This window comes from Micromonospora sp. NPDC049171, assembly GCF_040648275.1.
Lineage (GTDB): Bacteria > Actinomycetota > Actinomycetes > Mycobacteriales > Micromonosporaceae > Micromonospora.
The window spans coordinates 113,709-170,859 of sequence record NZ_JBEZDJ010000002.1 but is presented as its reverse complement, the minus strand read 5'-3'; the positions used below and the strand labels follow the sequence as shown (position 1 = coordinate 170,859).

50 protein-coding genes (2 of these 50 only partly in view) are annotated in these 57,151 nt (G+C 72.6%); 22 read left to right on the top strand and 28 right to left on the bottom strand.

Annotated elements, in window-relative coordinates; all coding sequences use genetic code 11:
• The 6 genes from AB0B14_RS03510 to AB0B14_RS03485 form a co-directional block, all read right to left on the bottom strand.
• Positions 1-1,555 carry the 5' portion of an IucA/IucC family protein gene (locus AB0B14_RS03510; RefSeq protein WP_357521063.1) on the bottom strand. Its footprint begins 44 nt before the window's first position, so the window shows 1,555 of its 1,599 coding nt (coding positions 1-1,555); it begins with the start codon at positions 1,553-1,555; its stop codon lies off the left edge, out of view.
• Entirely contained in the window at positions 1,552-3,177 is a 1,626-nt protein-coding gene (locus AB0B14_RS03505; protein ID WP_357521061.1) for an IucA/IucC family protein, read from the bottom strand. The genes AB0B14_RS03510 and AB0B14_RS03505 overlap by 4 nt, the downstream gene beginning before the upstream one ends.
• Entirely contained in the window at positions 3,174-4,346 is a 1,173-nt protein-coding gene (locus tag AB0B14_RS03500; protein ID WP_357521059.1) for a siderophore biosynthesis protein, read from the bottom strand. The genes AB0B14_RS03505 and AB0B14_RS03500 overlap by 4 nt, the downstream gene beginning before the upstream one ends.
• 85 nt (positions 4,347-4,431) lie before the next feature.
• Complete coding sequence (locus AB0B14_RS03495) at positions 4,432-4,926, bottom strand: hypothetical protein (RefSeq protein ID WP_357521057.1); 495 nt, start codon at positions 4,924-4,926, stop codon at positions 4,432-4,434.
• Positions 4,927-5,154: 228 nt separating this feature from the next.
• Positions 5,155-5,811: a DUF305 domain-containing protein gene (locus tag AB0B14_RS03490; RefSeq protein ID WP_357521055.1), complete on the bottom strand. Its 657-nt coding sequence runs from the start codon at positions 5,809-5,811 to the stop codon at positions 5,155-5,157.
• 14 nt (positions 5,812-5,825) lie between these two features.
• Positions 5,826-7,688, bottom strand: a complete 1,863-nt coding sequence (locus AB0B14_RS03485) for a sigma-70 family RNA polymerase sigma factor (RefSeq protein ID WP_357521053.1) — start codon at positions 7,686-7,688, stop codon at positions 5,826-5,828.
• Between the two features lie 316 nt (positions 7,689-8,004).
• Here AB0B14_RS03485 and AB0B14_RS03480 point away from each other — a divergent pair, with 316 nt between their 5' ends.
• The gene (locus AB0B14_RS03480) at positions 8,005-8,190 is read left to right on the top strand and encodes a hypothetical protein (protein ID WP_357521051.1); all 186 of its coding nucleotides are present in this window, start codon (positions 8,005-8,007) and stop codon (positions 8,188-8,190) included.
• Between the two features lie 218 nt (positions 8,191-8,408).
• On the top strand, positions 8,409-9,221 hold the full coding sequence (locus AB0B14_RS03475; protein ID WP_357521049.1) for an RNA polymerase sigma factor SigF: 813 nt from the start codon (positions 8,409-8,411) through the stop codon (positions 9,219-9,221).
• Positions 9,222-9,243: 22 nt separating this feature from the next.
• Here AB0B14_RS03475 and AB0B14_RS03470 read toward each other — a convergent pair whose 3' ends face one another.
• Together AB0B14_RS03470 and AB0B14_RS03465 are read right to left on the bottom strand one after the other, a co-directional pair.
• On the bottom strand, positions 9,244-10,311 hold the full coding sequence (locus tag AB0B14_RS03470) for a DUF2855 family protein (protein ID WP_357521047.1): 1,068 nt from the start codon (positions 10,309-10,311) through the stop codon (positions 9,244-9,246).
• Between the two features lie 69 nt (positions 10,312-10,380).
• Positions 10,381-11,592: a PP2C family protein-serine/threonine phosphatase gene (locus tag AB0B14_RS03465; RefSeq protein WP_357521046.1), complete on the bottom strand. Its 1,212-nt coding sequence runs from the start codon at positions 11,590-11,592 to the stop codon at positions 10,381-10,383.
• A 266-nt stretch (positions 11,593-11,858) separates the two neighbouring features.
• On the opposite strand from AB0B14_RS03465, the gene AB0B14_RS03460 reads away from it, so the two are divergent.
• A complete protein-coding gene (locus AB0B14_RS03460) occupies positions 11,859-12,923 on the top strand; it encodes an ice-binding family protein (RefSeq protein WP_357521044.1) in 1,065 nt (354 codons plus the stop codon).
• Between the two features lie 56 nt (positions 12,924-12,979).
• Here AB0B14_RS03460 and AB0B14_RS03455 read toward each other — a convergent pair whose 3' ends face one another.
• From AB0B14_RS03455 to AB0B14_RS03435, 5 genes are all read right to left on the bottom strand, one after another.
• A complete protein-coding gene (locus AB0B14_RS03455; RefSeq protein WP_357521042.1) occupies positions 12,980-14,470 on the bottom strand; it encodes a glycoside hydrolase family 130 protein in 1,491 nt (496 codons plus the stop codon).
• Positions 14,467-15,519, bottom strand: a complete 1,053-nt coding sequence (locus AB0B14_RS03450) for a glycosyltransferase (RefSeq protein ID WP_357521041.1) — start codon at positions 15,517-15,519, stop codon at positions 14,467-14,469. The genes AB0B14_RS03455 and AB0B14_RS03450 overlap by 4 nt, the downstream gene beginning before the upstream one ends.
• Positions 15,516-16,652 (bottom strand): glycosyltransferase, encoded by a 1,137-nt coding sequence (locus AB0B14_RS03445; RefSeq protein WP_357521039.1) that lies wholly within the window; start codon positions 16,650-16,652, stop codon positions 15,516-15,518. Before AB0B14_RS03445 ends, AB0B14_RS03450 begins: the two co-directional genes overlap by 4 nt.
• 107 nt (positions 16,653-16,759) lie before the next feature.
• Positions 16,760-17,764 (bottom strand): glycosyltransferase family 4 protein, encoded by a 1,005-nt coding sequence (locus AB0B14_RS03440; RefSeq protein ID WP_357521037.1) that lies wholly within the window; start codon positions 17,762-17,764, stop codon positions 16,760-16,762.
• Entirely contained in the window at positions 17,761-17,934 is a 174-nt protein-coding gene (locus AB0B14_RS03435) for a hypothetical protein (protein ID WP_357521035.1), read from the bottom strand. Before AB0B14_RS03435 ends, AB0B14_RS03440 begins: the two co-directional genes overlap by 4 nt.
• A gap of 438 nt (positions 17,935-18,372) precedes the next feature.
• Between AB0B14_RS03435 and AB0B14_RS03430 the strand changes: the two genes are divergently transcribed.
• Complete coding sequence (locus AB0B14_RS03430; protein ID WP_357521033.1) at positions 18,373-19,554, top strand: low temperature requirement protein A; 1,182 nt, start codon at positions 18,373-18,375, stop codon at positions 19,552-19,554.
• A 7-nt stretch (positions 19,555-19,561) separates the two neighbouring features.
• On the opposite strand, the gene AB0B14_RS03425 is transcribed toward AB0B14_RS03430, so the two are convergent.
• The 3 genes from AB0B14_RS03425 to AB0B14_RS03415 form a co-directional block, all read right to left on the bottom strand.
• A complete protein-coding gene (locus AB0B14_RS03425) occupies positions 19,562-20,593 on the bottom strand; it encodes a medium chain dehydrogenase/reductase family protein (protein WP_357521031.1) in 1,032 nt (343 codons plus the stop codon).
• Positions 20,594-20,684: 91 nt separating this feature from the next.
• Positions 20,685-21,227 carry a TetR family transcriptional regulator gene (locus AB0B14_RS03420; RefSeq protein ID WP_357072352.1) on the bottom strand — a complete coding sequence of 181 codons (543 nt, stop codon included), beginning with the start codon at positions 21,225-21,227 and terminating at the stop codon, positions 20,685-20,687.
• A 107-nt stretch (positions 21,228-21,334) separates the two neighbouring features.
• Positions 21,335-22,219, bottom strand: coding sequence for a helix-turn-helix transcriptional regulator (locus tag AB0B14_RS03415; protein ID WP_357521029.1), 885 nt, complete (start codon positions 22,217-22,219; stop codon positions 21,335-21,337).
• A gap of 133 nt (positions 22,220-22,352) precedes the next feature.
• On the opposite strand from AB0B14_RS03415, the gene AB0B14_RS03410 reads away from it, so the two are divergent.
• Positions 22,353-23,219 (top strand): oxidoreductase, encoded by an 867-nt coding sequence (locus AB0B14_RS03410; protein WP_357521027.1) that lies wholly within the window; start codon positions 22,353-22,355, stop codon positions 23,217-23,219.
• 34 nt (positions 23,220-23,253) lie between these two features.
• Here the strand turns inward: AB0B14_RS03410 and AB0B14_RS03405 are convergent, their stop codons facing one another.
• Positions 23,254-24,159, bottom strand: a complete 906-nt coding sequence (locus AB0B14_RS03405) for a LysR substrate-binding domain-containing protein (protein WP_357521025.1) — start codon at positions 24,157-24,159, stop codon at positions 23,254-23,256.
• 79 nt (positions 24,160-24,238) lie between these two features.
• Between AB0B14_RS03405 and AB0B14_RS03400 the strand changes: the two genes are divergently transcribed.
• Together AB0B14_RS03400 and AB0B14_RS03395 are read left to right on the top strand one after the other, a co-directional pair.
• Complete coding sequence (locus AB0B14_RS03400) at positions 24,239-25,066, top strand: NAD(P)-dependent oxidoreductase (protein WP_357072363.1); 828 nt, start codon at positions 24,239-24,241, stop codon at positions 25,064-25,066.
• Complete coding sequence (locus tag AB0B14_RS03395) at positions 25,066-25,473, top strand: RidA family protein (protein ID WP_357521023.1); 408 nt, start codon at positions 25,066-25,068, stop codon at positions 25,471-25,473. The genes AB0B14_RS03400 and AB0B14_RS03395 overlap by 1 nt, the downstream gene beginning before the upstream one ends.
• A gap of 53 nt (positions 25,474-25,526) precedes the next feature.
• On the opposite strand, the gene AB0B14_RS03390 is transcribed toward AB0B14_RS03395, so the two are convergent.
• Positions 25,527-27,068: an MFS transporter gene (locus AB0B14_RS03390; RefSeq protein ID WP_357072369.1), complete on the bottom strand. Its 1,542-nt coding sequence runs from the start codon at positions 27,066-27,068 to the stop codon at positions 25,527-25,529.
• 105 nt (positions 27,069-27,173) lie between these two features.
• On the opposite strand from AB0B14_RS03390, the gene AB0B14_RS03385 reads away from it, so the two are divergent.
• Positions 27,174-27,653: a helix-turn-helix domain-containing protein gene (locus tag AB0B14_RS03385; protein ID WP_357072372.1), complete on the top strand. Its 480-nt coding sequence runs from the start codon at positions 27,174-27,176 to the stop codon at positions 27,651-27,653.
• Positions 27,654-28,097: 444 nt separating this feature from the next.
• Positions 28,098-29,348 (top strand): DUF222 domain-containing protein, encoded by a 1,251-nt coding sequence (locus tag AB0B14_RS03380; RefSeq protein WP_357521021.1) that lies wholly within the window; start codon positions 28,098-28,100, stop codon positions 29,346-29,348.
• A gap of 298 nt (positions 29,349-29,646) precedes the next feature.
• Here AB0B14_RS03380 and AB0B14_RS03375 read toward each other — a convergent pair whose 3' ends face one another.
• Positions 29,647-30,423, bottom strand: a complete 777-nt coding sequence (locus tag AB0B14_RS03375) for a serine/threonine protein kinase (RefSeq protein WP_357521018.1) — start codon at positions 30,421-30,423, stop codon at positions 29,647-29,649.
• Positions 30,424-30,678: 255 nt separating this feature from the next.
• Here AB0B14_RS03375 and AB0B14_RS03370 point away from each other — a divergent pair, with 255 nt between their 5' ends.
• On the top strand, positions 30,679-33,711 hold the full coding sequence (locus AB0B14_RS03370) for a S8 family serine peptidase (protein WP_357521016.1): 3,033 nt from the start codon (positions 30,679-30,681) through the stop codon (positions 33,709-33,711).
• A 211-nt stretch (positions 33,712-33,922) separates the two neighbouring features.
• Positions 33,923-36,268, top strand: coding sequence for an AAA family ATPase (locus tag AB0B14_RS03365; protein ID WP_357521014.1), 2,346 nt, complete (start codon positions 33,923-33,925; stop codon positions 36,266-36,268).
• Between the two features lie 88 nt (positions 36,269-36,356).
• Here AB0B14_RS03365 and AB0B14_RS03360 read toward each other — a convergent pair whose 3' ends face one another.
• The 4 genes from AB0B14_RS03360 to AB0B14_RS03345 are packed head-to-tail and all read right to left on the bottom strand — an operon-like array spanning position 36,357 to position 41,476.
• On the bottom strand, positions 36,357-38,444 hold the full coding sequence (locus AB0B14_RS03360; RefSeq protein WP_357521012.1) for an alpha-galactosidase: 2,088 nt from the start codon (positions 38,442-38,444) through the stop codon (positions 36,357-36,359).
• Positions 38,441-39,262 (bottom strand): carbohydrate ABC transporter permease, encoded by an 822-nt coding sequence (locus AB0B14_RS03355; protein ID WP_357521011.1) that lies wholly within the window; start codon positions 39,260-39,262, stop codon positions 38,441-38,443. Before AB0B14_RS03355 ends, AB0B14_RS03360 begins: the two co-directional genes overlap by 4 nt.
• Positions 39,262-40,179, bottom strand: coding sequence for a sugar ABC transporter permease (locus AB0B14_RS03350; protein WP_357521009.1), 918 nt, complete (start codon positions 40,177-40,179; stop codon positions 39,262-39,264). The genes AB0B14_RS03355 and AB0B14_RS03350 overlap by 1 nt, the downstream gene beginning before the upstream one ends.
• 1 nt (position 40,180) lies before the next feature.
• Positions 40,181-41,476 (bottom strand): extracellular solute-binding protein, encoded by a 1,296-nt coding sequence (locus AB0B14_RS03345; RefSeq protein WP_357521007.1) that lies wholly within the window; start codon positions 41,474-41,476, stop codon positions 40,181-40,183.
• Between the two features lie 159 nt (positions 41,477-41,635).
• On the opposite strand from AB0B14_RS03345, the gene AB0B14_RS03340 reads away from it, so the two are divergent.
• The 8 genes from AB0B14_RS03340 to AB0B14_RS03305 all read left to right on the top strand — a co-directional run bounded on the left by AB0B14_RS03340 (position 41,636) and on the right by AB0B14_RS03305 (position 48,810).
• On the top strand, positions 41,636-42,382 hold the full coding sequence (locus AB0B14_RS03340; protein ID WP_357521005.1) for an SDR family oxidoreductase: 747 nt from the start codon (positions 41,636-41,638) through the stop codon (positions 42,380-42,382).
• A gap of 35 nt (positions 42,383-42,417) precedes the next feature.
• A complete protein-coding gene (locus tag AB0B14_RS03335; RefSeq protein WP_357072403.1) occupies positions 42,418-43,128 on the top strand; it encodes an FCD domain-containing protein in 711 nt (236 codons plus the stop codon).
• Positions 43,125-44,270 (top strand): galactonate dehydratase, encoded by a 1,146-nt coding sequence (gene dgoD / locus AB0B14_RS03330; RefSeq protein ID WP_357521002.1) that lies wholly within the window; start codon positions 43,125-43,127, stop codon positions 44,268-44,270. The genes AB0B14_RS03335 and dgoD overlap by 4 nt, the downstream gene beginning before the upstream one ends.
• A complete protein-coding gene (locus AB0B14_RS03325; RefSeq protein WP_357521000.1) occupies positions 44,264-45,118 on the top strand; it encodes a hypothetical protein in 855 nt (284 codons plus the stop codon). The genes dgoD and AB0B14_RS03325 overlap by 7 nt, the downstream gene beginning before the upstream one ends.
• Entirely contained in the window at positions 45,115-45,735 is a 621-nt protein-coding gene (locus tag AB0B14_RS03320; protein WP_357072412.1) for a bifunctional 4-hydroxy-2-oxoglutarate aldolase/2-dehydro-3-deoxy-phosphogluconate aldolase, read from the top strand. Before AB0B14_RS03325 ends, AB0B14_RS03320 begins: the two co-directional genes overlap by 4 nt.
• Positions 45,732-46,673 carry a sugar kinase gene (locus AB0B14_RS03315; RefSeq protein ID WP_357072415.1) on the top strand — a complete coding sequence of 314 codons (942 nt, stop codon included), beginning with the start codon at positions 45,732-45,734 and terminating at the stop codon, positions 46,671-46,673. The genes AB0B14_RS03320 and AB0B14_RS03315 overlap by 4 nt, the downstream gene beginning before the upstream one ends.
• A 20-nt stretch (positions 46,674-46,693) precedes the next feature.
• Complete coding sequence (locus AB0B14_RS03310) at positions 46,694-47,575, top strand: SMP-30/gluconolactonase/LRE family protein (protein WP_357520998.1); 882 nt, start codon at positions 46,694-46,696, stop codon at positions 47,573-47,575.
• Between the two features lie 131 nt (positions 47,576-47,706).
• Complete coding sequence (locus tag AB0B14_RS03305) at positions 47,707-48,810, top strand: L-dopachrome tautomerase-related protein (RefSeq protein ID WP_357520996.1); 1,104 nt, start codon at positions 47,707-47,709, stop codon at positions 48,808-48,810.
• Positions 48,811-48,829: 19 nt separating this feature from the next.
• Here AB0B14_RS03305 and AB0B14_RS03300 read toward each other — a convergent pair whose 3' ends face one another.
• Entirely contained in the window at positions 48,830-49,585 is a 756-nt protein-coding gene (locus AB0B14_RS03300; RefSeq protein WP_357072427.1) for a dienelactone hydrolase family protein, read from the bottom strand.
• 133 nt (positions 49,586-49,718) lie between these two features.
• Here AB0B14_RS03300 and AB0B14_RS03295 point away from each other — a divergent pair, with 133 nt between their 5' ends.
• From AB0B14_RS03295 to AB0B14_RS03285, 3 genes are all read left to right on the top strand, one after another.
• Complete coding sequence (locus tag AB0B14_RS03295) at positions 49,719-50,672, top strand: SDR family oxidoreductase (protein ID WP_357072430.1); 954 nt, start codon at positions 49,719-49,721, stop codon at positions 50,670-50,672.
• Positions 50,673-50,778: 106 nt separating this feature from the next.
• Positions 50,779-51,189 carry a hypothetical protein gene (locus AB0B14_RS03290; protein WP_357072433.1) on the top strand — a complete coding sequence of 137 codons (411 nt, stop codon included), beginning with the start codon at positions 50,779-50,781 and terminating at the stop codon, positions 51,187-51,189.
• On the top strand, positions 51,186-51,602 hold the full coding sequence (locus AB0B14_RS03285; RefSeq protein ID WP_357072436.1) for an SAV_915 family protein: 417 nt from the start codon (positions 51,186-51,188) through the stop codon (positions 51,600-51,602). Before AB0B14_RS03290 ends, AB0B14_RS03285 begins: the two co-directional genes overlap by 4 nt.
• Here AB0B14_RS03285 and AB0B14_RS03280 read toward each other — a convergent pair.
• The 4 genes from AB0B14_RS03280 to AB0B14_RS03265 form a co-directional block, all read right to left on the bottom strand.
• Positions 51,503-53,506, bottom strand: a complete 2,004-nt coding sequence (locus AB0B14_RS03280) for an FAD-dependent oxidoreductase (protein ID WP_357521297.1) — start codon at positions 53,504-53,506, stop codon at positions 51,503-51,505. The two genes, AB0B14_RS03285 and AB0B14_RS03280, sit on opposite strands and share 100 nt — an antisense overlap.
• Positions 53,507-53,615: 109 nt before the next feature.
• On the bottom strand, positions 53,616-54,296 hold the full coding sequence (locus tag AB0B14_RS03275; protein ID WP_357072439.1) for a response regulator: 681 nt from the start codon (positions 54,294-54,296) through the stop codon (positions 53,616-53,618).
• On the bottom strand, positions 54,293-56,845 hold the full coding sequence (locus AB0B14_RS03270) for a DUF4118 domain-containing protein (protein ID WP_357072442.1): 2,553 nt from the start codon (positions 56,843-56,845) through the stop codon (positions 54,293-54,295). Before AB0B14_RS03270 ends, AB0B14_RS03275 begins: the two co-directional genes overlap by 4 nt.
• Positions 56,846-56,916: 71 nt before the next feature.
• A protein-coding gene (locus AB0B14_RS03265; RefSeq protein ID WP_357520994.1) for a potassium-transporting ATPase subunit C crosses the window boundary here: on the bottom strand, positions 56,917-57,151 show its end. It continues 647 nt past the right edge of the window; 235 of the gene's 882 nt are visible here — the last part of the coding sequence; its start codon lies beyond the right edge, outside the window; the stop codon is at positions 56,917-56,919.

Genomic DNA, 57,151 nt, shown 5'->3' with positions numbered 1-57,151 from the left:
CGGCCCGGTCCGCGTCGCGGCGCCACCGGACCAGGAGGTTCGCCTTGGCCACCAGTGGCGCACCGTCGAGCAGCGCGCGCAGCTCGGGCGGATCGTCGAGGTCGGCGGCCACCGCCTCGAGGACGGCCCGCAGCTCCTGCCACAGCCGCCGTTCGACCCCCGGGCGCGCGTCGGCGAGGGCCCCGCAGATGCCACCGAGGTGATTGACGAACAGGCAGTAGACAATCCGCCGGCGGGCGTCTGAGGGGCCGTAGCGGACCTGCGCCGGAACGCCGTCCGGCCAGGTGGCCCAGCGCTCGGTGTCGAGTTTCACCCCCTCCAGGTCGCGCAGCAGCACGCGTACCGGACGGCGGTCGCCGTCGAGCACGACGACCACGTTCTGTAGGTGTGCCTCGTGTACGACTCCGTGGCGGAGCCAGCAGCGCAGCACCGCCGGCACCAGCAGCCCGACGTACGCCCGCCACCAGGCCACCGGATCCGGTGTCACGAGCGGCGTGGCGGCCAGCGCCGCGGCCAGCACCGGAGTGTCACCGGGACGCAGGTGCGGGCGCAGACCGTCGCGCAGGATCGTCCCGTACGCCTCGTCCGGGCCGGGCACGTCGACAGTGCGGTAGGCGGGCTCGGCGAGCAGGCCGACCCCGTCCGGCAGTGGCACCCGGGCCAGCAGGTCGGTCAGGGCCACCGCGCCGGTGAGTTCGTACCTGGCGTTCTTGCGCAGGCAGTTGGTGATCCGGACGTGCAGGCTGGTCTTGACGAACAGGTCGGCCGCCGGGGCGTAGAGGGTGCGGACGCTCGCCGTCGGCCGCACCGGCACGCCGCCCTCCCCCAGGTCACGCAGCCGTGGGTGGGTCGGCGGGAGCAGCGACAACTGCCAGGGGTGCACCGGCAGGACCCGGTGCCCGTGCGGAGGCCGCGGCGGGTCGAGGGCGGCCACGAGCGGATCGAACGGCCCGGCGCCCGCGACCAGCTCATCCGGTACGGCCAGCCAGTGCAGCCGGAACGAGGTGCGCAGTTCCGGTGCGTACGCCCGCCACCGGTCCGGGTCACCGCTGCGCCACTTCGGGGTCGGGTGGTGCGGGTGGCCGAAGACGAGCGACTGCTCGGAGTCGACGTACGCGTCGATGGCCGGCTCACCGGTGGGGGTGGGATCCTCGGCCGGTCGCTCGGCCAACAACCGGGCCACGGTGTCCCGACTGGCCCGGACCTGCTCGGCGAACTCGTCGTTGGCCAGGTCGGTACGACCGGTGAGCTCCGCCGCGACCAGACCGGCCAGCCCGTCGGCGTCCAGGTCTGCCCAGCCTCCGGTGTCGGTCGTCCGCTGCACCGGGCCGGTGTAGCGGTGCGCACCGAGCGGTGAGATCCGCGCGACGGCGCAGCGCAGCGTGACGTGCAGGTGCCGCAGCAGCACCCGGGCGGCACCGTCGACCACTGTCGGCGCGCCGTCGGGCGGGGCGAGTTCGCGCAGCACGCAGCCGAAGACGGCGTGGGCGGCGGCCAGGTCGGCGAGCTGGCCGGTGGCGGTGGCCGGCCGGGAGCGCAACCGCACGCTCGTCATCGTGTCTCCCGGAGGTAGTTCGGGCCGGTACGCAGGTAGTACTTGTTGATGTCGGTGCAGCCCAGCCGCTGCTTGGGCAGCAGGGTGCCGGCGGTGAGCATCGCCTTGACCGGCAGGTGGGCGGCGCGCAGGACCCGTTCGGTGAGGATCCGTGCCGCCGGCCCGTCGCCCCACCGGTCGCGGGCGGCCGCGAGCCGGGGCGCCAGCGCCTCGGCGGGGGACGGCACGGGCAGCCCTCGCGCGGCCAGGGCGACAAGCGGGGCGGCGGCGGCCAGGTGCAGGGTGATGGTGGTGAACACGTCGGCCAGCTCCAGCGGATCGCGTGCCCACATCCGGTCGTCGTCCAGGGCGAGCCCGCCCGGCCCATCGTGGCGCGCGTCGAGTCGCGCGCCGTCGTTGTCCTTGTAGAGCAGGCCGACCGTGTCGTCCGGGTGGACCAGCAGGTGGATGTTCTGTGGGTGTGCCTCCAGGGCGATGCCGTGGCGGAGCCACAGGAAGACGTGCCAGTCGAGCAGCAGGTCCAGGTAGGAATCCAGCAGCGCCACGGGCCGCTCGGGGCTGATCCGTTCCAGGACGGTGCCCGCGACCGGGTCGGCGGCGGCGAGGGCCGCGACCGGCACCACGTGGACCCCGGCCAGGTCGCGGGGGAATCGGCGGAGCAGGAAGCTGCGCCGCTCGTCGGCGTCGACGTGCGCCCAGGTGCTCTCGTCGGTGTGCCGGATCCGGCCGATGAAGGCGGGTTCGCTGCCGGCGATCCGGTCGAGCAGCCCGGCCACGGCGGCGCCGTCGGCGAGCGAACCCGGGCGCAGGGTGCGTCGGTTGCGGGCGCCCAGGCTCGCGGTCGGTAGCGGCAACTTGAGGTGCAGGTACGGGTCGTGGTCCAACGCCACCGTCCGCATGGAGAGGGTGGGCCGCGCGGAGATCGCCGGCCGGTCCGTCACCGGTAGTGCGGTGCGGGCGGCGGTGATCGGGTGTGCCGGCAGCAGCAGCTGGTCCGGTCGCGGTGCGCGCGGCCACCAGGCCGGCAGCTCGCCCGCGAGCCGGACGTCCCGGGCGGGTGCGGCGTACCAGCGCAGCGTGAGACGTGGGGCGTGCTCCGGGGCGTACCGGAGCAGGTCGTCGTCGGTGAGGCCGTGCCGGCACCGGTCGGTGGGGTAGACCGGGTGGCCCTGGTGGGCGGCGAGCACGTCGTCCAGGAGCGCCGCCGGCAGACCGGTCGGGGTGCTCGCCCGTTCGGCGGCCACCGCGGCGAACACCCGTGGTCGGTGCCGGGCCGCGAGTCGCCGGGCCAGCAGGTCGGCACGGCACTCGGCGCCGAAGTCCCGCCAGCCGGCCGCCGCCTCGGCATCGTCCCGCGGGGCGAGCAACGTCAACAGCCCGGCCAGGGTGTCCGTCCGGTGGGTGACGCCGTCGGCCAGCACCAGCACCGTCGGCGCGGCGCTGCGCAGGGCCTGCTGGAAGCCGTCCACCCGCACCGGGATGCGCAGGAGGCCGGCGGGGTGCGGCACCTGCCACCAAGCCGGCCCGTCCGGGCGGCCGGTGCTGAGCAGACCGAGGTGATCCTCGCGCAGCAGGGCGTCGAGCACCCGGGTGAACACCTCCCGCTCGCAGTCGTCGCTCACTCGACGATGGTCCACTGGAGGTCGTCGCGGAAGGCGGCCAACGCCTGCCGGACGCTGTCCTGGTCCGGGCCGATCGCGTGCAGCACGGCGAGGTAGTCGCGGTTCGTGCCGGTGCGCTCGGCGAAGCGGCCCACCGCGCGCAGCGGTCGGCAGCCCAGCCGGACCTCGCCGTGGACGGTGTCCAGTGGGCCCGGCGCGGCGGTGAGCCGGCCCGAGGTGTCCGCGCAGACGTACTCGACCTGGGCGTAGCTGTCGACGGTGCCGGGCAGGCCCAGGGCGGCCACCGGCTCACCCAGGTGCAGCCGGATGACGTGCTCGAACAGCGGTACGCCGAGCAACTCGGCGAGGATCAGGTCCATCCGGTCGCCGATGAGGCGGTAGTTCACCTCGATGAGCCGGACCCGGCCGTCGGCGGAGACGACGTACTCGGTGTGGCAGGCGCCGAGGCCGACCCCGAGCGCGTCGAGGCACGCCCGCAGTTGGGTGCTCGCCGGCTCCGTCGGTGGTGACCAGGCAAGGCTCTCCTCGGTGAAGGTCGGTGGCGGGCCGAGGGCGGTGCGCCACCCGCCGAGAGAGGCGAGCGTCGTGCCGTCGCCCAGGGTTTCGAAGGTCCGCAGCTCCCCGGCCAGGTACTCCTCCACCACCAGGGCGACGTCCGGCCGCCGGCCCCGGATCTCGGCGACCCGGGCGAGCAGTTCGGGCAGGTCGGCCACCAGGTAGGCGTCCTCGCTGGCCACCCCCTCGCGGGGCTTGACCACCGCCGGGAACATCCCGGCCGAAACCTCCGGCGTGGTGCCGGGGTCGACGGTGACGGTGCGGACCAGATCGAGGCCGGCAGTCGCGATGGCCCGCCGGGCCGCGGCCTTGTCCTTGCAGAGACGGGCGGCGTCCGGGTCCTTGCCGGGCAGGCCGAGCTTTCGGGCGGCGATCGCGGTGGCCTCCTGGAGATGGTCGCTGTTGGACAGTAGCGCCACCGGCCGGCTCGACGCCGTCGCCGCGACCACCGCGGCCGCGTCCCGGACCGCGCAGCGCGTCACCGGCGCGTCCGCCGGCCATTCCGTGGGCCGGTCGGTCAGCACCGTGGCCGACAGCCCCAGCGACTCCGCCGCCGGGAGGAACCCTTCCAGGACAGCGTCGGTGGGGTTGAGCGCGGCCAGATAGATCCTCATACCGCCTCCGTCGACGACCCGATGTCGCGATTAGGGTAGCCTACCCTTATTAAGCGTTCTCGATCACCACGGCAGACGGTCGGCGTCAGCTGTTGGCGTTCCAGAAGCCGACGAGGGTAGCGGTCCACCAGCCGAGTTGGGAGAGGGTGGCGGCGGCGACGCCGGGGAGCAGGGCGGACCAGGGTGGACGGCCCCGCACCGCGACGAGTCGTTCCCGGACCCGGCCGAGGAACAGCCCGTTGACCCCGACCAGCAGCACCGCGAGCAGCTTGACCCAGACCAGCCCGGACGACGTGTCCGGGCCCAGGGCAGCGCCGCTGGCGAGCAGACCCACCAGGCCCAGCCAGATGAGCAGGTGCGCGGCCCGTGCGGCGGTCAGCACGGTGCCGAGCGGTTCCCGGCGTAGCAGCCAGCGGAGGCTGAACCAGTCCACCGTCAGCACCGCGCCGAAGCCCACCACCAGGCAGGTCAGGTGGCAGAAGAGGGCAACCATCCGCCAACCCGGCGAGAGGGTGACGTGTGGTGCGGCGAGGATCGCGAGCAGCCATCCGACGCTGACCGTCAGGATCGAGGCGGCCACGGCGGCGCGCCCGGCCGCGCGACGATGGCCACCGCGCCAACCCGCCGTCGGTGTCGAGACGAACGCGTCGGGCGGCGACGTTCCCCGCGTACGGTGCGTCGCACGCCGAGCGGGACGGGCGACGTCCGACGTGTCGGCGCGGTGCGTCGCACGACGTGACGCCCGCGACGTGGAAATGTCGGCGTGCAGGTCAGCTGCCCGCATCGGCCGGTCCGGTGGACGGCATGCTCAGTTGACCGGCGCTGTCTCGGGCGCGCCGGGCCGCCTGTCCAGGGTGCTCAGCTCGGTGGTGCGCGCCTGCTGGATCCGGCCGGCGAGCGCCTTCAGCTCCGGGCTCCCACCGGCGGTCTGCTCACCCCGGCACAGCACCACGGTCTGCGCGAGGTGCGCTCGGAGCAGGGCAGCCGCCCGGGCCGGCACCTCGGCGTCCGGCGCACCGCGCAACTCGGCGAGACTGGCGTCGGTGACCATGCCGGGCATCTGGTGCCCCTCGTGGATGTTCAGCTCCGGAACGTTGCCCGCGGCCAGCAGCCCCCGGAGGTCCCGCAACTCCGCCTGATGAGCCTCCCGGACCTCGCCGAGAAGGGCCCGCAGCGACGGGTCCGCTTCTGCCGGCCGGGTGTCGAGGTGCTCGAGCAACGCGAGCACACCCTCGTTCATCGGGATCAGCAGTTGGATGAAGGCGTCGTCGGTGCCGTTGAGCAGCACGGGCGCGGTCGGCACCGGAGCGGCCGACCCGGCGGTGGGCGGCCGGTCGGAGCTGCCCCAACCCTGGGTGAGACCGACGGCCAGCGCCGTCGCGACCAGGGTCACGGCGACGCCGACGATCCGCCAGGCGTGGGCGGTGAACCCCTGGCGCTCGCCGCCGGTCTGGTGCTCGTCCATTCGTCCGCCCCCGCTCACCGGGCGGCTTGGAACGCGCGGCCGACGACTGTCGCCTCGGTGCCGTCGGTGAACAACCCGGATCGGTCCTGGCCGGTGGCGGGCAGACCGAACCAGGCGTACCGCTGCACGTAGGGCAGTTGACCGAGCATGGCGGTGGCCGCGGTGAGGAAGGCCGCCTGCTGCTCCTGGCTCGGGAACTGTTGACGGCCGGAGTCGAAGCGGATCAGGGCGAACTCGGTAAGCCAGATCGGCTTCCGGTAGCGCTGGTAGACAGCCTGCAGATACTGCCGGAGTTGGTCGACGGCGGCGGCGCTCGTGAAGTCGGCGCCGAACCAGTGCAGCGTGACGAAGTCCACCCGGTGGCCCCGGGCCTGGGCGCCGGTCATGAACCGGTCCAGCCAACCCTGCGGATCCGGTGCGCCCCACGCCACCGCCGGGCTGCCCAGCCTGCTGCCCGTCGCCATCAGCTGCGGCCACAGGTCCAGCGCCTGCTCGACTGTCATGTTCGCCTGCTCAGGCAGGTCCGGTTCGTTGAAGGTGAGCAGATCCGGCCCCGCCGCCTTCGCCCGGGCCAACTCGGCGGCGGTGACGTTCTCCGCGCGACGGATCATGGGCACGAAGGTCACGCCTCGCGGCGTGCTGATCCCCGGATGCTGGGTGCCCCACGTGTAGTACCAGCCGGCCTTCGAGTTCGCCAGCGCCTGACTGGCCCCGGCGAAGTTCCACACCCCGACGCCCTTGCGGGCGGAGCTGACCGCCGGGACGACCGGGGCCTTCGACGACGGTCGGACGCTCGGCGACGGCGGGACGCTCGGTGCGGCGACTGCGGTGGGCGCCGCGGACGGCGGCGCGGCCCACGAGGGTGCCGATGGATCATCCGGCAGGATCACCACCGCCGTGGTGATGGCGAGAACGGCCGCGGCCACCCCGACGGCGAGAGAGGGGAGCAGGCCACGAGGCCGGTTCACCGCGAGGTCGAGAGCGCTCGGACCGCCGCCCCCATCGGTGGGCACACCACCGGCCGGGCTCTGCCCGGCGGCGTGCCCGGCCGCCTGCGCGCCCGCCGGAGACGCCGCCGCGCTCGGGAAGTGGGCGCTGAGATCCGCCGGCAACGGCAGCATCGGCAGTCCGGCGAGCAGCCGGTCGATCGGCAGCAGGGTGGTGCCCAGCCGGCCACAGAACGCGCAGTCGCGGACGTGTCGGGCCAGCCGCTTGCGCCACAGCGGGCTGGGAGTGCCGTCCCAGTCGGCGGTCGCGGCCACCAGGTCCGGACAACCAGGGCGGGCGCGCAGCGCGCGGACCACGCCGCGGGCACTCTGGATCTGCTCCTTCATCCGGTGGATCCGCACCGCGACGTGTCCGGGCGACAGGCTGAGCGCGTCGGCGACCTCGTTGCGGCTGATCTCGCCGGTCTCCTCCAGCCACCACAGCGAGAGCAACTCCTGATCATCCGGGTCGAGCCAGCGGGTCGCCTCGGCGACCTCGCGTCGTTGGTCGGTGAGACCGAGCCGCAGGATGGTCATGCCGGCAAAGTCGGAGGCGGGGTCGGGCACGTTGTGGATGACGTCGAGCCCGGCGTCGCGGTTGAGCGCGGCACGTCGGCGCTGTTCCCAGTCGCGCACCTGGCGAATGGTGATCGCCACCAGCCAGGACCGGTACGCGGCCGGGTCGTTGAGCGCGGGCAGGTGCCGGATCACCCGTACCAACGTCTCCTGGACGACGTCGTCGACGTCGGCGTGGCCCCGGAGCGCACGCCCGACGATGTTGTAGACCAACGGGAGCGAAGCCGCGACGACGTCATCGAGGGCGCGCTGGTCGCCCTGTCGGGCCGCGACGACCAACCCGACATCGGGTAGTGCTCGACCGGCTGACGGCATGGCTGTCACTCCTCAGGTGCTCATCCGCGCGGACCCGCGCAGTGTGCGCTGACCGCCCTCATGTTCGGAGACTGGCACCGACGGGTCGGATTACCGAAATTCTGGGCAACCCGGGGGTCCACCGCGACCGGGGGGCGTCGGCGGCGCGTGCGGGTGGACGACGCCGGGTATGGTGCGGGGTGTCGGTGTCGCCGGGCGTTCGCCCGTGCACGAGACACCCTGATCGGGCGCCCCTGTGCGCGCCGCACCGTCCCGAGGTCGCACGGCGCGAGTGCCGTGGCCCGGACGCTCTCCTTCACCGAAGACAGGATCCTGCATGACATCGAACGACAACGCTCGGCCTGCCCTGTTCCTCGCGACGTCGACCGCCGACGGGCCCGACGGGTCGGTGGTGACCTTCGACGACAGCGAGGAGGCCATGCGCCGGTTGCGCCACCCGTTCGCGGTGCAGCCTGCCCCGCAGAGTCCGGCCGCCGGCGACGACAGCAACCGCCGCGGCTGATCCGACGGGCTCCAGCCCACTCATACTTTTGGCTAGTAATTAATAAGCCTTTCGGGTAGGGTCCGGGTCATCAAGTGAACGACATGACGCGGTGGCGAGGCCCGTGATCGTGGCCTTGCGACAGCGCATCTTCGCCCGTATGTGCGCTCCGGCGACAGGCCGGTTCGGAGATCTTCCGGTCGATCCGATCGACGGGCAGGTTCGGGAAGGGCATCCCCATGGCCAGCATCGTCGGCACCGCCACCAGCACCCGCGTCGGGCAGCAGAGCAGCGACCAGAGCCCCGATGACCTCCTGGCCGCCCTGGCGGTGACCGACGTGAACGACCCGCACCGCCCGGCTCTGCGGGACCGCGCCATCGAGGCGTGGCTGCCGCTCGCCCGGCACCTGGCCCGCCGCTACTCCGGACGCGGCGCACCCGACGAGGATCTGGCCCAGACCGCCTCGGTCGGGCTCATCAAGGCCGTGGACAACTTCGACCACAGCCGGGGCGTCGACTTCAGCGGGTACGCCATTCCCACGATCATCGGCGAGATCAAGCGATACTTCCGGGATCGCACCTGGGCGGTGCGCGTGCCCCGCCGCCTCCAGGAGCTGCGCCTGTCGATCAGCGCGGCGAACAACGCGCTGACCCAGACCCTTGGTCGCTCGCCGACCGTGGCCGACATCGCGTCGCACCTCGACCTGTCCGAGGAGACCGTCCTGGAAGGGCTGGAGGGCGCCCGCGCCTACCGGGCCACGTCGTTGTCCACCCCGGCCGGGGCCGACGGCAGTCGGGAGCTCGGCGACACCCTCGGCGGCGACGACCACGAGTTCGACCTCGTCGAGATCCGCGTCGCCCTCGGCCCGGCCCTCGCCACGCTGCCGGAGCGCGAACGCCAGATCCTGACCCTGCGCTTCTACGGCAACCTGACCCAGGCCCAGATCGCCGACCGGGTCGGCATCTCGCAGATGCACGTCTCCCGACTCATCACCCGGTCGTTGGCGGCGCTGCGGCACCACCTCGCCGACCTCGACCACAGCGCGTTCTGAGGCCGGCACCGCCCTCGACTGCTCAGAGTTGGACGACGTGACCCACCCGTGGCGGCGTACGACCGCCGAGGACGTCGAGCCACGCGCGCTGGAGAGCATCCGGCCCGGCACCGACCTGGACGTCGAGCCACCCGCTCACGATGGCGGTGAAGCGCTGCCAGGCGTCGGTGAACCGCTGGTCGAGGCCGGCCCGGCCCCAGTCCTGGGCGCGCTTGCGCATCTGCACCGGCGCGAAGAACACCTCTTCGGCGGCGTCGGCGTTCGGCGTCTGGTTGGTGAGCCCGACCGCGATGTCCCGGACGAGGCGGTCGCCGAGGTGCCGGCGCAGGGCGGCGCGGGTCGCGGGTGCGCCGGACAGGTCGAGGTAGACGGTCGGCACCGCGTCCAGAGCACCGATGTCGTCGTACGAGACGACCTCGTCGTAGCAGCCGAGCGAACGGGTGAAGGCCAGGTTGCCGGGTGAGGTGAGCCCGACCAGGCGCGGCCCGCGACCGCGCAGCTCGAACGCGGCGGCGTACGCGGTCTTGCTCGACGCCGACGACAGCAGCAGCGCCTCGGCGCCGTAGAAGTCGTTGTCGACGACCTGGTCGGCCAGCATGAACGAGGTGAAGAACAGCGGCCGGAACAGGATCAGCAGATCCTCCTGGTCGGGCTGGTACGCCGGGTCGCCGGTGGTCGACCGGTACGCGTTGTACGGTGACGGCAACTCGGCCCGGTGTGGGCTGGCGTCGCGGAAACCGGACGCGTCCACCCGGCTCGGCCGCACCAACAGGTGGCCGGAGGGCGGGAGGTAGCCGTAGACCCGCTGCCCCGCCTCGACGCCCTCGACCGTCGACGTGACCACCTCGGCGAAGCCCCAGAGCGGCGGCAGGCCCCACTGTGGCCCGAGCCCAACCGTCGCCGGCGGAAAGAACTCCCAGTAGCGCATCGCGTCACCGAGCACCGCGTAGGTCACGTTGTTGGCGGTGAGGCCGACCCGGTCCACCCGCAGCAGCGCCTCGCCGTCGGCCACCGCGGGCGGGGTGCCATCGACGAGAGTGGTCTGCCCGAGGTCGTCACGCGCCACGGCGAAGGTCCATGAGTCGGCCATGAGCTGACGCTAGACACCCCTGGAGACCGAGACAAGTGCACTGGGAGTGCAAAATCCCACTGTGGCCGGTCAGGTCCGGGCGGCGAGGTCGCGCAGGTGCGCGAGCGGCAGGTGCGGCGGTCGCCACTCCACGAAGAGGGCCGTCGCGTCGTCCTCAAGCCTGTCGTCCTGGTAGCCGACGACGGCGCGGACCAGGCGACGCATCGTCTCCGGGCTGGGCAACCCGTCGTTGAGGGTGCGGTTGACGAAGTCGACGAGCCGGTCCAGCCCGAACTGTTCCCCGTCGGCGTTGCGCGCGTCGGTGATGCCGTCGGTGTAGGCGAGGATGCGGTCGCCCGGGTGCAGGTCCTCCACGTGCACCCGCGGGCGGCGGGCCGACAGGTGGCCCAGGCCGAGCGGCAACGCGGTCGGCCCCGGCAGCTCCCGAATGGCCTTGCCGTCGCGCAGCAGCATCGCACCGGGATGACCCGCGTTGATGATGCTCAGCCGGCCGGTCCGATGGTCCAACTCGATGAGCAGCCCGGTCGCGAAGAAGTTCGGGTGCTCGGAGCGCACCCACCTGTCGATGCTGATCGCCGTGTCGACCAGGTCGAGGCCACACCGGCGTGCGTTGCGGTACGCGCTGACCACCAGCGAGGCCAGGGTGCTCGCCTTGATGCCGTGGCCGCAGGTGTCGAAGAGCCCGACACTGAGCACGTCGCCGTTCAGCGCGTAGTCGAAGATGTCGCCGCCGACGTCGTAACAGGGTTCGAGGATGGCGGTGACCACCAGGTCGTCGGTGGCGAAGGTCAGCGGCGGGAGCAGGCCCCACACGATCTCGGCCGCGACCTGCATCGGGAGACGCCGCCGCATCCGCTCGACCACGTCACCGTAGAGCCGGCGGTTGACCAGGATCTGGGCGATGGTGACCGCCACCTCCCAGGCCGGCCCGTCCATGGCCGCATCGACGGCCAGCGGCGAGACGATCTCCAGCACGCCCATCCGTTCGCACCCGAGCAGCAGTGGCACCCAGACCCGATCCGGGCTGTCGGGCGCGCGCTGGATGTCGAGGCTGGTGAAGGCCCGACCGGCGAGGGTCGTCTCGATCGGCAGCTCGTCCCGGACGAGACCCGCGCCGAGCAGCGGCACCAGCAGGGACTGCGTGTAGTCGGCCAGGTAAATAACGATCTCGGTGGCGTCGATGGCGGGAGCCGCCCGGGCGACGAGCTGGGACAGCTCGTCCGGGCCACCCCGGGGTGCGTTGAGCTGTAGCCACCGCACCATCTCGCCGACGTCGCCCACGCTCCACCTCCCCCGTTTCCCCGAACCGTACGTCCGCAGCAGCGCGAGCGGTGAGGCTACCCCGCCCCGCCGTCCTCCTCGCCTGCCGATTACCCACTCCCGGCCGGTCGAGTGCCCTTTCGTCCCAACCGCCTCAGTTATCTCAGGCAATTCGCAACTATTGCGTATTAAGTGTGCAAAAGTCCGATTGAGCAATCCCGGTGCGGTGAGATTTTGACCGCTGCACAACCGGCGTCTGGTGAGATGCCTTCGCGAAAGGGCACGTCGTGACAACCAAACTACTCAGCCACCGACGACGCGCGGCAATGTCCGCACTGGCGGCCGTCGCCGCCAGCGGCACAGCCGTCGCCGTCCTGATCTTCAGCGGCACCGGCGCGAGCGCCGCCGAGGCGCCTGTCGACCTCGGTACGGCGGCGAACTTCTCCGTGCTGGCCGGCTCCACCGTCACCAACACCGGGCCAAGCTTCCTCGCCCAGAGCCTCGGCGTCAGCCCCGGCAACACCGCGCCCGGTTTCCCACCCGGCCTCGTCGGCGGGGAAACCCACCTCGGCGACGCCGTCGCGTTGCAGGCCAAGAACGACCTGACCACCGCCTACAACGACGCCGCTGGCCGAACCCCGTTCACCAACCTTCCTGCCGAGCTGGGCGGCACCACGCTGCTGCCCGGGGTCTACCGGATCGGGGCCGCGCAGCTGACCGGCACCCTGACGCTCAACAGCCAGGGTGACCCGGCTGCGGTGTTCATCTTCCAGATCGACTCGACCCTCATCACCGCGTCCAACAGCAGCGTGGTGTTCATCAACGGGTCCTCGCCCTGCAACGTCTACTGGCAGGTGGGCAGCTCGGCCACCATCGGCACGGGCACCCGGTTCATGGGCAACATCCTGGCGCAGACCTCGATCACCATGAACACCGGCGCCACCCTCCAGGGCCGCGCCCTGGCCCAGACCGGCGCGGTCACCCTGGACACCAACACCATCAACGCCCCCGTCTGCCTCCAGCCGACGGGTACGCCCACCCAACCGACCGGAACACCAACCGGCACGCCCACGGGCACACCGACGAGCACACCGACCGGAACCCCGACGGGCACCCCCACCGGGACGCCGACCGGGACGCCGACCGGTCAGCCCACGGGCACCCCGACCGGCCAGCCCACGGGCACGCCCACCAGCCGACCCACGGTCACGCCCACCCGCACGAAGCTGCCCGTCACCGGCGGCAGCGGCGGCAGTGCTCTGGTGCCCGTCCTGACCGGGATCGGCGGCGTCGCCGTCGCCAGCGGCGCGGCCCTGCTGCTCCTCTACCGGCGTCGGACGACCGACTCCTGACCGAAGCGCCCCGGCGGCCGGTAACCAACCGGCCGCCGGGGCGGCACCACCACCCGTCATCCGTCCCGCCCACCCGCTGGCGGGGACTCCACCAGCGCGGCGCGGAGGGCGGCCAACGACACCGTGGCGAAACCCACCCGGGAGTCACTCGCCCCGTACGGCAGCCACACCGCACCGTCGTGGATGAGCGCCCCGCAGGAGTAGACGACGTTGGGTACGTACCCGTCCCGGTCGTCCTCCTCCGGCGACAGGAGCGCACCGGGAAGGTGCGCCACGACCCGCTCCGGTCGATCCAGGTCCAGCAGGAGCGCGCCGATCGCGTACCGGCGCATCGGCCCGACGCCGTGGGTGAGCACGAGCCAGCCGGCGTCGGTCTCGATCGGAGATCCGCAGTTGCCGACCTGGATCAACTCCCAGCTGTCCCGCGGGCCGTGCAGCGGGAGCGGGGCCTGCCAACGGTTCTCGCCGTCCAGGACGGTCAGGCCGATGGTCTCGCCGTCGGCGCGACACAGCGCCAGGTGCCGGCCGCCGACCGTACGCGGAAACAGCGCGAGCCCCTTGTTACGGGCACCCGGCCCGCGCATCGGGGTGGTTTCGAAGCGCCGCAGGTCGCTGCTGACCAGGGCGCGAGTGGCGATGCTCCGGCCGTCGTAGGCGGTGTAGGTGGCCCGGTACACCGGCCCGGACTCGTCGACGAACCGGACGAACCGCGCGTCCTCCATGCCGTTGCTCTCGGCCGGGGTGGCCGGCCAGAGCACCCGTTGGTGCAGCGCCGTGTCGGCGGGGAAGGCCGTGGCGTAGCTGCCGGCGTTGGTGCGACGCAGTTGTTCGAGGGTGCCCAATCCGGTGCTGCGGGAGAGCAGATCGGGTGGCAGGGTGCCGAGCACCCGCTCGAAGGTGGCCTCGTCGTACCGCTCGGGCAGGGCGTTCAGCACGGTGGCGGTCACCTCGTTGTCGTAGTCCTCCTCGGCGAGGCCGGCGACGAGCAGGTCCCGGCGGTGCTGTACGCCCACCCGCTGCCCGACGGTCGGCGGACCGGCCCGGTCGGCGACGGTGAGCTGACGCCGGGGTCCGAGGACCGCGGTGGCGAACCCGATGGACGACACGTGACCCTCGCCGATCTGGCGCAGGCTGACCGCGACGCGCAACTGCCCGGCGCCCAGACCGGTCTGGTCCGGGTGGGCCACCATGGACGGGTTGCAGAGGGCGGCGGCCTCGACGGCGTACTCGTGGCTGAAGTAGGCGCCGACCAGCAGCCGGCTGGTCGGCGAGAGGTCCCGGGCCCGGGCGGCACGATGCCGGACGAGGTCGTAGTGGTGGTGGAACGTGCCGGCCAGGTCGCGGTGCCGGGCGCCGAAACGGTCGAAGGTGTCCCGCAACAGCCGGCCGGCCTCCTCGTCGTCGAGGCGCGCGACCCGGTCGATGAGTGCCCGCGCCCGGGTGCGGACGACCGCGGCGTCCTCCCCCGGCACGAAGAGCTTGACGATGACCCGGGCGGGGTCCGGGGTGAGAGTGGCGTCCTGCCGGACGGCCAGACTCCGGGTCACGACCACCGCCGGGCGTGTTGCAGGGTGGAGATGAGCGCGAGGGTGGACTCGGCGCCCTGGTTGAGGTTGGGTCCGTGCGCGGTCAGCCCGTCGTAGCCGCCGCCGGTCGCCGGGTCCCACATCGGCGTGCCCAGGTCGTTGTCGCCGAGGAACCACCCGACCGCCTGCCGTACGCCGTCGTCCCACCCGGGGTCGCCGGTGACAGTGGCCGCCGTGGCACAGGCGTCGGCGAGCGCGGCGACCTCGATCGGCTGCTGGTCGTGGTGCAGCCGTACGCCGCCGTGCCGCCAACCGCCGACCGGCACCACCGACAGCCGCCCGTCGCGTAGCTGGACGTCGCGCAACCAGGCCAGCATCCGCAGGCCGTCGTCCAGGGGTGGGCCGCCCTCGCGCAGTTGACTGGCGACGATGGCCACCTCGGCGAGGGCCGCGTTCGCGTAGGTCAGCTGCTCCCGTGGCCACGGCCAGCGCGGGTCGGAGCCCGCCGGGCCGACCGTGCTGGCCGCGTCCGCCAGCAGGGACGCGGCGGCGACGTGACCCGGGTGGCGGCGGAGCACCTCGGCCGCGCCCAGACCGGCGAAGGCCATCGCGTGCGGTGCCCGGGTGCGCCGGCCCGCCCCCCGACTGAAGGCGACGAGCGCCTCCTCCCGTACCCAGGACGCGGGGCTGCGGGCGACGGCCGTGCCCAGGCCCCACAGCGCCCGACCCCACCAGTCGCCGAGCCCCGGCTCGTCGGCCCAGCGCCGGTCGTGCCCGAGCCGGTTGTGGAAGGCCCCGTCGGCGTGCTGCGCGTGGGTCAGGAACGCGAGGTAACGCTCCGCGAGCCGGATCAGCTCCTCGCTCGGCTCCGGCTCGCGGCTGACGACGACCAGGGCGCGGGCCACGTCGTCGGTGCAGTAGCCGTGCTCGCGACGGACGATGGCGTGCCGGGCGTGCTCGAAGAGACCTGTGTCGTCACTGAGCCGGATCAGGTGCGCGAAGCTCGGCGGGGGCGCCGTCACCACGCGTCCCCGCGTGGCTGTTCGGGGCCGGCCGGTGGTCGCGGTCATGCCGGCACCACGCTGACCGCCGGCGGGCGGGCCTCGCTGAGCTGCTCCGCGAGCGTTTCGTACCGGGCCGCCACCGCCGGCCAGCGCAGGTGCGCGGCCAGCGGCCGGACCCGGCCGGCGAGCCGCGCCGGCAGGCCCGGCTCGGTCAGGATCCGCCGGATCGCCGCGGCCAGCGCCGCCGGGTTCTGATGGGGTACGACCAGACCCGGCCCGCCGGTCAGCAGCTCCACGGCGTGCGGGAACGCGGTGGCCACGACGGGCACCCCGGCGGCCACCGCCTCGATGAGTACGCCGGAGGTGACCTGTTCACGGGAGTCGTAGGGCAGGACCACCACGTCGGCGGAGCGGATCAACCGGCCCAGTGCCTCCTGGTCGTGGTAGACGTCCTGGTAGTCGACGGCGTGCGCGACGCCCAACTGGGCGCCGAGCTGGTGCAGCCCCGCCCGGTACGCCTCGCCGTGGTGCTCGACCACCTTCGGGTGGGTCCGGCCGGCCACCGTGTAGGTAGGTGTCGGTTCCAGATCCTGCAACCGCGCGAGGGCCCGCAACGACCACTCGATGCCCTTGCCGGGGCCGAGCAGCCCCCAGGTCAGCAGGTGCGGGCGGGTACGCCGCTCGACGGGTACGCCGGCCAGCTCGGCGGCGCCGTGCGGGATGACAGTCACCTTGGCCGGCGGCACGGCGTACCCGATCAGCAGCCGGTCCCGCGCGGTGTCGGTCATCGTGACGACCGCCCCGGCGGTGGCGACGATCCGCTCCAACAGGGACTTCTGCCGGGCGGTGGGCTGGCGGAGCACGGTGTGCAGGACCACGATGCTGGGCACGGTGAGTCGCCGCAGCAGCGGCAGGACGTCCTCGCCGTCGGTGCCGGGGTAGATGCCGTACTCGTGCTGGACGATCGCCACGTCGAAGGTGTTCAGGGCGGCCGCCGCGTCCCGCCAACCGGACGGGGTGAGCGCCGACCAGGTGTGCACGACACCGGGCACCGGCCGCTGGTCGTCGCCGTGGTCGGTGACGCGGACGATGCCACCGCGCGTGCCGTCGGCGGTCAACTGGGCGGCGAGGGCGGAGTTGAACGTGGCCAGTCCACACCGGGTCGGTGGGTGGGTGCTGAGGAATCCGTAGCTGGGCATGAAACGTCGGGCCTTTCCGGTTGTCGGCCCTCGCCGGAGTACGGGGCGAGCCTCACGCGGGAACGGCGCACGCCGGTCAGCGTGTGTGACCGGCGGGGCGGGTTGGTTCAGCCGTGGACGAGCTGGTCGTAGACGGCGAGGTAGTCGGTGACCATCCGGTCCGCGCTGAAGCGCTGTAGGGCCTGCGCCCGGCACCGCGCCCGGTCCAGGTCGGCGACCCGGGTGACCGCGTCGACGGCCTGGTCGACGGTGTGCACGAGGAAGCCCGTCACCCCGTCGTCGACGACCTCGGGCATGGACCCCCGCCGGTACGCGACGACCGGGGTGCCGCAGACCATCGACTCCACCACCGACAGTCCGAATGGTTCGTCGAAGGCGATCGGGTGCAGCAGTGCGGTGCTGTCACCCAGCACCTCCGCCCGTCGCCGCGGGCCCACCGACCCGAGGAACACGACCTGGTCACCGTCGATGTGCGGGGCCACCTGTTCGGCGAAGTACCGCTCGTCCTGCACGATGCCGCAGATGGTCAGGGGTCGGCCCGCCCGCCGGGCGATCTCGATCGCGGTGTGGGTGCCCTTGTCGGGGTGGATCCGGCCGAAGGCGGCCAGCCCGGGGCCGGGGTCGCCGGTGAACGGTAGTCCGCCGACGTCGACGCCGTGGTGGACCGTGGCGACGTAGTCGAGCGTCGGTGCCCGGTCGGCGTCGGAGATCGACACGTACGACGAGCGGGCTCGGGTGTAGGCGGGCAGGATCTCCGCGCCGGAGAAACCGTGCACCGTGGTCAGCAGCGGGGCACGGCAGTGCTCGGCGAACGCCAACGGGAGCCAGTCGAGGTGACTGTGCACCAGATCGAACTCGGCCGAGCGGGCCATCGCGTGGGAGACGTGCATCGCCTCCCACACCCGGCCGTCCAGGTCCGGGTCGTCCGCGTACCCCCGCGGGCAGACACCGTCGAGCTTCGCGGAGGTGACGGAGTCAAGTGTCGCGAAGAGCGTCACGTCGACGCCGTGGCTGACCAGCCCCTCCGCGAGCAAGCCGGTCACCTGCTCCCACGGGCCGTAGTGGTGCGGCGGCGTACGCCAGGCGACCGGTCCGAGCAGGGCAACCCTCAAGGGGAGGACGCGTCGACGAGGTCAGCCGCATTGAGGTGCAGGGTGGCGAGCAACCCGGAGTGTTTCGCCGGGTCCACGCGCTCCGGCAGCTCACGCTCGACCCAGTCGGCCCGGGCCTGCTGGCCCCGGTCGCGAAGTGCGGTGACGATCCTGTCCCTGGCGATCCTCATCTGGTGCTCCCCTGGTTAAGGTGTTCAAAACGATCATTCGCACGGACAGTCGTGTGCATGCGTGCGTCGGATCCGGACCACCAATTGTTCCGACCGCGATGACGGGCGAAACCCGACGGCTTGGGCCCTGGTCGGCGATCGGCCGACACGACCAGCGAGTCGCGGTGACGGGGATGACTATCGGTAATGCCCCGGACGGGCTGGTGGCGACGGCGTCTGGCGGCCACCGGGGTCTCGGGCGACGTGTCCACCGTACGCCCCGTGACGTGCGACTGCACGCGCACCGCCGCCGGAGCGACAAACCTCGGGCGTCGCACCCGGCCTCCTGGGCCGCCGCGCGGGCCGAATCCTCCGAGGGAGGCCAGCCAGCAACTTTGCCCGAGTTGCAGCCGAAATCTCACTAACATGAGGGTCCGGAGCGGCGTAGGCGGGCACCTGATGACGACCGACCAAGCGGTAGGGCTGACCCGCGAGGATGAGGGACCCCAGCGGGCAACTCTGCTGGAGCTCTTTCTCGATCTGGTGTTCGTTGCCGCACTCGCCCTGACGTCACGAACCCTGGCGCAGCGTCTCGACTGGGTCGGGGTCTTCGAGACCGCGGTGCTGTTGACGGCCATCTGGTGGGTCTGGGCAGCCAGCGCGCTGGCGACCGAACTCCAGCACCTCGGCCGACCTCCGATCTTCGCCGTGACGCTCTGGGTCATGTTCGGGACGATCCTGTTGGCGGGGGCGCTGCCCGGAGCCTTCGCCGAGCACGGCCTGATCTTCGCGGGCGCGTACGTGGCGATCCAGTTGGGACGTGGCACCTTCCTCGTCGCCGCGTTGGGTGCCCGTACGGTGCGGCAAGGCTCCGGTCGCTTCATGTTCTGGTTCGCTGTCTCCGCCGTACCGTGGCTCGCCGGCGCCTTCGCGAGCGGCCCGGCACGGGGCGTGCTGTGGACCTCCGCGCTCGCTGTCGACTACGCGGCTGCCTGGCTTCGTTACCCCACACCCAGGATCGGTCGCCTAGCCTCACGCCGTTATGCGGTGGCGGCCGATCACCTGGCAGAGCGCTACCAGCAGATCTTCACCCTCGCCCTCGGCGACCTCATCCTCGTCATCACGCTGACCTACGCCGCCCACGACCTGACCATCGACCGGACGGCGGCGCTCCTGGTCGGGTTCGCCGCAGCCGTGCTGCTGTGGCAGATCTACGTCCACCGCGCCGGTGCCCTGCTGAAGGCCGCCATCGAGGCGTCCCGGGACCCGGGTGGGTTCGTGCGGTCCGCACCCAACACCCACCTACTCATGGTGGCCGGCATCGTGGCCACCTCCGCCGGCTTCGAAGCCGTCATCGCGCACCCCGCCGAGGAGGCGTCGCCGTGGTTGGTCGGCGTCCTCCTCAGCGGACCAGCGTTGTTCCTGCTTGGACGGGCCCGGTTCGAGTACGAGGTGTTCAGCCGTGTCTCTTCGTCTCGGCTGCTCGCATTGCTCGCGTTGGCGGTCGCGGGCGTCGTCCTGGTGCGCGCCCCCGCACTGGTGACCGGCCTCGCCGCGACCCTGGTGCTCGCCGGAGTTGCCGTCACCGACAGCATCCGGGCCCACGGGAAGCCACCCGAACCGCCTATGCCCTCGACGTAGTCGATGATCAGGGCTCCAGCACCACCTTGCCCGCCCGGCTGCGCGCCTCGGCGAACACCAGGGCGGCGGAGACCTCGCTGAGCGGGTAGCGGGCGGCGATCTGCGGCACGATCACCCCTTGCCGCAGCAGGTCGAGCACGATGCCCAGGTCGGTGCGCAGGCGACGTCGGAAGGCGGTACGGCGGGTGAGCTGACCGGCCCAGAAGTTGTAGAAGCCGGCCCGGCGGCCGTTCGGCAGCGCGTTCCAGGTGTAGAGACGGGCCAGCAGTTTCACGAAGACCCACACGACCGACTGGCCGGTGCCCACGGCGGCGGCGTTGCCGTAGACGACGAGCGTGCCGCCGCGGGCGAGCAGGCCGTACGAGGTGCGGACACCCGGGCCGCCGATCGGGTCGAACACGGCGTCGACACCGTCCGGCGCCAGCGCACGGACGCGCGCGGCCAGGTCCGGGGCACGGTAGTCCAGCGGTTCGACGCCGAGGTCACGCAACCCGGGGTGGTGCCGTTCGGTCGCGGTGCCGATGACCCGCAGGCCGAGGTGGCGTCCGAGTTGGACGAGTACGCTCCCGACGCCGCTGTTCGCGCCGTGCACGAGGATGGTCTGCCCGGCCCGCGGGTTGGCGCTCTGCAACATCTGCCACGCCGTCACGCCGTTGACGACGACTGTCTCGGCGGCGACGGGGTCCAGACCCACGGGTACGGGGGCCAGGGCGTCGATGTCGACGAGCGCGTACGTGGCCCAGGCGCCGGTCTTGGTGACCGCCGCCACCCGGGTGCCGACAAGCGAGTCGTCGCCGCCGGGGCCGACCGCCCGGACCGTGCCGACGAGGTCGTAGCCGGGCACGAACGGGAACTTCGGCTGGCCGGGGTAGAGGGCGTGGCGCATCTGCTGCTCGGCGAACGAGATGCCGGTGGCCTCGACCTGGACGAGCGCCTGCCCCTGGGCCGGGGTGGGCATGGCGCGGCGGTGCAGTTGGAGTCCGTCGGGCTCCACCACGCCGGGCAGCACCACTTCGGTGATCATCGCATCGGTGGTCATGGGAACCTCCTGGTTTGTAAGTGTGCACTCACACACTTCGCGGGATAAAGAAGTGGGCCACCGTCGCGGCCCGGGGGTAGGTGGTCGGGTGTCAGGGGTGGCGGATGCCCGCGGTCAGCGCCCGGGCCCACGGCTCGGGGACCTGGTCCAGGCCGGCGGTGACGATCAGGTGGCAGAGCTGGCCGTACGCGAAGAACTGCTGCACCTGCGCGTCACTGGCGCCGGAGCGGTCCTGCACGAAGGTGGCGACCCGCCGGTAGCCGGCCCGCACCACCTGGGCGATCTCGGGAATGTCTGTGACGGCCTGCGCCTGCACCTGGAACAGCAGCAGATCACGGTCGGCGATCAGCTCCGCGTAGGCACCGCCCATCGCGTCGAGGATCTCCTCCGCGCTGCCACCGGCGGCACGCTCGGCCCCGGCCTCGATCGCCGCGGCGATCCGCTCGAAGCACGTGTCGGCGGCCGCCACGAACAGCCCGAGCTTGCCGGCGAAGAGCCGGAAGACGTACGCCTCGGAGATGCCGGCGGCAGCGGCCACGGCGGTGACCGGGGTGGCGTGGAAGCCGGTGCGCGCGAACGCCGACACGGCGGCGTTCAGAACGGTGATCCGGCGGGCCTCGGCAGTCGATCGCATGTTTGTAAGTGTGCACTCACAAACAAGTGTCGTCAAGTTGAGCGCCTGTCGAGTGCCTGTCGAATCCGCCGGAGCGCCCCGGGGTCGCTCACTCCAGGGGGTGTCGCTCACTCCAGGGGGTAGAGCCGGGCCGGATCACCGGGCCGCGGGCTGTCCGGGATGTCGTCCGCCCGGGTGCTGGCGGCGATCGAGCCGAGCAGCGCCAGTGAACGCGCGGACTCCGTACCGGGCTCGGCGTGGTAGATCACCAGAAGCTGCCCGTCGGCGCCGGCAACGGCGAGCTTGTCGCAGTACAGGTCGAGGTCACCCACCTCCGGATGGCGCAGCCGGCTGACCACACCCTCCCGTCGACGCACCTCGTGGCGCGCCCACAGTTGGCGGAAGCAGTCGCTCTTGAGGGACAACTCCCCCACCAGCGCCGTCAACCGGGGGTCGTCGGTGGCACCGCCCGAGTCGGCGCGCATCTGCCCCACCACGCTCTGCATCGCCTGCCGCCAGTCGCGGAACAGCTCCCGCTCGGCCGGGTCCAGAAACACCGCGCGGAGCCGGTTCGCACCCGGGGCGAGGTTCGGCGACAGTGCCCTCGCCATCGGGTTCGAGGCCAGGATATCGAGGTAGCGGTTCTGCACGAAGGCCGGCATGTCGAGCTCCCGCAGCAGGTGCAGGATGCTTGCCGGCACCCGCTCCGCGGCCGGTCGGACCGCCCGGCGCGACCGCGTGCGGCTCAGCCCGATCAGGTACGCGGTCGCCTCCGGGTCCAACCGGAGCACCCCGGCGAGGGCATCGAGGACCTGCACCGAGGGATGCCGTTCGCGACCCTGCTCCAACCGCAGGTAGTAGTCGGCGCTGATGCCGGCAAGCATCGCCACCTCCTCACGCCGCAGCCCCGGCACCCGGCGCAGGCCCACGCCGGGGCCGAGCCCGACGTCCTCGGGCCGGGTCTGCTCCCGGCGGGCACGCAGGAAGTCGCCGAGCGGGTTCGTCGCGTCCATGACACCGACGGTAGATCGCCGGGTGGCCCGGTGACTGGCTGTGTCACTACCAGGAACAGCTCGCCCTGCCGGCCGCCCCGGCTACCGACGCACAGTCGACGCATATCCACTCCGATTACGGATAGAGGACGACATGCGCGAGAACCTTCCCGGCGGAACCGTGACCCCCGCCGACGGCCTCAACCTGAGCCGGATGGGCTACGGGGCGATGCAGTTGGCCGGCCCGGGTGTCTTCGGCCCACCCCGCGACCGCGAGCAGGCGCTCGCCGTGCTCCGCGAGGCCGTCGACCTCGGTGTCCGGCACATCGACACCAGCGACTTCTACGGCCCGGTGGTGGTCAACGAGCTGATCCGCGAGGCGCTACACCCGTACCCCGAGGATCTGCACCTGGTCACCAAGGTCGGCGCGCGCCGCGGCGCCGACGGCTCCTGGATCCCGGCGCTGCAGCCGGACGAACTGAAGGCCCAGGTCCGGGACAACCTCCAACACCTCGGCCTGGACGTCCTCGACGTGGTCAACCTGCGGGTCGGTGTGGCGGAGGGCACCGGCGACGATCCCCTCTCCGAGCAGTTCGGCGCCCTCGCCGAGCTGCGGCAGGAGGGGCTGATCCGGCACCTCGGGCTCAGCAACGTCACGCTCGACCAGCTCACCGAGGCCCAGGCCATCGCCCCGGTGGTCACCGTCCAGAACCTCTACAACCTCGCCAACCGGCAGGACGACGCCCTGGTGGACAGGTGCGCGGCGGACAACATCGCGTTCGCCGCGTTCTTCCCGCTCGGCGGGTTCACGCCGTTGCAGTCCGACACACTCAACGACGTGGCCACCCGGCTGGGCGCCTCGTCGCAGCAGGTCGCCCTGGCGTGGCTGCTTCAGCGCTCCCCCACCACGGTGCTGATCCCCGGCACCTCGACGCTGGCGCACCTGCGGGAGAACCTCGCCGCCACCGACCTGGAGCTGCCGGCCGACGCGATCGAGGAACTCGACACCATCGGCGGGTGACGTCGGGACGGGGGCCGCCGCACGGCGGCCCGCGTCATCCGCCCGCTTCGCTCAGGCCCGCCGCCCGGTCCAGATGGGTGAGGAACCGCCGCACCGCCGGTGGTCGGCTCCGCCCAGCGACGGTCGCGGCGAAGATCCGCCGGACGGAGACGTCGTCGGGGTGCAGTCGGAGCAGAGTCAGGTCGGATGGAGCGGCGCGTACGGCCAGGGCCGGCACCAGCGCGACGCCCAGACCGGCCGCGACACAGCCCAGCTTGCCGGTCCACTCGGCCGCGACGATGTCGATCCGCGGGCGAAAACCCGCCGGCAGCGTCGCTCGCAGCAGCGTCTCCTCGGCGGTCGCCGAGCCGGCGACGAACGACTCGTCGGCCAGGTCGCGCAGGCGGATGGTCCGCCGGTGGGCGAGCCGATGCGTCCGGGGTACGGCCACCAGAAGCGTCTCGTCGACGAGGTGGTGCAGGTCGAACTGGTCGCCGTCGAGCGGCTGGTCCGACGCGGCACTCACCACGGCGACGTCGGCGTCGCCGTCGACCAGGCGCTCCAGCAGCCCGGGCGTGAGCCCTTCGACAAGCGACAGGACCACCTCGGGATGCTCGGCCTTGAAGCTGGCCAGCGCACGTGGCACGAGCGCGGCGACCGCCGTGGGGAACGCGCCGACCCGCAACCGGCCGGCGGACAGGTCGCGCAGCGCCGCCAGGTCCCGCCGGGCGGTGTCCAGCCGGTCGAGCACCGCCTCGGCGTGGCCGAGCAGACAACGGCCCTGCTCGGTCAGGGCGACGCCGCGCGGCAGCCGGTCCAGCAACGGCGACCCGGTCTCGGCTTCCAGCGCGGCGATCTGTCGGGACACCGCCGACTGGGTGTAGCGCAGGCTGCGGGCCGCACCCGTGATGGAGCCGTGCTCGGCGACGGCACGGAAGACCTGGAGCGCGTTCAGCTGCATCTTGCCATCCTTCCCCAGCATGGCAGCGATGCGTAACAGTCGCTGGTGGCATGGCTCAGTGCCCCCTAGCGTTGGCGATATGAACGAGATCGCCCTCTTGGGTACGGGCACGATGGGCACCGCGATCGGCCGTCGGCTGCTGGCCACCGGGCATCGGCTCACCGTCTGGAATCGCACGGCCGCCCGCACGGCACCGCTCGTCGACGCCGGGGCGCGCGCCGCCGGCAGCCCAGCCGAGGCGGTCCGCGACGCCGACGTGGTGATCACCATGCTCACCGATGCGGTAGCCGTCCGGCACACGCTTGTCGACTCCGGTGCGGCACTGGCGCTGCGGCCGGGCACCCCCGTGATCGAGATGTCCACAATCGGCCCCCGGGCCGTGGCCGAACTGGCCACGCTGCTGCCGGCGGGAGTCCCGCTTGTCGACGCTCCGGTCGCCGGCAGTGCCGTAGCTGCCGAGACGGGCCGACTCGTGGTGTTGGCCGGCGGGGAAGAGTCGGTCGTCGAGCGGGTCGCCTCGCTGCTGGGGACGTTGGGCACCGTCCGTCGCTGCGGCGGCTCCGGCCGGGGCGCCGCGTTGAAGCTGGTGCTCAACACCGCGCTGGTCACCGCGGTCACCGCAGTCGCGGACGCGCTCACCGTCGCGGACGCCGTCGGCGTCGACAGACGTACCGCGATCGATGCACTTGGCACCGGGCCACTCGGCGGCGCGGTCGCCCGGGCGACCGCCACGGACGCCGCGTTCGCCGCCGCCCTGGCCGCCAAGGACGCCCGGCTCGCCCTCGACGTGCTCGGCGACGCGCCGGCGCCCCTGCTGCGCGCCGCCGCGTCGGCGTTGGCGGCCGCGCGCCATCCGCAGGACGACATCGCCCGTCTCACCGACACCGCCGCAGCCGAGGAGAAGTAGTGAACCTGACCCTGGACAATCCGACGGCTGTCGCCGCGCCGTTCGGCGACCGGTTCGCGCACGTCGCCCGCCTCGACCTGCCGGGGGGCGCGCTGCTGATGCTCTCCGGTCAGGTCGGGGTGGACGACGCCGGCGCGGTGGTCGCACCCGGCGACGTGCGGACGCAGTCCGAACGGATCTTCGAGTTGATCAGCGCACTGCTCGCGGCGCACGACGCCACCTTCGCCAACGTGCTGCACGTCCGGACGTTCATGACCGACCTCGGCGACCTGGCCGACTACGCGGACGTCCGCAACCGCTACTTCGGGCAGACCAGGCCCGCCAGCACCACCGTCGAGGTGAGCCGGCTCTTCCTCGACGGCGCGGTGCTGGAGGTCGAGGTCACCGCGGCCGTGACCACGGGTTGACCAGCATCGGCTGATCTTCGCGGCGCGGGTCGGCGCGGGTCGGCGGGCTGGCCTCAGTGCTGGTGCGGCCGGTTGCGCACCAGGGCGAGGGTGAGCACGGCGGTGACGAGGAAGACGATGCCGTTGACGCGCAACCCGGCCTGGACGCCGGCGGTCAGCGCCTCGGCCAGCGCCGCGCGTACCGGATCGGGCAGTGGTTGGTCGCCGGTGGCACCGGCGGCCACCGCGGCCCGCACGGCGGTCCGGGTGGGTTCGCCGACCTGGTGCGCGGCCAGCCGGTCGGGCAGGTCGGCAAGCATCGTGGTGGTCAGGAGCGTGCCCAGCAGGGACGAGCCGAGCACCGAGCCGACCTGGCGCGCGGCGTTCACCGCTCCGGCGGCCATGCCGGCCTGAGCGGGCGCGACGCTGGCCAACGCCGCCGCCGTCGCCGGGGCCACCACCAGACCGCTGGCGGCACCGAACAACGCGAACAGCGCCCAGCGGTGACCGAACGACGCGGTCGGCCCCTGGGTCGCCAGACCGAAGCTGGCCACCGCACCGAGGACCAGGCCGAGGGCGATGGGCGCCTTGAAGCCGGTACGACGGATCACTCGCCCGGCACCGAAGGCGACGAGCACGTAGGCGCCGAAGAGCACGAGCATCCGCCAGCCGGTGTCCAGCGGGCTGAGTGCCTGGGCACGTTCGTGGAAGAGGACCAGCAGGATCGCCACGCCGGTGAAGCCGAACAGCGACACCGCGGCGACGACCGTGACGGCGCTGAACGACGCGGACCGGAACAGCCGTACGTCGAGCATGGGCGCGCTGGCCCGCCGCTCGACAAGCACGAACCCGACAAGCGCGACAAGCGCGGCGATCCAGGCCGCCAGCACCACCGGGCTGGCGTAGCCGTCCTTGCCGCCCTGGATCATCGCGTAGACGGCGGCGGCGATGGCGACGGTGCCCAGCACCAGGCCGGGTACGTCGAGTCGGTCGGCGCTCGGCCTGGACTCGGCCACCCCGATGGCGGCCACGACGAGGGTGATCACGCCGAGCACGATCGTCGACAGGTAGACGCTGTGCCACGAGTGGTGCCGCAGCAGCGCGCCGGCGATGAGCGGGCCGATCGCGAGGCCGACGCCGGAGGCCGCCGACCATGCGGTGATGACCTCGGTACGTCGGTGTGGGTCGGTAAATGTCGCACCGAGGATCGCCAGGCTGTTCGGCAGGATCAGGGCCCCGCCGAGGCCGGCGACCAGCTGGCCGGCGATCACCCAGGCCACGGTCGGAGCGCCGGCCACCACGGCGGCGCCAACGATCATCGCGACGACTCCGGCGCCGAACATGCGCTTGCGTCCGTAGCGGTTGCCCAGCGTGGCGGCGGACAGCACCACGCTCGCCACCATCAGGGTGTAGGCGCTGGGCACCCAGATCAGGGTGGTCGGGTCGACCCGCAGGTCCTGTTGGATCGTGGTCAGGGCGGAGACCGTCGCGGTGATCTGGAGGAACGTGATCATCGCGCCCAGACACATGGCGATCAGGGTCACCGCACGGGAGCCACGGACGGCGGAACGGACGGCGCCGGCCGATCCGGGTGGAGCTGCGGTGTCGCTGGTCACTGCACTTCCTCAGGGGCTCGTCGAGCTGACTTGCTCATGCCGAAGCCAGCGCCTTCCAGTGAAGCACCTGACTAACTACTATGCAAGTCAGGTAGGCTTGACGGCATGGAGGATCTCCGGGACGACCGCGACTCCTGGTCGAGTGAGAACTGCTCGGTGGCCCGAGCCATGGACATCGTGGGCAGCAGGTCGACGGTCCTGATCATGCGCGAGGCCCTGCTCGGCACGCGCCGCTTCGACGACTTCGTCCGCCGGGTCGGCGTCGGCGAACCCGCCATGGCCGCCCGACTCAAGGAAATGGTCGCCGCCGACCTGCTCGAACGAATCCCCTACCGCGAGCCGGGGCAACGCACCCGCCACGAATACCAGCTCACCCGCAAGGGCCGCGAACTCCTGCCCGTCATCACCGCCCTGCGCAACTGGGGCGACACCTGGACCGCCGACGACGCCGGCCCGTCCGTCGTCGCCACCCACCACGGCTGCGGCCAGCCGGTCCGCGCGGTCCTCCGCTGCGCCGCCGGCCACGACGTAGAGGACGGCGACATCGACATCGCCGCCGGCCCAGGCCTCATCCGGCGCGGCTGACAGCGCCCCCGACCACCCAAGCGCTTCCGCGTCAGCGGCGGACAGGCTGGACAGGCTGGCGCACGGACAGGCTGGACAACGGACACGAGTAGGCGCGGACCTGGACGCCGGCCCGGACAACGCAGAGGTTGTCCGTGCCGCTCCGTTGTCCGCCGCGCCGGTCCGGTTGTCCGCGCCGGTCCGGTTGTCCGTTCCGCTCCTTGTCCGTGCCGCTCCGTTGTCCGCGCCTGTCTAGGTGTCCGCGTGTCCGGACGGGACGGACGCCCGCTCGCGCTGATACCGCGACACAACCCGAGCGGCCGCAGGAGTAGCCCACACGTCGCCTGTCTCCGGCAGGCAGCGCGCCCCGAGCCGCAGCGGAGCCCGCCCGCACGACTCCCACTGGCGCCCGCATCAATCGATCATGATGACTAAAGTGTCGTACAGGTGTTCTAGTCTTTGGGCATGGTTGAGGCGTTGGCGCTGGCAGACGAGGCGGTTGCCGCCTGTGTCGACGACGCCGTCTGGGCCCTCGCCGAGGACGAGCTGATCGCCGCACTCGACGCTACGCACCGCCTGGAGCAACGGCTCGCCGCCGTGAAGCTCGCCCTGGTCCGCGAGATCGACGGTCGCGGCACCGCCCACGCGCAGGGCGCGTCCAGCACAGCGGTCTGGCTGCGCGAGCGACTTCGCCTCACCATCTCCACCGCCCGCCGGCTGGTCGACCTCGCCGCCGCTCTGGACACCGGCAACCCGGGGATACGCGCGGCGCTGGCCAACGGGGACATCACCGTGGACCAGGCCCGGGTCATCGGCGACACCGTCGCCACCGTGCACACGAGCGCCGACGCGCAGGCAGCGGACAAGGCCGTCGGCGTGCTCATCGAGTGGGCCGGCCAGTTCGACCCCACCCTCCTGCGCAAGCTCGGCACCCGCATCCTCGACCACGTCGCCCCGGAGGTCGCCGACGCCGCCGCCCAAGCCGCGTTGGAAGCCGAGGCCCGCCGCGCCAACCGCGACCGCCACCTCACCCTCTCCGAGCTGAGCGACGGCCGCCTGCGACTCGCCGGCATCCTCGACACCGAAACCGCAGGCCTGCTCCGCGCCGCCATCGACCCACTGAGCGCACCCAGCGGCCCCGACGACACCCGCTGCGCCGGGCAACGCCGCCACGACGCCCTCGCCGCCCTCTGCCGACTCACCCTGCGCACCACCGACCTACCCGAACACGGCGGCGACCCCGCACAAATCGTCGTCACCACCACCTTCGACACCCTCGCTGGGCAACTCGGCCCAGGCACCCTCGACACCGGCCTGCACCTCACCCCCGACACGGTGCGCCGACTCGCCTGCGACGCCGCGATACTCCCCACCGTCCTCGGCAGCACCGGCCAACCACTCGACGTCGGCCGACAACGCCGCCTCGTCACCGGCCCGCTGCGCCGCGCCCTCGTCCTGCGCGACCGGGGCTGCGCCTTCCCCGGCTGCGACCGCCCACCACGCTGGTGCGACGCCCACCACATCCGCCACTGGGCCGACGGCGGCACCACCAGCCTGGCCAACGCAGTGCTGCTGTGCGGCCACCACCACCGACACCTACACCACAGCGACTGGGTCGTGCGACTTGGCGGCGACGGCCACCCCGAATTCATCCCACCCGCCTGGCTCGACCCCGACCAGATCCCCCGCCGCAACCACTACCACCGGCGAACATAGGAACGACCTGCCGGCGCTTAACGCCCCGTCGCCGTGCAGCCGGATCCAGGCAGTACCACGCGACGGCTCCGCCCTCCACCACCGAGACCCTGGATGCCCCCGCGCCGCCGCCGCACCGCCACGCCGCCGCACCGCCGCGCTGGTACGCCGCCACGCCGCCACGCGGGTACGCGGGTACGCCGCCGCGCCGCAGGCCGGCACTGGGCGTGACCCGGAAAACTGCGGGCGGTATTCCCGACCGCGGACAACCAGGCCACCAGCGCCAGCGGCAGCGGCAGCGGCAGCGGCAGCGGCAGGATCAGCGCCGGGGTGTCGCGGACCGGCGACAAGAGCATCCCGGGAGGCACCGAGCCTGCCGCCAGGCGCGGACCAGCGCGGGCACGTCCGCGTAGCGGGCGGCAGGGGCGGCCTTGGTGGCTCGGTCCACGACGCGACGTTGATCGTCGTTGCCCCGCCAGCCCTCTTCCGAGCCGAGCAGGTGGTGCAGGGTGCGGCCGAGCAGGTGCACGGTGGTCCGCTCGTCGATCACCGCGCCACGGACGAACTCCTCCGGTGCCATGTAGCGCCGCGAGCCGGGCAGCCGTTCGGCGTCGAGCAGGAAGGGTCCGGGTCGGTACTCGTCCAGGTCGATCAAGCGCATTCGGCCGGCGGAAAAGTCGTACAGGAAGCAACCGTCGTAGAGGTCGACCGCGACCAGGCCGGCGGCGCTGACGGCGAGATGGGCGTCGAGGATCGCGGCGAGGGCCGCCTCGACCTGCGGCAGCGGGAGTTGCTGGAACCGGGTGAGCCCGCTGCGGTCCGCGCCGTGCACGGTGGCGTGGTTCAACACGTCGCCGTCGTACCAGGGGTAGACGAGCGTGGGCCCGGCCGGTCCGTGGACCGTCCGCTCTGGACGGACGATTACTGGGTGGCGGACTGCGGCATGCACCACGCAGGCCCGGTCGAGGGAAGCTCTGCCCTCGGCCGTGCTGGCCGTCTTGACGAGCCAACGCCGGCCCGCCTCCTCGACCCCGTAGGACAGGCAACCGGAGTCCTGCTCGTCGAAGACCGCGAAGGCCGAATCAATCGACGGCACGGAAACCCGCCGAAATGGCATGGGCACCCCCAAGTCGGCAGCGTAAATGACGCGCAAAGTACCCGTTGCGTTACGAGCTTGTTTCCAAGATGACGGCCAGGTTACGAGTGCTTCTCGATGATCTATACCGATCCTAGGTTTCGGCCACCGTCATCAGTCGTGGCGGCCGGCACCGAACGTGGAGGCAACGACGTGCCACAACCGAACACACATCGGACCGGACGGGCCAGGCGCGGGGTCAGCATGCTGGCCGCCGTGGCACTGACCGCGGCCGGCCTGACCGCGGCCGGCCTCACCAGCCTGCCCGACAGCGCCACCGCCGCGCCGACCAGCAGCAGCGGCCCGACCGCCCGCTACCTTGTCCAACTCGACGAGGAGCCGCTGGCCACGTACACCGGCGGTGTTCCCGGGATCGCGGCGACGAAGCCGACCGACGGTGCCAAGCTGAACCGCACGTCGGGCAGCGCCAGGGCGTACCGGGATCACCTGCGCCAGCAGCGCACGTCCGTGCTGGACCACGTCGGCGTGCCGGCCGAGCGCACCCGCGTGACGATGGAGACCGCGTTCAACGGCTTCGCCGCCGACCTGACCGGGCCGCAGGCCGCCCGGCTGCGTGCCACCCGAGGTGTACGGGCGGTCTACGAGAGCCGGAAGGTCCACGCGACCACCTCGCACACCCCGGACTACCTGGGCCTGACCGGCAAGGGCGGGGTGTGGAAGAAGGAGTTCGGTGGCGACTCGCACGCCGGCGAGGGCGTCATCGTCGGGGTCATCGACAGCGGGTACTGGCCGGAGAGCGCGAGCTTCGCGCCGCTGCCCAGCCCCCGCCCGGACCAGGCCGTCATCGACGCCAAGTGGAAGGGCACCTGCGACGTCGGCATCGAGGCGCCGGTCACCTGCAACAACAAGGTGATCGGGGCGCGCTGGTACAACGACAGCGGTATCGCCGACGCCTTCCCGGACGACTACTCCTCGCCTCGTGACCGCAACGGCCACGGCACCCACACGGCCAGCACCGCGGCCGGCATCCACGGCGTGCGGGCGACGTCGGGCACCCAGGACCTGGGCATGATCTCCGGGATGGCGCCGGCCGCGCGCCTGGCGATCTACAAGGCGTTGTACGACAACGGTGCGGGCGGCGCGACAGGTACCGACATCGACATCGTGCACGCCATCGACGACGCGGTCGCCGACGGTGTCGACGTGATCAACTACTCGATCGGTGACGACACCGAGCAGTTCGGGGCGGTCGACGCGACGTTCTTCAACGCCGCCGCGGCGGGCGTGTTCGTCTCCGCCGCCGCCGGCAACTCCGGCCCGTTCGCCAACACGGTCGACAACTCGACGCCGTGGCTGACCACGGTGGCCGCGAGCACCACCGACCGGCAGAACACCCGCAAGCTCACTCTCGGCAACGGCACCACCATCGCCGGTGTGGGCATGGGCGAGACCGGCGTCGGGCCGGCCCGACTGGTCTTCGCGAAGGACAGCGCACTCGACCCGGACGGTGCCTACGGCGCCGGCCTCTGCGCCGACGACACCCTGGATCCGGCAAAGGTCAAGGGCGCGATCGTGGCCTGCCTGCGCGGCGAGATCCCGCGTACCGACAAGAGCATCGAGGTGGCACGGGCCGGCGGCGTCGGCATGGTGTTGTACAACGACGAGCTGAACTCGCTGAACGCGGACGTGCAGACCGTGCCCACCGTGCACATCAACGAGGTCGACCTGGCCACGGTCAGCGCGTACGTCGCCAAGGGCAACGCCACGGCGACCATCTCGCCGAGCAGCCTGGAGATCGTCGAAGCCCCCGCGGTCGCCGCGTTCTCCTCGGCCGGGCCGTCCAACCTGAACGCCGGTGAGCTGCTCAAGCCGGACATCAGCGCACCCGGTCAGGACATCGTCGCGGCGTTCTCCCCGTCCATCGGCGGAAACGACTTCGCCCTGGAGTCGGGCACCTCGATGGCGGCGCCGCACATCGCCGGCATCGCGGCCCTGCTGCTGGCCAAGCACCCCGGCTGGTCGCCGGCGGCGGTCCGCTCGGCGCTGATGACAAGCGCGGTCGACAAGACCGACAGGGGCAACCCGATCAAGATCGGCACGTACGACGCCACTCCGCTCAACTACGGCGCCGGGCAGGTGAAGCCGGGTAGCGCGTTCGACCCGGGCCTGGTCTACGACTCCAACCGGCAGGACTGGATCCGTTACCTGTGTGGGGTGTCCGCCGACCGGGGCGGCGACTACGGGCTCGGCGACCTGGACGGCTGCGACACCATCGGTGCCATCGACACCGCCCAGCTCAACTACCCGTCGATCTCGCTGGGCCGGATGGTCGGCAAGCAGACGGTGACCCGCACGGTCACCAACGTCAGCGACAGGGCCAGCACCTACACGTCGTCGGTGCAGGCCCCGCCGGGCTACCAGGTCAAGGTCACCCCGAAGAAGTTGCAGATCCCCGCAGGCAGGTCGGCCCGCTTCAGCGTCGAGGTCACCAACACTGGTGGCGCGTTCGACACCTGGGCCGACGGCTCGCTGACCTGGCGCGACCAGTTCAAGCACGAGGTACGCAGCCCGGTGGTCGTGCACAACTCCGGCCTTGTCGCCCCCGACACCATCACCGGCAAGGGCACCTTCGGCAGCGTCCGGATCGCCGCCGAGGTCGGCTACCAGGGTCAGCTGATCTCCCAGCTCTCCGGCCTGACCTCGGGAACCAGCAACGTGGCCACCCTGACCGGCGACGGGCCGAGCTGGGACTGGAGCACGTCGAACAACCTGCCGGTGCCGCTGCCCGCGTCGATCAGCCGGACCACCCTGCACGTGCCGGCCGGGACCCGCAGCCCACTCGTCCAGGTGACGTCGAAGCGGCCCACCTGCTCCCACATCGACTGGGACGACGAGGAGGGGGTGATGGAGTGCACCGAGTTCAGCCTCAACGTCTACGACAAGTCCGGGAAGTTCGTCACCGCCACGGCCAGCGGTCGGGACGGCGCCAAGGTGACCCTGCCGGACGGTGCCGGGGACTACATCGTGGTCGTGGAGCAGGAGTTCACCGAGAACATCAAGGACGGCGCGAACGCGTACACCATCACCAGTTACCTGCCGGGCGCGCCGGGCACCTCGACCGGCCGGTTCACCATCGACCCGAAGCAGCGCAGCGTGCGGCCGGGAGCGACGGCGAACCTGACCCTGCGCTGGTTCGGCCTCGCGCCGGGTCAGCGTTACCTGGGGGTGCTGGAGTTCCGCAATGGTGACGGCTCGCTGAAGACCGTGCCGGTCACCGTCACGTCCTGACGGTGGCGACCGGCCGGCGGGCCGCCGCGTGACCACCGGCCGGCGGGCCGCCGCGTGACCCAGGTCACCGGCGGTACGCCGGCCGGCCGTCCGTACCAGCGGGGGTGATCTGCTCGGCCCCACGGTGATCGACGGCGACGAGGACAGGACGCGGGGCGGCGGGGGCCCATCTCCCGTCCGCCCCGAACGTCTGCGCGGACCCGTCGAGTTCGTGGGACGAGCGGCGGAGGTGGCCCGGCTACGCCGGCTCGTCGAAGCTCCGCCGTGCCTGATCCTGGTGGAGGGCGAGCCCGGGATCGGCAAGAGCCGGCTGGTCACCGAGTTGCTCGCCGAACTGCCCGGGAGTCACCTGGTCGGCGAGTGCGACGACGTCCCGGAGCCCTTTCCGCTCGGCGTACTGCTGGACGCGATCCGGGGCAGCGCCGACCGACTCGACGCCGGTGCCGTCAGCCCGGTCGCCGGTGCCCTCGCGCCGCTGCTGCCCGAACTGGCCGACGCACTGCCCGCCGCGCCACCCCCGTTGACCGATCCGGCGGCCGAGCGGCATCGCCTGTTCCGCGCCGTCGCGGCGGTGCTGGCCGCGCTGAGCCCGGCCACGCTGCTGCTCGAGGATCTGCACTGGGCCGACCCGGCGACCTGCGAGTTCCTCGGCTACCTGAGCACCCACCCGGTCGACGGGCTGGCGGTGGTGCTGACCACCCGCACGGTGACGCCGGGAGGCAGCACGCCGATCCACGACGCCCTGGCGCGTACTCCACCGTGGAGCGTCACGCGGATGGCGCTCGGCCCGCTGGACGCCGACGACGTACGCCGGCTGGCCGCCCGGACCCTGCGGCTCGACGACCCGCCGCAGCGGTTGGTCGCCACCCTGCTCGACCGCACCGCCGGCATCCCGTTCGTCGTCGAGGAGGTGCTGCGGACGCTCGCCGAGCGGGGCGGCGACCCGTTGGCGGACGACAGCGTCCCGTTCGTCCTGCGGGACGTGCTGCTCTGGCGGTTGCGTCCGCTCGACGAGGCCACCCGGGAGGTGCTGGGTGCCGCCGCCGTGCTGGGGTTGGCACCGGACCAGCACATCCTCGCCGCGGTGCTCGGCCTGGACCGGTCGGCGGTCGGCGCGGCACTGACCGCGGCCCACCGGGCCGGCCTGCTGCACGACGCCGGAGACGGCAGGCGTTTCCGGCACGACCTGGCCCGCCAGGTGGTGTACGACCTGGTGCCCCGGGAGAGCCGGGAGTGGCTGCACCTCCGCGTCGCGCGGGTGTTGGAGCAGAGGTTGCCGCGGCCGGTCGCCCAACTGGCCCACCACTACCGCCGGGCCGGCAGCGGCGCGGACTTCGTCCGCAACGCCGAAGCCGCCGCCGACCTGGCCACCGAACGTGGCGACGACGCGACAGCCGCCAGCTTTCTGCTCCAGACCATGGACGTCGCCGAGCTACCCCGACCGGTTCGGGTGCGGCTGGCCGCCAAGCTGGGTCGGTCGGCCATCGACGGGCTCAGCCAGGCCGAGGCGATTCCGGTGTTGGAACGGCTGCTCGCCGACCGGAGACTGCCGCCCGGAGCCCGCGGCGAGTTGGGCCTGGTGCTCGGGCGGATGCTGCGCCAGCAGGGCGAGGCCCTGCGCGGGTACACCGAGATCGAGCGCGCCGTGCCGTACCTGCGCGCACCGCGACGCAAGGCCCCGGCGCTCGCGGTGCTGGCAGCCCCGGACACCGTGGTCGGCCGGCACGTCGACGACCACCTGGCCCGCTGCGCGGCGGCGGAGAGCGCCGCGGCGGCCAGCGGGGACCCGGGGGCGCACCTCGCGGTCCGGATCGCCCGCGCCTCGCTGCTCCTGGAGGTGGGCGACCCGGCCGCCTGGGCGATCATCACCGAGCTGCGGGCGTCCGCGGAGTTGGCCGACCGGCCCCGGGAGCATGCCCGGGCCTGCCTGAACTGGGCGCAGGGCGCGTTGCACGCCGGGCACCCGGAGCAGGCCGAAGCGCTCCTGGCGGCCGGTCGGGCGCTTGTCGACGAGACCGGGTACGAGCGGCTGAGAGCCCTGGTGGAGGCGACCGAGCTGTCCCTGGACCGTGCCGCCGGGCGGCTGGACGGGCTCGCCCAGCGGCTCACCCGACTGGTCGCCTCCGCTCGGCGGATGCCGGTCACCCTGCTCGACGCACGGGCCGAACTGGCCACCGTGCTGGCCCGTACCGCAGTCGACGACGACGAGCGGGAGGTGGCGCGGCGGGCGCTGCGGGAGGTGGTGGCCGATGCCCGGCGGGTCGGCGCGATCTGGCCGCTGGTGCAGGCGCTCTCGGCGCTGGCCCGGCTGACCCTGGCCGGGCGGCCAGACGAGGCGGTCCGGCACGCGACGGAGGCGCTGACCCTGGTACGCGGGAAGGGCATCCTGGCGTGGGCTGCCGAGGCGGTGCTGGTGCTGGCCGAGGCCGCCGCCGCGGTGGGTGACCCGGCGCGGGCCGCCACAGCGGTGACCGAACTGGAGGTCGGGATCGCGGGCCGCGACGCGCCGCTCGCCCTGGCCGCCCTGCGCCGGTGCCGGGAACTCGTCCCCGCCTGAGCCGCCCCGGCTGGTGCGGGTGGCGGCAGCGACCTGACCTCGGCCCCGGTGGGATCGCCACCGAGGCCGAAGCCCTGGTGCGCCGGCCTCAGTCGCGGGTCAGCACGATGAGGTCGGCGTCGTGGGTCGCGCTCCAGTGCACGGGCAGGCCGACCGCGGCGAGGTGGCTGCCGGAGTAGTGCCGGTCGCCGTGCGAGTAGCGGGCCGCCGGGTCGAGGCCGCGCAGGGGCAGCCGGACCGGGCGGGACGGGAGCAGGCCGGCGCCGTCGAGTCGGCCGGTGTGCCAGGCCAGGACGACCACCCGGCGCTGGTCCGGCGCGGTGTACTGCACCGCGCAGCGGGCCTGGCCGGGGCCACCGATCAGGTGCACCTCGCCGTGCGTGACGACGTCCCGGATCTCCTTGTAGCGGGCGATCCAGCCGGCCGCCTCGACCCGTTGCGCCGGGGTCCACGCCCGGATGTCCGCGCCGACGCCGAGCACGCCGGCCATCGCCAGCACGAACCGGAACGCGAGCGTTCGCGGTCGCGGGTCGAACAGGCCGGGCGCGTCGGTGACCCAGGAGCTGAGCAGGTGCGGGGCGTTGGCGTGCAGGAAGCCGTACTGGATGGCCAGCCGGTCCAGCGGGCCGGTGTTGTCGCTGGGCCAGAACACGTCGGCGCGGGCGGCCATCGCCAGGTCGGTCCGCCCGCCGCCGCCGGCACACGCCTCGATCAGCACGCCGGGGTGGTCCCGGCGCAGCCGCTCGTAGACGCGGTGCAGGTTGGCGACGTGCGCGCCGTCCAGGTCGACCGGGCCGACCCCGCCGGGCCGACCCGGTTCGGTCCGCGGCCGGTTGAAGTCCCACTTCAGGTAGTCGATGTCGTACCGGCGGAGCAGGCCGTCCACGGTGGAGTGGACGAACTCGGCGACCTCCGGCCGGCCCAGGTCGAGCAGGTACTGGTTGCGCACCGGGGTGAGCGGCCGGCCGTCGACGGAGTAGACCCAGTCGGGGTGCTCGGCGTAGAGGGTCGACGTCGGGTTGACGCACTCCGGCTCGACCCAGAGCCCGAAGTTAAGCCCGAGTGCCCGGACATCGGCGATGAACGCGTCGAACCCACCCGGGAACTTCGCCGGGTCGGGCGTCCAGTCGCCCAGCCCGGCGGTGTCGTCGTTGCGGCCGACGAACCAGCCGTCGTCCACGACGAACGTCTCCACGCCCAGCTCGGCGGCGATCCGGGCGAGCGCGAGCTGACTCTCCGCCTCGACGGCGAAGTAGGTGGCCTCCCACGAGTTGTAGAGCACCGGGCGCGGGGTGAGCCGGTCCCCGGCCAGCAGCCGCTGGTGGGTGTGCCAGACCCGGGCCAGCCCGTCCAGGCCGTCCGGGCTGTACGCGCCGGTGGCCACCGGCAGGCTCAGCCGCTCGCCCGGACCCAGCTCCAGCGGGCCGTCGACAAGCTGACGGCCGACCCGAACCCGGGTCAGGCCGCCGGTGTCCCGCTCGGCGCTGATCTCCCACGAGCCGGTCCAGGCCAACCCCATCCCCCACGCCGGACCGGCCGGGTCGGCGGTGTCCCGCACGGCCAACCAGGGCACGTGCAGATGCCCGGGTACGCCCTGGGAACTGCCGATGCGGAACGTGCCGTGACCCAACTCGACGTGGGAGAGCTGGAACTCCTGTGACCACTGCCCCCACTGGTGGCTGAGCAGCGCGCCGTGCGGCGTGGGTACGCAGAACCCGCCGGATCCGGCCCGGACCACCCGCAGCGGGCCGGTGCCGTCGTTGCTCAGCTCGACCCAGCGCTGCACCACGTCGGTGCCCTCGGGCACCCGGTATTGCACGGTGGCGCGCAGCCCGGTCACCGCGTCGGCGAAGTCGACGGCCAACTCCCGCCCGTCGGCGTCGGCCCGTACACCGGTGTGGCCGAAGCCGACCCGGCGTTGCCCGCCGGGGGTCTCGATCACCAGGTCGGCGCCGGTGAACGGGCGGTCGGCGTCGGTGGCGTACTCGATGGGGGCGCCGTCACCGGCGGTGAGGAACGGCACCGGGCCGTCGTAGGCGACCGGCGACGGCCCGTCGGTGACGCCGTGCGGCCCCCACGCGACGAGTTCCAGCCAGCGGCCGTGCACCGGCACCGTCACGGTGTACTCGGTGTGCGTGCCGCGCAACGTCCAGCGCTGTCCGGTCTCGGCGGTCACTTGACCGCTCCGAGCGCCAGGCCGGACACGAAGTGTCGTTGGAAGCGCAGGAAGACCGCGACGGTGGGCACGGCCGCGATGACGGTGCCGGCGGCGATGACGTTCCAGGACGAGACGAACTGCCCCTGGAGGCCGAGCAGCGCCGGGGTGACCGGCATGTTGTCGTCGGTACGCAGCACGGTGATCGCCCAGAGCAGGTCGTTGAAGATCCAGGTGAAGGACAGCGCGCCGAGAGCGGCCAGCGCGGGCCGGGTCAGCGGCAGCATCACCTTCGTGAAGATCTGGGTGGTGCCGGCGCCGTCGATGGTGGCCGCCTCCTGGATCTCGCCCGGCAGGTCCCGCATGAAACCGTGCAGGACGAAGGTGTAGAAGCCGAGCCCGAAGCCGACCTGCACCGCGATCAGCGCCCAGAGCGTGTCGTACAGGCCGGTCAGCTCACTGAACTTGGCCACCGGGATGAGCAGGATCTGCGGTGGCAGCAGGTTGCCGGCGAGCATCAGCAGCAGGATCGTGCGCCGCCCCGGGATCCGGAAGCGGCTCAGCGCGAACGCGGCCATCGCGGCCAGCGCCAGGCTCAACGCCACCGACGGGACGGTGACCAGCATGCTGTTGATCAACGCGCGCAGCTCGCCGCCGTCGGTCCACGCCTGTCGGTAGGTGTCCAGGGTGAACGACCGGGGCAGGCTGCCCACGCCGTGCGCGGCGATGTCGTCGAACGATCGGGTGGACATCACCACGACCCAGAGCACCGGCCCGAGCCACAGCAGCGAGAGCAGGATCATGGCGGTGTGGAAGGCGCCGGTGCGGAGCTTGTTCATCAGGCTTCCTCCCGGAACGCGCGGACCAGGTAGCCGAGGATGACGGCCAGCGCGAGCACGAAGATCACGACGGCGATGGCGGAGGCGTAGCCCAGCCGCAGGCTCTGGAACGCGGTCGAGTACATGTAGGTGCTGAGCAGCTCCGACGAGTGGTACGGCCCGCCCTTGGTCAGCGACCAGACGATGTCGAACGAGCGCAGCGAGTCGATCACGATGACCGACAGCACCACGGCGTTGACCGCCTTGAGCTGGGGGATGGTGACGTGCCGCAGCCGCTGCCAGGCGTTGGCGCCGTCCATCCGGGCCGCCTCGTGCAACGCCGGGTCGATCGCCTTGAGGCCGGCCAGGAACAGCACCATCACGTAGCCGATCTGCCGCCACAGGGCGGGCAGGATCACCGCGTACAGCGCGGTCTGTGGGTCGGCGAGCCAGGGCCGGATCAGGCTCTCCAGGCCGACGGCCCGCAGGATCGTGTCGGCGATGCCGTCGGGCTGGTAGAACACCCGCCAGACCAGCGCGGTCACCACCAGCGAGAACACCACCGGGGTGAACAGCGCGGCCCGGTAGAAGCCGACGCCGCGTCGCTCCTTCTGCAACACCAGCGCCATGCCGAAGCCGCCCAGCACGGAGAGGCCGCCGAAGAGCACCAGCCAGATCACCGTGTTGACGAGCGCACCCCGGAAGGTGGCGTCGCCGGCCAGCTCGACGTAGTTGTCCGTGCCGACGAAGGTCGGCGACGACATCCCGTCCCAGCGGGTGAGCGAGAACCAGAAGCCCTGTAACGCCGGCCAGAACACCCAGATGCTCTCGACCGCGAACGGCACCAGGACGAACGCCACCAGCAGCGGCGACAGTCGAGCCGACCGCCGCCGCCGCCGGGTGGGTGTGACCGAAGTCGGGGAGATCGTTGCTGTCACGTCAGCCCTTGAAGACCTTCTCGGCGCCGGCCTGCCACTCCCGCAGGATCGCGTCGATCTGGTCCGGCTTGTCGATGAACTTGGTGAGCGCGGTGTCCGCGGTCGGCTGGAGTGCGTCGCTGGAGTCGCGGTTGAAGAACTGGGTCAGCTCCTTGGCCTCGTCGAGCATCGCCTTGCCCTTGGCCACCAGCGGCGAGTCGGACGCCTTGGCCTTGGGGTTGGCCGGCAGCACGATGCCGGAGCTGGCCTTGACGTACGCCTCCTGGGCCTCGACGCCGGAGAGGTAGCTGAGCAGGGCCTTGGTGCCGGTCGGGTTGGCGGTCTTCGCGCTGGCGAAGAAGCCGTCCGTGGGCGCCTCCTCGGCCAGCGGCACCGCCGGGTCGATGATCGGGAACCGGAAGAAGTCCAGGTCACCGAGGGCGTCCTTGGGGGCGGCGTCGGCGAAGAACGTGCCGATCAGGAACATGCCGGTCTTGCCGGCCAGCAGGGCGGTGGTCGCCTCCTGGAACGGGTACGCCTTGCCCTTGGGGTCGAAGTAGGGCAGGGCCTCGCGCCAGCGGGTGAGGACCGCCTTGACCTTGGGGTCGTCGAAGCGCTGCTTGCCGGCGAGCAGCTCGCGGTGGAACGGCGCGCCGTTGATCCGGATGTTGAGGTAGTCGAACCAGGCCGAGGCCACCCACGGGGTGTCGCCGAGGCCGATGCCGATCGGCGGAACGCCCTTGCTCTTCAGCGTCTCGCAGACCGCCAGGAACTCGGTCCAGGTCTTCGGCTCCCGCACACCCCACTTGGCGAAGTTGGACTTGCGGTAGAAGAAGCCCCACCAGTAGTTGTTCATCGGCACGAAGACCTGCTTGCCGCTGGCGTCGGTGGAGAGAGTGCGCAGCGACTGTGGGTAGTCACCGAGTGACTTCCAGACGTCGGAGACGTCCAGCAGCAGGTTCTTGCTGGCGTAGTCGTTGGCGACCGAGCCCGCGTACCAGGTGTAGAGATCCGGGGGGTTCGCCGAGGTCAGGTACGTCGGCAGCTGGGTCCGGAAGGTCTCGGAGGCGATCGTGTTGAGGCTCGCCGTGCCCTTGCCCTGCGCGTTGAAGGTCTCGATCAGCTTCTCCATCGCGGCCTTGGCCTGCGGCGAGGAGAGGTTGGACTGGATGGTGACCGCACCCGAGCCGCCGCTCGCCGTCGGCCCGCTGGCGGAACTGGCGCACGCGCTGAGGAACGAGCTGGCGCCGAGGGCACCCAGGCCAGCGAGCCCGAGGTGGCCAAGGAATCGCCGGCGACCGGGGTCGAAGTCGCTCACGGAGGTATCCCTTCCTCTACGACACGTAGCGTCACCGCGCGATGTGTCGTCCATGTGAATGCTGTGCCGAGAAGGTTGCATCGGCCGTCGCCGGCTGTCAAGATATCTTCGTAATTAATGATTAGACGAGACCAAGGCGAGGGTCAGGTGGATCAGCCTATGCGCCGGCTTGAAGGCAAGAACGCGCTGGTCACCGGTGCGATGGGCGGGATCGGCGCGGCCACCGCCCGGCGGCTCGCCGCCGAGGGCGCTGCGGTCGCGCTGCTCGACGTGCACGACCCGACCCCGCTGGCCGACGAACTGACCGCGCGTGGCTACCGAGCACTTTCCGTAGTGGGCGATGTCAGCGACGAGAGTGACTGGACAGCGGCGGTCTCGGCCGCACGCGCCCACCTCGGCCCGATCGACATCCTGGTCAGCACCGCGTACGCCGTGCGGGTCGCTCCGGCCCACGAGACCAGCCGGCAGTCCTGGGACCACCAGCTCGGCGTCAGCCTCACCGGCTCGTTCCTGGGCGTCCGCGCCTGCCTGGACGACCTGCGGGCGCGCAACGGCGCGGTGGTGCTGATCTCCTCGGTGCACGCGCTCGTCGGGTTGCCCGGCCGGCCCGCATACGCGGCGGCCAAGGGCGGCCTGGTCGCGCTCGGCCGCCAACTGGCCGTGGAGTACGGCCCCGAGGTACGGGTCAACACCGTGCTGCCCGGCCCCATCCTCACCTCCGCCTGGGCGGACGTGTCCGAAGAGGACCGTGAACGCAGCGTCGCGGAGACAGTGGCGAAACGCTTCGGCACGCCGGACGAGGTGGCCTCGACAGTAGCCTTCCTCGCCTCACCGGACGCCGCGTACGTCACCGGTGCGAGCCTCGTGGTGGACGGTGGCTGGACAGCGGTGAAAGCCTCGGCCTGAGAGATCGATACCAACCAGCGAAAAGGCCAGGAGCATTGGCACAGTACGCACGCCGCGGCGTCCACGGGCAGACCGTCGAAGCGATCGCGCGTCGCATCCTCACCGGCGAGATCCCCGCCGGCGCGACCCTGAACATCGTCGCCCTGCAGGAGGAGTTCGACGTCAGCCTGACGGCGCTCCGCGAGGCGCTGAAGGTCCTCTCGGCCAAGGGCATCGTCGACGCCCGGCAGAAGCGCGGCACCTTCGTCCGGCCCCGCGCCGACTGGAACCTGCTCGACGGCGACGTGATCCGCTGGCAGTTCGCCGAGGGCCCCGACGAGCGCCTGCTGGAGAAGCTGCACGAGGTACGCGCGATCATCGAGCCGGCCGCCGCACGGCTGGCCGCCACCCGGGCGACCGAGGACGACCTGGCCGCCCTCGACCGGGCGCTTGCCGAGATGGCCCAGGCCGACGGTGATCCCGCCGCCGCCGTCGCCGCCGACCTTGCCTTCCACCGCGCGCTGCTCACCGCCACGCACAACGAGCTGCTGGAGCGGATGGAGGTGGTGATGGAGACCGGGCTCGCCGAACGGGACCGTCTGGTGCACGGCGGCGCCGCGCACGACGACCCGGTGCCCAGCCACCGCGCCGTGGTCGACGCGCTGCGCGAGCGGAACGAGACGGCGGCGGAGACCGCCATGCGTGAGTTGCTGGACAAGGCCGTCCGCGACGTCGAGAAGGCACGGGGACGAAGGGGCAGTCAGTGAAGATCGAGCGCATCGAGACCTTCCTGGTCGCGCCACGGTGGCTGTTCTGCCGGGTGGAGACCGACGACGGGCTGGTCGGCTGGGGTGAACCGGTGGTGGAGGGGCGCGCCGAGGTGGTGCGCGCCGCGGTCGAGGTGCTCTCCGAATACCTGATCGGTGCCGATCCACTGCGGATCGAGCAGCACTGGCAGGTGCTCACCAAGGGCGGCTTCTACCGGGGTGGCCCGATCCTCTCCAGCGCGGTCGCCGGCCTCGACCAGGCGCTCTGGGACATCGCCGGGCAGGCGTACGGCGCGCCGGTGCACGCGCTCCTCGGCGGGCCGGTCCGCGAGAAGGTGCGGATCTACTCGTGGATCGGCGGGGACGAGCCCGACGAGGTCGCCGACGCCGCCGCCGCGCAGGTCGCCGCCGGCCTCACCGGCGTCAAGATGAACGCCTGCGGGCGGCTCTCTCCCATCCCCACCTCCGCCGAGGTGGACGAGGTCATCGGCCGGGTCGCCGCCGCCCGCGAGGTGCTCGGCGGAGACCGGGACATCGCGGTGGACTTCCACGGCCGGGCCGGGCTGGCCGCGGTCCGCCGGATCCTGCCGGAGCTGGCGCCGCTGCGCCCGTTCTTCGTGGAGGAGCCGGTCCTGCCCGACCAGGCCCACCACCTGCGCGACATCGTCGCCAGCACACCGATCCCGGTGGCCACCGGCGAGCGCCTCTACGGCCGCTCCGAGTTTCTCGGCCCGTTGCAGGCCGGGGTCGCCGTGGTCCAGCCGGACCTGTCGCACGCCGGCGGGATCTCCGAGGTCCGCCGGATCGCCACGCTGGCCGAGACGTACGGCGCGCTGCTCGCCCCGCACTGCCCGCTGGGCCCGATCTCCCTGGCGGCCAGCCTCCAGGTGGCCTTCGCGACACCGAACTTCCTGATCCAGGAGCAGAGCATCGGCATCCACTACAACGCCGGCTCGGAGTTGCTGGACTACCTGGTCGACCCGGAGCCGTTCCGGTTCGTGGACGGGCACATCGCCCGTCTCGACCGGCCCGGCCTGGGCATCACCGTGGACGAGGCGGCGGTCCGCAAGGCCGCGCGGACACCGCACGCCTGGCGCAACCCGGTCTGGCAGCACGCCGACGGGGCGTTCGCCGAATGGTGACCGGCGCGACGTCGGTGCCGCTGCGGGTGGCGTACGACGCGGCGCACGGCGGCCGGTGGACCAGCCTGCGCGGCGGTGGCCGGGAGTGGCTCTGGCGCGGCCCGGAGCCCGGCCGAGACGAGGTACGCCCCGACGACGCCTTCGTCGACGCCGGCGGGCTGGAGGAGTGCCTGCCGACCGTGCGCGGCGAGCCCGACCACGGCGAGGTGTGGTCGCGGCCGTGGCGCAGTGCCGGCCCCGGCACCGTGGTGATCGAGCGGCCGACGTTCACCCTGAGCCGCCGGATCACCGACTCCGGCGGTGTGGTGGTGGTCGACTACCGGCTGGCCGCCGAACCCGGGCACCGGTTCATCTGGGCCGCACACGCCCTGCTCGACCTGTCCCCCTCAGCCCGCCTCGACGCACCCGCCGGCACACCGACCCGGCTGCACCCGGAGGCCGCCGCGTTCCTGCCGCCGGGCACCTGGCCCACCGGCGACCCGTGGTTGACCGGGCCGTGGCCGGCCCCGGCCGGGCTGACGCTCGACACGTTCGGCCCGGACGACGGGACCGCGCTCGGCGCGGTGCTGCTCGACTGCCCACGGGTCCAGGTGCGCGACGGCGACGACCGGATGACATTGGCGCTGGAGTGCGCGGGCCAGCCCCGCAGCACCGCGCTCTGGCGCAACCTGGGCGGCTGGCCGGCCGGCCGCCCCTACCGCAGCGTCGGCGTCGAACCGATGCTCGGCGCGGCCTTCGACCTGGCCGACGCCGGCCCCGCCGACGCGGCGACAGTTCCGCCCGCCGGTGAGGTCACCTGGCGACTCACCATCTCCGCCCACCGCATCCACCAAGGACATCCGCGATGAACCTGCTCGACGAGCTGCGTACCCACCGGCTGCTGGCCATCGTGCGCGGCCCGGACCCGGCCGCCGCGCTGGCCGCCGTACTCACCCTGGCCGAGAGCGGCGTCGCCCTGGTCGAGGTCTCGCTGACCAGCGCTGACGCGCTCGGCGTCATCCGACGCGCCCGGGCCGCCCTCGGGCCCGCCTACGCCCTGGGCGCGGGCACCGTACTCAGTGCCGAGGACGCCCGCGCGGCGGCGGACGCGGGCGCCGGTTTCCTGGTCACCCCGGCGATCGCACCGAGCCTCGCCGAGGGTGGCCGGCTCGGGCTGCCGGTGCTGGCCGGGGCACTCACCCCCACCGAGGTGGTGCAGGCCACCGGTGGCGGGGCCACCGCCGTCAAGCTCTTCCCGGCCTCCCTCGGCGGCCCCGACTACCTCGGCGCGCTGCGCGACCCGTTCCCCGGCACCGCGTTCGTGCCGGTCGGCGGGATCGACGCGGACGGCGCGCGGCACTACCTCGACCGGGGTGCCGTCGCGGTCGGCGTCGGCTCGCCGCTGCTCGGTGACGCCGTCCGGGGCGGCGACCTGGCGGCGCTCCGCGAGCGCGCGGCCAGCTTCCGGGCGGCGGTCCAGCGGTGACCGACCTGCTCACGCTCGGCGAGACGATGGCGGCGTTCCGCAGCAGCGGCCCGCTGCGGCTGGGCGGCACCGCCGGGATCTCCGTCGCCGGTGCCGAGTCGACAGTGGCGATCGGGGTGGCCCGGCTCGGCCACCGGGCCGCCTGGGTCGGGGTCACCGGCGCCGACGAGCCCGGTGAGCTGGTCCGCCGTACGCTGCGCGCCGAGGGTGTCGACCTGACCTGGTCCCGGATCGACGCGACAGCGCCCACCGGGCTGATCCTCTTCGAGAACCGGGTCGCCGACATCAACCGGGTCACCTACCACCGCGCCGGGTCGGCCGGCTCCCGGCTGCGCCCGGCCGACGTGACACGTGCCTTCGACGCGCCCGGGCCACCACCCCGGCTGCTGCACGTCACCGGCATCACCTGCGCGCTGGGCGCCGAGCCGTACCAGGCGGTGGTGGAGGCCGTGCGGCGCGCCCGCGCGGCCGGCAGCACCGTCTGCCTGGACGTCAACCACCGGCAGCGGCTCTGGTCGGTCGCCGAGGCCGCCGCCGCGCTTCGACCGCTGCTGCCCGCGCTCGACCTGGTCGTCGCCTCCGACGACGAGTTGGCCGTCCTGACCGACGCGGCCGACCCGGTCGCGGCGCTCCTCTCGGCCGGCGTGACCGAGGTCGTGGTCAAGCACGGCGCCGACGGGGCGACCAGCCACCGCGCGGCCGGCACCGTGCACCGGCCGGCCCGGACGGTGCCGGTGGTGGACACCGTCGGCGCGGGCGACGCGTTCGTGGCCGGGCTGCTCTCCGCCTGGCTCGACGGTGCCGACGCGCCGACCCGGCTGGACCGGGCGGTCACCACCGGCGCGTTCGCGGTGGCCACCCGGGGCGACTGGGAGGGCCTGCCCGACCGGGCCGAGCTGGCGCTGCTCGACCACGGCCCCGGCGGTACGGTCCGCTGACGATCCCTTGGAGGAGCACCATGGAGCTGACCGAACCGACCGTCTGGAGCAGCGACCGGCTGGAGCTGGGCGAAGGGCTGCGCTGGGTCGACGACCGGCTGGTCCTCGTCGACCTGCTGACCGGACGCCTGCTGGAGACCGACGGCGACGCCCCCGCCCCGCTACGGGAGGTGCGCCGCCTCGACGTACCGCTCGGCGCGGTCGCCCCGGTGGCCGACCGACCCGGTGACTGGCTCGCCGCCGCCGGCACCGGCGTCACCCTGCTGCCGGCCGACGACGACCCCCGACCGGTCGCCGACCTGGTCGCGGACGCACCCGAGCCGACCCGCATGAACGACGCGGTCGCCGACCCGCACGGCCGCTTCTGGGCCGGCAGCATGACGTACGCGATGGTGCCCGGCGGGGGCACGCTGTTCCGGCTGACCCCGGGCGCCGAGCCGGTCCCCGCGGTGACCGGGTTGACCATCCCGAACGGGCCGGCGTTCGACGCGGCCGGCACCAGCATGTACCTGGCCGACACGCCGCGGGGCGAGGTCGACCGGTTCACCGTCGACCCGGGCACCGGTGACCTGCACGGGCGGGAGCCGTTCCTGCGGTTGTCCCCCGCCGACGGCGGCCCGGACGGCATGACCGTCGACGCGGCGGGCCACCTCTGGATCGCGTTCTGGGGCGGCTCGGCGGTCCGCCGCTACCGGCCGGACGGCACCCTGGACCGGGAGATCCGGCTGCCGGCGACGCAACCGGCCGGCATCTGCCTGGGCGGCCCCGACCTGCGCCGACTCTTCATCGGCACGGCTCGGGTGGGGCTGGACTCGGCGGGCCCGCAGGACGGCGCGCTGCTCGCGGTGGACGTCGAGGTCCCCGGCCTGCCCGCCGCGTACGCGGCCGCACCGCTGGGCTGACGGAGGCATAGCTGCTGACGCAGGCATACCGGACGCCCGGGCGGGAATAGCAGCGCGCGGGGAGCCCGCGGCCGGCGCGGGTCGGACCCGGCGGCAGGAGGCGAGACGATGGGCATCGTGGGGTGGGCGTCATGAACGGGCCGGTCGGCGACGAGCCGGTGGGCGAGCTGGAGCTGGTGCACACCTTCACCGGCCCGATGCCGACCGGGGTGAGCGTCTCGCACCGGGGCCGGATCTTCGTCAACTTCCCGAGGTGGGGCGACGACGTGCCGGCCACCGTCGTGGAGCTGCGCGACGGCCGGGAGGTGCCCTACCCCGACCAGGCGTGGAACACCCCGTCCGGTGACGACGACGCGGGCGCGTTCGTGTCGGTGCAGAGCATCGTGGTGGATCCGGCCGACCGGCTCTGGGTGGTGGACACCGGCAGCCCAATGTTCCAGCCCACGAAGCCGGGTGGGCCGAAACTGGTGCGGATCGACCTGGACACCGACACGGTCGCCCAGGTGATCACCTTCCCGCAGGACGTGGCGCCGCCGACGACGTACCTCAACGACGTCCGCTTCGACCTGCGGCGGGGCGAGGCGGGGGTCGCGTACATCACCGACTCGACGGACTCCGGGCCGAACGGGATCATCGTGGTGGACCTGGCCAGCGGAGCCTCCTGGCGGCGGCTGCACGACCACCCGTCCACGAAGGCGGAGCCGCTGAAGAACTACCGACCCTTCGTCGAGGGCCGGCCGCTCCTGACCCGCCCGAAGGACGGGCCGGCGAAGCCGCTGGCGATGGGCTCCGACGGCATCGCCATCTCGGCCGACGGCAGCCGGCTGTACTACTCGCCGCTGATCTCCCGACGCCTGCACAGCGTGTCCGCCGAGGCGCTGGCCGACCCGTCGGTCACCCAGGAGGCGGTGGCGGCCACTGTCGTGGACGAGGGGGACAAGGCCACCGGGTCGGACGGCTTGGAGTCCGACGACGCGGGGCGGCTCTACTGCACGTCGTACGAGCACAACGCGGTGCTGCGGCGGCACCCGGACGGCCAGTACGAGACGCTGGTCCACGACCCGCGGCTGCTCTGGCCGGACACCATGTCGGTGGCCACCGACGGGTACCTCTACGTCACCGCCAACCAGCTGCACCGGCAGGCCCAGTACCAGCGGGGCCAGGACCTGCGGCGCAAGCCGTACGCGCTGTTCCGCACCCGCATCGACGCCGGCCCGGTGCTGCTGCGCCGCTGACCGGGCCGGACGTCTTCGGTCAGCTCGTCGGCAGGTTGCGGTCGAGGAGGTCGAAGAGGGCGGCCCAGTGGCGTTCGGTGGCCTGCTCGTCGTACGCCGGGGTGTCGGCCATGGTGAAGCCGTGGTGCGCGCCCTCGTACACCTCGGAGCGGTAGCGCACGTCGGCGGCGTCGAGGGCCTTCTCCAGCGTGGCGATCTGCTCCGGGGTCATCGACCGGTCGGCGTCGGCGTGCCCGAAGTACACCTCGCCGGTGATCGAGCCGACGCCCAGGTGCGGGCTGTCCGGCGCGTCGGTGGCGAGGTACCCGCCGTGGAAGCTGGCGATCGCGGCGATGCGGTCCGGGTGCGCCGCGATGGCCCGCAGCGCGTTCGTGCCGCCCAGGCAGTAGCCGGTGATGGCGACCGGGCCCGGCCGGACGTCGTCGCGGGCGGCCAGGAAGTCGAGGTACGCGGTGGTGTCCCGGTCGAACACGTCCGGGGTCAACGCGCCGACCAGCGGCATGATCTTCTCGAAGAGCGCGCCGCGCTGGTCCGGCTCAGCGAGTCGGGACAGGTCGAACAGCGGTGCCCGACCAGCCCGGTAGAACAGGTGAGGCGTCAGCACCAGGTAGCCCCGGGCGGCGATCCGCTCCGCCATCTCGACCAGGCGCGGGCGCGGGCCGAAGGCGTCCATGAAGAGCAGCACCGCCGGGAAGGGGCCGTCGCCGTCCGGCCGGGTCAGGGACGCGTCCGCGACCCCGTCGCCGGTCGGGATGTCCACAGTCGTCGTCCGCACCGTGCCTCCTCGTCCGAAAGTCCTTGATCGTCAGGAACGTTACCCGCCGGGCAGCCGACCCGGGGACCGTCGCTCCCTGGATAGGCCGACCCTGGGTGGTGGTCGGCGAACGACCCAGGCTTGGCGGTGACCGATGAGGGACACCGTCGACCTGGGAGATGTTGTGCTCGACCTGACAGTTCCGAACCTGACCGGAAAGATCGCCGTCGTCACCGGCGGCAGCGACGGCCTGGGCCTCGGCCTGGCCACCCGGCTGGCGCGCGCCGGGGCCGAGGTGGTGCTGCCGGTCCGCAACCCGGCCAAGGGCGCCGCCGCGCTGGACGCCGTCCGGGCCGCCGCGCCTGGTGCCGTCGTCTCGACGCGGGAGCTGGACCTCGCCTCGCTGGACTCGGTGGCCGCGCTTGCCGACACGCTGCTCGCCGAGGGCCGACCGATCCACCTCCTGATCAACAACGCGGGCGTGATGACGCCGCCGACCCGGCACGCCACCGCCGAGGGCTTCGAGCTGCAGTTCGGCACCAACCACCTCGGGCACTTCGCGCTGACCGGGCGGCTGCTGCCGCTGCTGCGGGCCGGACGGGCCCGGGTCACCACCATGTCGAGCAGCGCCGCCCGTTCCGGCCGGCTCGACTGGGACGACCTGCAGAGCACCCACCGGTACGCGGCGATCCGCGCCTACAACGCCTCCAAGCTGGCCACCCTGCACTTCGGGTTGGAACTGGACCGACGGAGCCGGGCCGGCGACTGGGGCATCGTCAGCAACGTCGCCCACCCGGGCACGACGATGACCAACCTGTACGCGTCCGGTCCCAACCTGGGCCGCAGCCGACCCTCACTGCACCACTCGATCATGAGCCGGCTGGCCCGCTGGGGCGTCCTGGTGCACTCGGTGGACGCCGGCCTGCTCCCCGCCCTCTACGCCGCCACCAGCCCACAGGCGCAAGGCGGGGCGTTCTACGGCCCGGACGGGCTGGGGCAGTTCACCGGCAAACCGACCGAGCTGGCCGTGTACCGCTCCGCGCGCGGCACTGGTGACGCGGCACGGCTGTGGACGGTGTCGGAGCGGCTGGTGGGCGTCGAGTTCTGAGCCGGAAGCGCCCCAGCGTGAACGGGGCGTCAAGAAATGGCGGTGGCCCGTCGAAACGGCGTATCGAGGGGGTGCTGCGGCGTCGCCCGGTGGTGACGATGGGCCCATGAGTCCTTGGCGGATGACACGCTGGGAACGCGGAGACCTGCCACCCGGCACCGACACCGACAGCAGCCCCAGCGAACCCGCGACCTGGGCGGACGAGCCGGAGCGTCGGCACGAGGCGCTGGTCAGCGTCCGGCTCGGCCCGTCCGCGCCCGGCAGTCACCTGGTGGAGTACCTGCGGCACGAGCCGTGCGCCGTCGCGGCGTGGTGGATCGCCGCCGACGTCGACGCCGTGGTCCGCCTCTCCGCCGACCGCATGACAGTGCTGCACCGTGCCGTGGCCGATCTGCGCCTGCGCGCCGGAGTGGAAGTGGCGGAGGCCAACTACGTCCTCCGCGCGCTCGACCTGACCACGCCGGCCGACCCGCGTACCGCGAAGGGCACCTCGGCCTGGGTGGTGTCCGCCGCATGAGCCGACACGTCCCGATAATCCTTGCCGTTCCGGTGCGCGATCTGCCGGGACGGCTGGTGCGGACGGTGCGAACCGGCCGTTCGCCACAGGGGCAGCGGGTGGGCATCGCTTTCACCCGACCGGAGCTTCTGGTCGCCGCGATGGGCGCGGATCAGCACTGGGAAGAGCTGTGCGAGTCCGCGCTGCGCGGCATGTTGCGTCCGCTCGGCATCGACGTGATCCAGGTCGATCCGCTGCTGGTGGCACCGCCGCTCGACCCGAGCAGCGGCGACCGGGCCGCGCCGACAGTGCCGGCCCGCGCACCGGCCGCCGGTCAGGCGCGGACGAAGCGGACCGCGTCGGCGACCACGTGGCCGTCGGTGTCCTCGGTACGGATCAGCACGCTGCCGTCGCTGCCCGCCGTGAACGGGTAGGTGCCCAGCGCGACCCACTGGCCGCCGGCCTGCCGCTGGTCCACCGTGCGGGTGACCAGCCCGCCGGAGTATTCGATGTCGACAGGCACGTTCGTCGCCCGGTTCGGGTTGGCGGTCCAGCGCAGGTGCACGGTCCACGAGCCGGCGGCGGGCAGCGTCGGGCGGAACCGCAGCCGGTTGACGCCCTTGGCGGTGTTGCCGTCGTGCTCGTAGTCCGGGCCGTAGAAGCCGCCGACGCTGGTGCTGCGCAGCCACGTGCCGGCCCGGGTGATGCCGCTGCTCGCCGCGTTGTCCAGGATCACCTCGCTCGTCGAGCCCCACTCCAGCACCGCGCCGTCCTGCCGCAGCCGGGCCTGGAGGGTGGGCACGGGCACCTCCTGCACGGCGAGGTTCCCGGCGAGGGCCAGCGACGCGGCGGTGGCCGCCGCCTGGCCGAGGATCATGAACACCGGTTCCATCCGGATCGAGCCGTACGCGATGTGGCTCGCCGAGAGGCAGACCGGCACCACCAGGTTGGCGCACTGCGCCCGGTGCGGCACGATCGCCCGGTAGCTCACCGGGTACGGCGCGGGCACCCCGATCTGCACGTCCCCCTCGTTGCGCACCTTTCCGTCGACGACCACCCGTTGGCAGTTGTGCGAGTCCATCGTGTAGCTGGCCAGCCCCACCGAGTCGGCGGCCCGTACCCGGCCCCGACAGTCGGCCTCGGTCAGCACGTACGCGGAGACCATCCGGCGGGCCTCGCGGATGTAGAGCAGCGGCGGCCAGCCACCCGTGGAGGTGAACTCGTCCACCGGCAGCCCCCACCGGGCGGTCGAGTCGCGCACCGACGCCGGCAGCCGGGGGTCGTTGGCCAGGAACCACATCAGCCCCTGCTGGTAGGTGCGGTGCTCGGCGATGATGCTCTCCCGTACGGCCCAGCTCGCCGTCGGGTACGCGTGGTTGAAGCCGATGTTGTCGGTGGACACGGCACCGTTGTTGTTGGAGTCGGTCTTCCCGCCGCCGATCGAGTGCGTGGTGAAGTACGGTCCGGCGTAGCCGGCCTGGATGTGGCGCAGCAGCAGCTCGTACCGGATCGGGTCGTAGCCGGACGGTTTGCCGAACGGGATCCGGTTGGCCGCCTGGGTCAGGCACATCCGGAAGCAGTACGCCTGGATCCGGTCGTCGGCGCTGCCGCGCGGGGCGAGCGGCGTGGCGGAGATGCCCGGCAGCAGGCCGCTGGCGGGCGAGCCGGCCGTCACGTACGGGTCGACGGGGTAGGCGAACTGGTGGGTGTTGCCGGACTGCACCCCGTTGATCGTCTCGCCGTACGTGTCGTTGGACTCCCGCCCGACGGTGAAACTCACCCCGGCCATGGCCAGCAGGTCACCCTCGTAGGTGGCGTCGACGAACACCCCGCCCCGGTAGATCGACCCGTCCTCGGTGCGCAGCTCGGTGATCCGGTCGCCGCTGCGGCCGACGCCGTTGAGCCGGGCGTCGACGATCACCGGCACGCCCGCCTCGGCCAACAGGTCGGCGAAGACGTCGGCGGCGACGTGCGGTTCGAAGGTCATCCGCAGCGGCGACGTCGGCGTGAGGGTTCCGCCGTGGTATTTGACGTACACCCGGCGGTAGAACTCGGCGGCGAGGCCGCCGATGGACGCCTGGACGCCGGTGTCGGTGGCGCCCAGCCCGGCGGTGCTCAGCCCGCCGACGTGGCTGGTGGGCTCCACCACCACGGCGGTGCGGCCGAGCCGGCGCATGGTGATCGCGGCGGCCAACCCGCCGGAGGTGGCGCCGTAGACGACCAGGTCGGCGGTGGTGACGGCGGCTCGGGCGGGGCCGGCGCGGAACGGGTCGGTGAGGCCGGCCAGGACGAGGCCGGCACCGCCGGCGGTCAACAGCCGACGACGGGACAGGGGCATGGACACGGCGGGGCTCCCGAGGGGTAACCGGTGGAGGGGACGGTTACAGAAGCACGCCGCTGCCGCTGCTAACGAAATTCTTCAATCTCTGCCGGCAGGTGTCAACGGGTCAGGGGCGGTAGCGGTAGCCCATTCCCGGCTCGGTGATGAGGTGGCGGGGGCGGGCCGGGTCGTCCTCCAGCTTGCGCCGCAACTGGGCCAGGTACTGCCGCAGGTAGTTGGTCTCGTTCTGGTATTCCGGCCCCCACACGTCCTGCAGGAGCTGACGCTGGCTGACCAGCTTGCCGGGGTGGCGCAGCAGCTTCTCCAGCACGCTCCACTGGATCGGGGTCAGCTTGACCTCGGTGCCGTCGTCGCGCCGTACGCGGTGGTCGGCCAGGTCGACGGTGTGCTGGCCGATCCGCAGCGCCGGCACCGCCTCGCTGGGCCCGCCGAGGCGACGGGTCACCGCGCGGATGCGGGCCAGCAGCTCCTCCACCCCGAACGGCTTCGTCACGTAGTCGTCCGCGCCCGCGTCCAGGGCAGCGACCTTGTCCGCACTGCCGGCCCGGCCGGAGAGCACGATGATCGGCACGGTGGTCCAGCCGCGCAGGCCGCGGATCACCTCCACGCCGTCGATGTCGGGCAGGCCGAGGTCCAGCACGACCAGGTCGGGCGGGTGGCTGGCGGCTGCCTTCAACGCGGCGGCGCCGGTCGCGGCGACGTCCACGTCGTACCGGCGGGCCCGCAGGTTGATCCGCAGCGCGCGCAGGATCTGCGGTTCGTCGTCGACGACCAGGATGCGCGTCATTCCCGCGGCCCCTCCGAGCTGGTCTGCGCGGCGGCCGGCAGCCGCAGCACCATGGTGAGGCCGCCGCCGGGGGTGGTCTCCGGGGTGATGCTGCCACCCATCGCCTCGGCCAACCCCCGGGACAGGGCGAGTCCGAGACCCACGCCGGTCTGGTTGTCGCGGTCGCCGAGGCGTTGGAACGGCAGGAAGACGTGCTCCCACTGGTCCTCCGGGATGCCCGGCCCCCGGTCGATCACCCGCAGCTCGACCTGGCCGGCGTGCGCGCTGGCGGTCACGGTGGGCGGTTGGTCGGGCGGGCTGTAGCGCAGGGCGTTGGCGATGATGTTGACGAGCACCCGTTCCAGCAGGCCCGGGTCGGCGGTGGCCGCCGGCAGGTCGGCCGGGATGTCCGTGCCGACCGTCGCGGCCGCCGGGCCAAGTTCGTCAAGCGCCAGGGGTACGGCGTCCTCCAGGCCGATCGCGCTCGCCGAGATGCCGAGCACGCCCGCCTGGAGCCGGCTCATGTCCAGCAGGTTGCCGACCAGCCGGGCGAGCCGGTCCAGTGACTCCTCGGCGGTCTCCAGCAGCTCCTCGCGGTCGGACTCGTCGAACTCGATGTCGTGGCTGCGCAGGCTGGTCACCGCCGCCTTCGCCGAGGCGAGGGGCGTACGCAGGTCGTGGCTGACCGCGGCGAGCAGCGCGGTGCGCATCCGGTCGGCGGCGGCGAGGGGCCGGGCGGTGGCGGCCTCCTCGGCGAGGCGTTCCTGGCGCAGCGCGACGGCGGCCTGGGCGGCGAACGCCTCGACGATGCGCCGGTCGGCGGCCTCCAGTCGGCGACCGCAGAGCACGACGGTGATCCGGTCGTCGACAGGTACGGCGGTCTCCCCGCCTTGGGGGGTGCAGGGCGGCTGGTCGCCCACGCTGGCCACGACATCCCAGGCGTGCTCCTCGCGGGCCCGCTCCGGGCGGCCGCTGGCGTCCGCGGCCAACTCCAGCACGCTCACCGCGCGCAGCCCGAAGGTCTCCCGGAGCTGTTCCAGCAGGGCGGGCAGGGGGCGTTCACCGCGCAGCACGCCACCGGCGACGGCGGCGAGGGTCTGCGCGTCGGCGGCGGCGCGGGCGGCCTCCCGGGTACGGCGGGCGGCCACGTCGACGATCCAGCTCACCGCGAGGGCCACCCCGACGAAGACGGCCAGGGCCAGCAGGTTGTCCGCCTCGGCGATGGTCAGCGTCCGGTACGGCGGGGTGAAGAACCAGTTGAGCAGCAGCGACCCGCCGAGCGCGGCGACCAGCGCCGGCCACACCCCGCCGACGAGCGCGACCCCGACCACTCCGGCGAGGAACAGCAGGATGTCGTTGGTCAGCGTCAGGTCGGGCAGCGTCCTCAGCAGCAGGGTGAGCAGCGGCATGCCCAGCACCGCTAGGCCGAAGCCGAGCAGCCGGCGACGTCGGGACAGTGCCGCCGGCATGGCCGTTGCCCGGCGGCCCTTGCCGGCCTGCTTGTGGGTGACCAGGTGCACGTCGATCGCGCCGGACAGCGCGGTGGTGGTCACCCCGACCCCCCGGGCGAAGATCTGCGCGAGGCGACCCCGCCGGCTGGCCCCGAGCACCAGTTGGGTGGCGTTCACGCCCTGGGCGAAGTCCAGCAGTGCGGCCGGCACGTCGGTGCCGAGCACCTGGTGGTACGTGCCGCCCAGGCTCTCCACGAGGACCCGCTGGCGGGCCAGTTGGGCCGGGTCGGCGCCGGCCAGGCCGTCGCTGCGGGCCACGTGCACGGCGAGCAGGTCGGCGCCCTTGCTGCGGGCCGCGACCCGGGCCGCCCGGCGGATCAACGTCTCGCCCTCCGGGCCACCGGTCAGCGCCACCACGACCCGTTCCCGGGCCTCCCAGGTGGCGGCGATGCCCTGTTGGCTGCGGTACCTGTCGAGCTGCTCGTCCACCTTGTCGGCAAGCCAGAGCAGTGCCAGCTCACGCAGTGCGGTGAGGTTGCCGACCCGGAAGTAGTTGCCCAACGCGGCGTCGATCTTGTCGGGTCGGTAGATGTTGCCGTGCGCCATCCGCCGGCGCAGCGCCTCCGGGGTCATGTCGACAAGCTCGACCTGCTCGGCGGCGCGGACGATCTCGTCCGGCACGGTCTCCCGCTGGGTGGTGCCGGTGATCTGGGCGACCACGTCGTTGACCGACTCCAGGTGCTGCACGTTGACCGTGGACAGCACGTCGATCCCCGCGTCGAGCAACTCCTGGACGTCCTGCCAGCGCTTGTCGTGCCGGGAGCCGGGCACGTTGGTGTGCGCCAGTTCGTCGACCACCGCGATCTGTGGCCGGCGGGTGAGCACCGCGTCCAGGTCCATCTCGGTGAACTCGGCGCCCCGGTAGTCCATCGTGCGGCGGGGCACCTGCTCCAGGTCGCCGAGCATCGCGGCGGTGTGTTGCCGGCCGTGGGTCTCCACGAAGCCGATCACCACGTCGGTGCCGCGCGCGGCCCTTCGCCGGGCCTCCTCCAACATGGCGTACGTCTTGCCGACGCCGGGAGCGGCCCCGAGATAGATGCGCAGTTCTCCGCGTGGCACGGGGACCATCCTCCCTGGTCAGGTCGGCGGGCGGGGCCGCGCCGGTCGGCACGGCCCCGCCCGAGGTGCGCTCAACGTGCGGCGAACTGCCTGTCGAGGGCGATGTTGAGTTCCAGCACGTTGACCCCCGGCTCACCCATGAACCCGAGCCCCCGCCCGCCGGTGTGCTCCTTGACCGCCTTACGGACCGCCGCCGGGTCCGCGCCGCGCTCGCGCGCGACCCGGTTCACCTGCAACTCGGCGTACGCCGGGCTGATCTGCGGGTCGAGGCCGCTGGCGCTGGCGGTGACCGCGTCGGCGGGGACC

Excerpts from the sequence above, each read along its gene's own strand:
- AB0B14_RS03290 (WP_357072433.1), top strand. The coding sequence starts at position 50,779 with ATGAGTCCTTGGCGGATGACACGCTGGGAACGCGGAGACCTGCCACCC.
- AB0B14_RS03400 (WP_357072363.1), top strand. The coding sequence starts at position 24,239 with ATGAACGAGATCGCCCTCTTGGGTACGGGCACGATGGGCACCGCGATC.
- AB0B14_RS03275 (WP_357072439.1), bottom strand. The coding sequence starts at position 54,296 with ATGACGCGCATCCTGGTCGTCGACGACGAACCGCAGATCCTGCGCGCG.
- AB0B14_RS03380 (WP_357521021.1), top strand. The coding sequence starts at position 28,098 with ATGGTTGAGGCGTTGGCGCTGGCAGACGAGGCGGTTGCCGCCTGTGTC.
- AB0B14_RS03285 (WP_357072436.1), top strand. The coding sequence starts at position 51,186 with ATGAGCCGACACGTCCCGATAATCCTTGCCGTTCCGGTGCGCGATCTG.
- AB0B14_RS03355 (WP_357521011.1), bottom strand. The coding sequence starts at position 39,262 with ATGAACAAGCTCCGCACCGGCGCCTTCCACACCGCCATGATCCTGCTC.
- AB0B14_RS03305 (WP_357520996.1), top strand. The coding sequence starts at position 47,707 with ATGAACGGGCCGGTCGGCGACGAGCCGGTGGGCGAGCTGGAGCTGGTG.
- AB0B14_RS03325 (WP_357521000.1), top strand. The coding sequence starts at position 44,264 with ATGGTGACCGGCGCGACGTCGGTGCCGCTGCGGGTGGCGTACGACGCG.
- AB0B14_RS03490 (WP_357521055.1), bottom strand. The coding sequence starts at position 5,811 with ATGGACGAGCACCAGACCGGCGGCGAGCGCCAGGGGTTCACCGCCCAC.
- AB0B14_RS03420 (WP_357072352.1), bottom strand. The coding sequence starts at position 21,227 with ATGCGATCGACTGCCGAGGCCCGCCGGATCACCGTTCTGAACGCCGCC.
- AB0B14_RS03310 (WP_357520998.1), top strand. The coding sequence starts at position 46,694 with ATGGAGCTGACCGAACCGACCGTCTGGAGCAGCGACCGGCTGGAGCTG.
- AB0B14_RS03445 (WP_357521039.1), bottom strand. The coding sequence starts at position 16,652 with ATGCCCAGCTACGGATTCCTCAGCACCCACCCACCGACCCGGTGTGGA.
- AB0B14_RS03485 (WP_357521053.1), bottom strand. The coding sequence starts at position 7,688 with ATGCCGTCAGCCGGTCGAGCACTACCCGATGTCGGGTTGGTCGTCGCG.
- AB0B14_RS03385 (WP_357072372.1), top strand. The coding sequence starts at position 27,174 with ATGGAGGATCTCCGGGACGACCGCGACTCCTGGTCGAGTGAGAACTGC.
- AB0B14_RS03435 (WP_357521035.1), bottom strand. The coding sequence starts at position 17,934 with ATGAGGATCGCCAGGGACAGGATCGTCACCGCACTTCGCGACCGGGGC.
- AB0B14_RS03415 (WP_357521029.1), bottom strand. The coding sequence starts at position 22,219 with ATGGACGCGACGAACCCGCTCGGCGACTTCCTGCGTGCCCGCCGGGAG.
- AB0B14_RS03450 (WP_357521041.1), bottom strand. The coding sequence starts at position 15,519 with ATGACCGCGACCACCGGCCGGCCCCGAACAGCCACGCGGGGACGCGTG.
- AB0B14_RS03405 (WP_357521025.1), bottom strand. The coding sequence starts at position 24,159 with ATGCAGCTGAACGCGCTCCAGGTCTTCCGTGCCGTCGCCGAGCACGGC.
- AB0B14_RS03470 (WP_357521047.1), bottom strand. The coding sequence starts at position 10,311 with ATGGCCGACTCATGGACCTTCGCCGTGGCGCGTGACGACCTCGGGCAG.
- AB0B14_RS03425 (WP_357521031.1), bottom strand. The coding sequence starts at position 20,593 with ATGACCACCGATGCGATGATCACCGAAGTGGTGCTGCCCGGCGTGGTG.
- AB0B14_RS03410 (WP_357521027.1), top strand. The coding sequence starts at position 22,353 with ATGCGCGAGAACCTTCCCGGCGGAACCGTGACCCCCGCCGACGGCCTC.
- AB0B14_RS03340 (WP_357521005.1), top strand. The coding sequence starts at position 41,636 with ATGCGCCGGCTTGAAGGCAAGAACGCGCTGGTCACCGGTGCGATGGGC.
- AB0B14_RS03320 (WP_357072412.1), top strand. The coding sequence starts at position 45,115 with ATGAACCTGCTCGACGAGCTGCGTACCCACCGGCTGCTGGCCATCGTG.
- AB0B14_RS03280 (WP_357521297.1), bottom strand. The coding sequence starts at position 53,506 with ATGCCCCTGTCCCGTCGTCGGCTGTTGACCGCCGGCGGTGCCGGCCTC.
- AB0B14_RS03430 (WP_357521033.1), top strand. The coding sequence starts at position 18,373 with ATGACGACCGACCAAGCGGTAGGGCTGACCCGCGAGGATGAGGGACCC.
- AB0B14_RS03295 (WP_357072430.1), top strand. The coding sequence starts at position 49,719 with ATGAGGGACACCGTCGACCTGGGAGATGTTGTGCTCGACCTGACAGTT.
- AB0B14_RS03480 (WP_357521051.1), top strand. The coding sequence starts at position 8,005 with ATGACATCGAACGACAACGCTCGGCCTGCCCTGTTCCTCGCGACGTCG.
- AB0B14_RS03500 (WP_357521059.1), bottom strand. The coding sequence starts at position 4,346 with ATGAGGATCTATCTGGCCGCGCTCAACCCCACCGACGCTGTCCTGGAA.
- AB0B14_RS03475 (WP_357521049.1), top strand. The coding sequence starts at position 8,409 with ATGGCCAGCATCGTCGGCACCGCCACCAGCACCCGCGTCGGGCAGCAG.